The organism is Pseudoalteromonas sp. XMcav1-K (assembly GCF_044005875.1).
Taxonomy (GTDB): Bacteria; Pseudomonadota; Gammaproteobacteria; order Enterobacterales; family Alteromonadaceae; genus Pseudoalteromonas; species Pseudoalteromonas spongiae.
In genome coordinates this window covers 115,344-173,014 of the sequence record NZ_JBIPJE010000043.1, presented here as the reverse complement: position 1 = coordinate 173,014, position 57,671 = coordinate 115,344, and the positions used below count along the sequence as shown (strand labels likewise).

Here is a 57,671-nt window from a genome sequence, read left to right as displayed (position 1 = left end):
ACAATTTATAACCAATTGTTTTTTGTGAGTTTATTTTTTGAGCAAAAATTTCCTTTTTTTGATTAATTTAACTACAATTATTAATACTTTTTCACTTCTCCCTATGAAATGATCAAGTTTGTAAGTTAGCGCACGGCTCATTAAATGAGCCATTCCCCTAAGCCCAGGACAATGTGGATTGGTCCTGGGCGATTTTTATTGGGCGTTTGTAAAAGCGCAACAAACTTGGCTTAAGCCCCGTATTTTGCAACTTTTCAGCGGTATTGAAGGTTAAAATCGGGGCTTAATTTAACTTTTCTCTTTTAGATCAAATTCTGTAATGTTTCCATCACCGTGTAATAGCTGGTAGTGGGTCAGTCGTTCGTTGTCTAAACACACCAAACTAATTGCCGAATCACTCACTAAATGCTTTGTTGATTGTTTATGGCGGTGTTTATGCACCTTCATTTGCCAACGTTTGGTAAAGAAATTAAGCGGGCTACTTGGATGGTACAAAATGCTATCTAAGGTGTTTAATTTGCTGAGCAAAGATTTAGGAAATTCATTTTTAATGCCGCTGGCAGTCAATTGCCAAATACGGTTATCACGATTTGAAAAACGGCTTTGCACCGAAAAACAAAACGAATAATGCACATCACCTGACAAAATAAGCGTTTCAATTGGCGTATCTGCGCGTTTGAATATTTGCATTAATTTTCGCGCCGCCCCTTCGTGGGCCATCCAGTTTTCCACATCAACTAATAATGGTTGACCACAAAAGTTAAAAATCGCTTGAATCGCTTCAATTGATTTAACACCAAACACCGGCGCTGGTGAGATTAAAATAACCTCCTCAAGTCCTGTCATATTATCGTCAAGCTCGACCAATTGTTCCCAATCTAATAAACCTGACGGTTCGTTAAAATCGGTTTCATTACGCCAGCGGTGTGTTCGGGTGTCGAGCGCAATAATTTTAGGTTGAGTATCAAGGGTGTAATGCCATCTATCAAATGCCAATATTTGATTATCAAATTGCTTTAAATGACGATACTGGGTGGTTATTTGCTCATCTAGTGCATTTAACAGCGCCTTGGTATATTCGCCGCCATCGTTACCCACGCCTTGGAATACTAAATAACTTATCAGGCCGTTAGCAATAATGCGTTTACTTATCGGATTTGAATAAACTGCCTGCTCCCATCCTGCCGTTAAATTCCAATCATCGGTGACATCGTGATCGTCAAACATGGTGATATGAGAAATATTAGCAAATAGCCTTTCAACTTCGGGCAAACCATCAACAAAGTCGATTAAGTTTTGTTTTTCTTGTAAAAATGTATTGCTGTGTTTTTGATTATTCGATTCGAATGTTAAATCATCTAACCCAACTAACTGCCAACACGCTGCACTCGTTGTTAATAAATAAAGCGCAAAAAATTCTTCAAGATGCACCAAGTGGTTATGCGATTTTAAACTGGTAAAGTGTTCTAAATCTTGGCGCAACCAATAGCCAAACTCTAGTTTAGAGCGCTCATGCCATTTGGTTATCGGTAAAATGGTATCGCGTGTATAAAGCGTATGTTTAGCATCAGCCTGAAGTTCGTCAATCAGGTTAGGCTCTTTAAACAGCTTTAGCTGGTGGATTAACTGTTCAATCGCTAATAACATAGGGCCCGCAACATCATCGGCGTATATCTGATCGCCCGACATCACCAGTAAACTTGGTTCTGGCTCACTATTTTTGCGTTTACTTACCAAAAAATGGCTTGCGGTTATAAGCGCGTCTTTTGATTCATGATGAGGGTTACGACACGAGCCATGCAAAATGCTACTAAGCTGTTTAGCAATAACAAAGCTGCACGATGATTGGCCATCAAGATAAAACGCCGACAAGTCAACGGGCGCATTGTTGTATTCTAATTGATACGAAATTAGCGTATCAACCACAAACCCTTTAGTCGATGTGCTATTTAAAAAGTAAAAGTGGCAAAAACAGTGTTCGCCAAGTGCTAAAATTTGTTGGGTTTGTTCAAATTCGCCAAGCGCCTGTGCATTCACTTTAAACGGCGCTTGCTGGGAACTTACAATAAATAACGTGACCTGTCTCGGTTCTGCTCGCCGGATCATAGGTCCTGTTAACAGAATAGGCAGTGTCACGCAGTTATCCTGTTTACTTGGCTAGTTTAAAGAGGTCGTAAAAGTTATCTGTCGTTGCCTTTGCAAGCTCTTTAAACGATAACTTTTTAAGATCCGCAATAAAGTACGCAACATCTTCAACATATGCAGGTTGATTAGTTTTACCACGATGCGGTACTGGCGCTAAATAAGGCGAGTCCGTTTCAATTAACAAACGGTCAAGCGGAATTTTTTCTACCACTTCGCGCAGCGCTGCGGCGTTTCTAAAGGTTACAATGCCCGAAATAGAAATATAAAAACCTAGATCTAGCGCTTGCTTTGCCATTTCCCAATCTTCAGTAAAGCAATGCAATACGCCACCGCAGTTTTGTGCGTTGTGGGCGCGCATAATATCAAGGGTATCTTGCTTTGCATCGCGGGTATGAATGATTAACGGCTTGTTTAATTCATTGGCAACATCAATATGCCCTGCAAATGAATCTTGTTGTACTTGGTGCGTGTCTTTACTGTAGTAGTAATCAAGACCTGTTTCACCAATCGCCACTACTTTGTCGTGCGTTGCAAGCTCAACTAAACGTGCTTTATCAAGTACGTCTTTTTGGTCTAGCGGGTGTACACCACAACTAACTGACACATCGGGATACGCTTTAACCTTTTCCAACATACTTGGAAATTGATCTAAGGTTACCGACACACATAAAAAGTGCTCTACACTTTTAGCGCGGGCGTTTTCTAATACTTGGTCAAGAGAAAGACCAAGCTCATCAAAATTAAGTCTGTCTAAATGACAGTGAGAATCTACAATCACAAAAAATCCATAAACTACATGGTATAAGTGGGATCGCTAGAGTTTAACATACCGCCTAGCATTTTTTCGATTTTATCGCGCACTTGGCTCTTATCATCGATAAAGCTCACACCAACACCCGGAGGGTTTGAGTTTTGGCTACCTTGTGGTGTGATCCACACGACTTCACCGGTAATAACATCTTCTTCAAGTGCATCTGGCAAGCTAATGCGCAATGCTAATGGTTGAGACATTTCAAATTGCATATTGGTGCGTACAAATAAGCCACCTGTTTTTAAATAAGGCATGTAGCTCTTGTACAATTCACGTGTATCTTCAAAATCGACTAGTAATTCTTGCAAAATAATGTCCTATTTATAAATAACTTAATTGTTTTAACAGCTGGTTTAACTGCAACGATAAATTAAGTCCTTTAACTTCTTTAAACTTATGCGCAAAACTGAGCAATGCTTGATTTTTTTCTTGATAGCGTTTTACATCAAGCGTATTACTGAGTAGCTCAGTTTGCAATTTTTGTGCGCAAAATTGCGCAAATATATCTATATAATCAGTGTTTTGGTTAAAAAGTTCAAGCAATTGCTTATGACATGATTGTAACGTTTGCTGCTGAGATAACTGATACAAAGATTCAACGGCACTTAGTTGCCCGTCTTCTTGCCATTGCTTTAAACATAACGGCCTATGTAAAAACGCATTAACCCAAGGTTGTGTGGCATCAATGCCTAAATCACCAATAAACTGTTTTGCTTGATTGGCGTCTACCGTTAACGTAATTTTGAAACAACGGCTTAAAATTGTTGCTGGTAGTGGCGTATTGGGATCACTTAGCAGTACCAAATAGCGATTAGCGTTGGGCTCTTCTAAGGTTTTTAACAGTGCATTACTTGCTGATAAGGTTAAAGCATGGGCATCTTTCACAATAACCACTTTATTGCCTTGGAAGCTTGCTGTACTAACAAAAAAATCGCTGATCGCACGCACTTGTTCAACGCTAATGCTATCTTTTTCAGCACTGACCAACATAAAATCTGGGTTTGTTTGGCTTTTATTTAAGGTACATGCTTTACAAACCCCACATGCTTGCGTGCCGTTAGACATACACAATAAATCTAACGCCAGCTGATATGCTAAATCGAAACTACCAACGCCCTCTTTTCCAAGTAGCAATAGGCCATGATGCAACTGCCCCGTAGCGCCTAATTGCTGAAGCTGTTGGTAATTATGTTGAAGCCAGCTTGGGATCACGCATTCGCTCCGTCAATAAACTGCTTAAGTGCTTTTTCAATGTGCTTGTGAACAGTTTCCATTGGTAAGCTGGCATCAATAGTAACAATTGAACTATCGTTTTTTGCGGCGTTTAAATACACTTCGCGAGTACGTTCAAAAAAGCTTAATTGTTCAAGTTCAATACGGTCTAGCTCACCACGATTGGCAGCGCGCGCTAATCCAATCTTTGGATCGATATCAAGGTATAAGGTTAAATCAGGCTTAAGCTCGCCCAACACAATATCCGCCAACGCTTCAAGTTTGTGTTTATCGATTTCACGGCCACCACCTTGGTATGCTTGCGATGATAAATCGTGTCTATCGCCTAATACCCAGTCGCCGCGATTAAGCGCAGGATTGATAACATTTTCAACCAATTGCGAACGTGCTGCGTACATTAACAGTAATTCAGTTGCATCACTTACTTTCTCTTCGTGCGTTGCTTTCACTAAACTGCGCAGCGATTCAGCAAGCGGTGTACCACCGGGTTCCCGGGTATTAACAAATTTAACCTGCGCGTCATGTAATACGCGCTGACACACTGCAATTGCAGACGATTTACCAGCCCCTTCTAGGCCTTCAATAACAACAAATTTACCGTTCATTTTTTTAAAATATATTTCCTAACTGCTGCATTATGCTCAGCTAATGTTTTAGAGAAATGGTGTTTACCATCTCCTGATGCAACAAAATAATAAAAATCAGAGTATCGTGGATTTAAAGTCGCGTAAATAGCCTGCTCTGATGGCATGGCAATGGGTGTTGGCGGCAATCCATTAATACGATACGTATTATAATCGGTGTAACGTTTTAAATGCTCTTTTTTAATATCACCTTGATATTCATCCCCTAAACCGTAAATCACGGTCGGATCGGTTTGTAAGCGCATGCCCTTATGAAGACGATTTACAAATACCGAGGCAATTAAATCACGCTCTGCATTGTGGCCTGATTCTTTCTCAATGATCGATGCCAGAATAAGTGCATCGTATTTTGATTTAAGTGGTACTGAGGTATCACGGGTTTGCCATGCGATATCTAAGGTATTAGCCATTTTTTCATAGGCGCGATTTAAAATATCTAACTGGCTATCGCCAGCAGAATAATGATACGTATCTGGGTAAAACCACCCTTCAGGATTAGTTTGATTAATGCCCCACATGCTGAGTGTAGTTCGCAACGATTGCTCTGACACCAATTCTAAATACGGTGCGTCTTTAAAACTGGCTAATACCTGTTTAAAGGTTGAACCTTCGACAATAGTAAACGCAAATTGATGATCGCGCCCTTTATTCATCTTTGAAATTAACGATAGAAAAGACTGCGACTCAATTAAGTACATGCCTTGTTTTAATTCCACTAACTGAGGGTTTATTTTGGCGTATACCTTGAGCCAAAAGCAGTCGTTTATCCAACCATTTGCTTTAAATGTGCGGCACATTGCGTTAACGCCCGTACCTGCCTTTACTTGATAAAGTGTTGGTTCAGAAATGCTAATTTGTGTCGCTTGTAACTGCTTAAGCTGAATACCCACAAAGGCAACCGCTGCAATTAAGGTCGTAAATAAAAACGCAAACGCTCGAATCATAATGCTTGCTCGTTTAAAAATTGAAGTGCGTTTTCAAGGCTGTAGTAATGTGTATCAAGGCGTGTAATTGGTACGATTCCCATTAAGCTATTACAACAAAATAAGTTATCTGCGTTGTAGCAGTCGCTTAGAGACACAGTATCAAATTTAATATCGATATGCTTCGCTAAATGCGCTAAATAAACACCAAACACACCCGATTTGTCGAGTTTTGGGGTAATTAACTGGCCATTTTTTACGAGCAAAATATTTGCAACCGTGGTTTCAATGACTTCATGGTTACAGTTAAGCAAAAGCCCCTCGCTAACACCTTTTTGTTGTAATTCTTGCTTTGCTAACACCTGCTCCAAACGGTTAAGGGTTTTTAACCCTGCGAGTAAGGGGTTAATTGCCAATTGCGTTGATAAGGTATCGAGGGCGATGCCCTGTTGTTTGAGCGTTAAATAATTCTCTGGAAAATCAGAAGTGTAAATATAAACCTGCGGCGCTTGCACGGTAGGCAGTTGATAACCCCGACCACCCTGACCACGACTGATAATGACTTTGATAACCGCCAGAGAATGGCCGTTTGCAAGCGCATTTATTTGGTTTTCAATAGCTGATAAATCAACATTATCAAAATACAAACGCGCCACACAGCGCGCTAGCCGTGCTAAATGCTGTTCTAACAAACACGGTTTGCCATTTTCTACTTTAATGGTAGTGAAAAAGCCATCGCCATATTGCAATGCTCGGTCGTTAGAGGCGACAGTTTGAGTTTGGCTATTTTTTATTATTGTTATATCCATACACACAAAAAAGCCTAGGAAATCCTAGGCTTTTATTCGCAATTCGATTTCTGCTAACGATTATATCTTCTTAAATAATAAAGAGCCATTAGTTCCACCGAAGCCAAATGAATTACACAGTGCGTAATCCAATTTCGCATCGCGCGCGGTGTGCGCAACGTAATCTAAATCACAACCTTCACTTGGGTTATCAAGGTTGATTGTTGGTGTTACTTTTTGGTCACGAAGCGATAAGATCGTTACGATTGATTCAACAGAACCTGCAGCACCAAGTAGGTGACCCATCATTGATTTAGTTGAGCTAACTAGCACATCACTTGCTGCAGCGCCGTAAATAGACTTAACCGCGTTGGTTTCAGCAATATCACCTGCCGGCGTTGATGTACCGTGTGCGTTGATGTAACCCACTTGCTCAGCATTAATGCCTGCGTCATTTAGTGCGTTTTTCATCGCTAACGCCGCGCCTGCGCCGTCTTCTGGTGGAGACGTCATGTGATACGCATCGCCACTCATACCAAAGCCTACAAGCTCAGCATAAATTTTTGCGCCACGCGCTTTTGCGTGTTCGTATTCTTCTAGTACGATTACACCTGCACCGTCTGCAAGTACGAAACCGTCACGGTCTTTATCCCACGGACGCGATGCCGCTTGTGGGTCATCGTTGCGTGTTGAAAGCGCGCGTGCTGAGCTAAAACCGCCCATACCGATTGGTGTTGATGCTTTTTCTGCACCACCTGCAACCATTGCATCTGCATCACCGTAGGCGATCATACGTGCTGCATGACCAATATTGTGAAGACCTGTCGTACACGCCGTAACTATCGAAATATTTGGACCTTTTAGGCCGTGCATAATCGATAAATGACCTGAAATCATATTGATAATGGTTGAAGGCACGTAAAACGGTGATAATTTGCGAGGGCCACTGTTAAGTAATTTAACATGGTTTTCTTCGATAAGTGTTAGACCACCAATACCTGAACCCACAGCGACACCAATGCGCTCAGCATTTTCTTCAGTTACTTCTAAACCTGAATCTTTAAATGCTTGTACACCAGCAGCAATACCGTATTGAATGAATAAATCCATTTTTTTGGTATCTTTTTTCGCCATATAAAGTGTTGGGTCAAAATCTTTTACAAGACCCGCGAATTTAGTACCAAAATCAGACGTATCAAAATGGTCGATTAAACCAATGCCACTTTGACCCGCTAATAAACCTTGCCATGTTGAATCAACATCATTACCTAGTGGGGTTAACATACCTAGGCCAGTAACCACTACTCGACGTTTAGCCACAGTCATCTCCAAAATATATTAGGTGCAGATAATACAAAAGCCCTAATGAGGGCTTTTGAAAAACTAAAGGCAGCTGGAATGCTGCCTTTAATGTCTATGCTTTAATTACTCAGCGTGAGCAGTAACGTAATCGATAGCTGCTTGAACTGTAGTGATCTTCTCAGCTTCTTCGTCTGGGATCTCAGTGTCAAACTCTTCTTCTAGAGCCATTACTAGTTCTACAGTGTCTAGTGAATCAGCGCCTAAATCATCAACAAATGATGCTTCTGCTTTTACTTCTTCTTCTTGAACACCTAGTTGCTCTACGATGATTTTTTGAACACGTTCTTGGATGTTGCTCATTCTTGTTTCCTTAATTAAAAAACGCTTTTGCGTTATTTTTCAGATTGCGGCGTAGTTTACGCTGCAAAATTTTATGATTCAAGATTCATTTCGATTTTTATTATCTGGTCGAACCTCATAAATCTAAAACTAACCTTTTATCGCCTACTTTCACCGCAATTTCAACCCTAAATTTCACTATTTCGCCGAAATTACGATTGCGTGACGACTTAGATCATGTACATACCGCCGTTTACATGTAATGTTTCGCCGGTTACGTACGCAGCTGCGTCAGATGCTAAATAAGCCACTGCTGCTGCAATTTCGTTCGGTTGACCTAAACGGTTCGCAGGTACGTTAGCAAGCGTTGCTGCTTTTTGGTCATCTGTTAGCTCGTCAGTCATATCTGTTTGGATAAAACCAGGCGCTACTACGTTAACCGTAATGCCACGAGAAGCCACTTCACGCGCCATAGATTTAGAAAAACCGATTACGCCCGCTTTTGCTGCTGCATAGTTAGCTTGACCTGCATTACCCATAGTGCCAACCACTGAACCAATATTGATAATACGGCCATTTTTCTTTTTCATCATTGGACGTAATACCGCTTTTGATAAACGGAAGATTGACGATAAGTTAGTGTCGATAATGTCATCCCACTCGCTGTCTTTCATACGCATAAGTAGGTTGTCACGAGTAATACCCGCATTATTTACTAATACATCAATATCGCCTAAGTCAGCTTTTACAGCCGCTAATGTCGCTTCAATTGACTCAGCGTCTGTTACGTTAAGTGCATAACCTTTGCCGTTTTCACCTAAGTAATCACTGATTTTACCTGCACCACCTTCGCTTGTTGCAGTACCCGCAACTTTAGCACCTAGCGATACCAGTGTTTCAGCAATTGATTTACCAATACCACGGCTTGCACCGGTTACTAGTACTACTTTGCCTTCTAAAGAGAATAAGTTACTCATAAAATTTTCCGTAAATTATGCGTCTAAAACGCTAGAAAGAGTGTTTAAATCGTTAACTGCAGCGCAACTTACCGATTTATCAATACGTTTTGCAAGACCCGTTAATACTTTACCTGGACCAAACTCATAAGTCGTTGTTAAGCCATCTTGCGCTAATTTTTGTACTGTTTCAGTCCAACGAACTGGGCTGTAAAGTTGACGCACTAATGCATCTTTAATTGCTTCGCTTGCAGTTTCAGTAGCCACGTCAACATTATTAATCACCGAGATTTCAGGTGTATTAAATGTAATCGCTTCTAAATCAGCTGCTAACTTGTCAGCTGCTGGCTTCATTAATGCACAGTGTGACGGCACGCTTACAGCTAGCGGCAATGCACGCTTTGCACCTGCTTCTTTACACAGTTCCCCTGCACGCTCTACTGCTGCTTTTTGACCAGCAATAACAACTTGACCAGGTGAGTTAAAGTTTACTGGCGATACTACTTCGCCTTGCGCTGCATCTTCACATGCTTTTGCAATTGCATCATCGGCTAGACCAATAATTGCGTACATTGCGCCAGTACCCGCTGGTACTGCTTCTTGCATATAAAGGCCACGTTTTTCAACAAGCTTTACTGCTTCTGAAAGTGAAATAACGCCAGCACAAACTAATGCTGAGTATTCACCTAAGCTGTGACCAGCCATCGCACTTGGCTTTTCGCCACCTGCTTCAATAAAGTGACGATAAATAGCCACACTTGACGTTAATAGCGCAGGTTGAGTACGGTGCGTTTCATTTAATGATTCTGCTGGACCATTTAGCACAAGTGCTGCTAAATCGTAACCAAGTGCGTCACTTGCTTCGGCAAAGGTTGCTTTAACAACATCTGATTCTGCAAGTAGTTCAGCCAGCATGCCCACAGTTTGTGAACCTTGGCCTGGGAATAAAATCGCTGTGTTATTTGACATAGTTTCTTCTTCTATAACAAAACAAAACCAGCATTTGCTGGTTAGAAAATTCTTTTGGTGGTGAAAGTGCCGCTATTTATTACACGGTGAACAAAGTGGATCATTTTCCTCATTGTCCAACGCGAGTTGTTGCCCTTTCAGCGCAGCAAATCGCGCTGCTATTTTCTCAGGAAGTTGCTTTTCAACCTCCCGCACGGCTTCGTTTATCGCCGCCAAAAATGCCGGCGATTTTGCATTACCGTGACTTTTAACCACAATACCGCGTAATCCTACCAAACTTGCACCGTTATACTGGTCGGGGTTCATCTTTTTATAGAGTTTTTTTAGCACTGGAAACATTAAAAGTGCTGCGGCGCGGTAAAAAATGCTTTTTTTGAGGGTTTTATTGAGTTTATGAATGATCATTTTGGCAATTCCCTCACAGGTTTTCAATGCAATATTGCCAACAAAGCCGTCACATACAATAACATCGGCCTTACCTTTAAAAATGTCGGTGCCTTCACAATAACCAATGTAGTTAAGTGCATTTGATTGTTCAAACAACTCCGACGCGCGTTTGATATCTTCATGACCTTTAATATCTTCTGCGCCGATATTAAGTAACCCTACAGTCGGGTTTTCAATGCCTTGCGATTGTTCGGCAACCACACTGCCCATTACGGCAAAATCAAACAATGTTTCTGGATCCGCTGTAACATTAGCCCCTAAATCCAATAAATAAACTGGTTTAGGTTTTTCAGTTGGAACCGAACTGATTAATGCAGGTCGACTAATGCCCGGCAGCATTTTCAAGATACAATACGCCATTGCAAACAGTGCACCAGTATTACCGGCAGACACACATGCTTGTGCTTCTCCTGATTTAACTAAATCAAGGGCTTTTCGCATTGAGGAATCTTTTTTACAGCGTAACGCTGTGGATGGTTTATCGTCGTTATTAACGACTTCGCTACAATGTTTAATCTGTAATCGAGGGTGTTGCAAAGCGTCGAGCTTTTCAAGCTCTGTGCGAATGAGGGTTTCGTTACCGCATAATATCAGGGTGATATTATCGTGCGAGTTTACAGCTTCAATTGCTGCAGGCAACGAAGAACGGGGGCCGTAATCGCCCCCCATTATATCTAACGCTATGGTTAGATTAGACATCAAAATAGCTCTATTAAGAAACTACTTTTTCGCCTTTGTAGTAACCGTCTGCAGTTACGTGGTGACGACGGTGCGTTTCACCTGATACTGGATCAACTGTTAGAGTTGGACCATTGATCGCATCGTGTGAACGACGCATACCACGCTTAGAGCGAGACTTCTTGCTTTTTTGTACAGCCATTGCCTTATCTCCTAAGAATCTTTCTTAAGTTGTTTCAAAATTTCAAATGGATTTGGTTTGTCATCTTCTGCTTCTATTTCACCAAAGCTCAAAGGCTTTTCTGAAAATCTGCAATGAGACTCTTCATGCATCGGTACTATTGGGATGGCTAACATTAATTCATCTTCAACAAGTTGATGTAAATTAATTTCACCTTCCTCATCCATCTCTACCACATCATAACATGACGGTAGATGCTCAGATGACTTACCTATACCTATTGGCGAATAAGCAAAGTCTAGTTCCAAATCCAACCCTAACTCTTCATTACAGCGCTGACAAATAGTTGTAATGTTGGCGTTGGCATGGCCTTCAACAACACTAATTCCCTGTTCGTCTTTTCTGAAATGAATCTTAACTTCGACCTCACCCTCGTTCCGTACAACTACATCGAGTAATCGAGGAAGTTGCTCGAACAACACAATACCGTCATAAGTGACCTGTTTTTGTGCGGTTCGTATAGGATCAAGCGTGATCGGAATCTTCACCTTTTGCATAGGGGCTGCATCATATAGATTGTTAGACTTAGAGTCAAAATAAAATTCAACTTTCCTTTGCATTTAGCGCAATTGAATCCTATTCTGCGCAAAAAGTAAGTATTCGATGAAAATTATCATGAAAACCCCGTTTATTTTAGCGTCAAGTTCGCCGTTTCGAAAATCAATTTTAGAAAAAATTTTACCGGTATTTGAGAGCTTTTCACCTAATATTGATGAATCGCCAAAAGCCAACGAAAGTGTGATTGAATTGGTTGAGCGATTAGCACTTGAAAAAGCCAAAACAGCGCTTCAATTTTATAAACAAGGTGTGGTGATTGGTTCTGATCAAGTTGCCATATTTGAAACGCCAAATAACAAAGTACAAATACTCGGAAAACCACATACACGCGATAACGCAATTAAGCAACTTTCGTTATTTTCAGGTAATAAAGTGCGTTTTATCACCTCACTTGCCGTGTTTGATATTGCAACTAATAACACCTTAGTAACTCACGACACCACCGATGTGTACTTTAAAACCTTGCGCCAAGCTCAAATTGAACAATACATAGATAAAGAACAACCTTTGAATTGCGCGGGCAGCTTTAAATCGGAGGGGTTAGGTATTGTGTTGTTTGATAAGATCTTAGGTGAGGATCCCAACTCCCTTGTGGGTCTGCCGTTAATTAAGCTAACCAACCTGCTTGCACAAATAGGTATTGACCCACTGGAATTAAAATAAATCGACTAGCTGCTCGAACTGATCGATGATCGCGACTGGCGCATAAGGCTCTAATTGAGAAACCGGATGTGCGCCAAAGCTAACACCAATAGAGGCTACCTTGGCATTTTGAGCCATTGCCAAGTCCATGCTGGTATCGCCTATCATTACAGCCTTATTAGCAGCTATATTGAGTTCGCTACAAATTTCCAAAATCATTTCTGGTGATGGTTTAGAGGCGCACTCACACGCGGTACGTGTCGCTTTAAAAAATGAACTTAGCTGAGTTTCGTGCATTAAACGGTCAAGCCCCTTGCGACTTTTGCCCGTCGCCACAGCCAATGTATAACCTTTGTTTTTTAATGCCGTTAAACATTCAAACACATGGGGAAACAACGTCGATGGCGTATCGTCTTCTGAGACATACACCTCTTTATATGATTGCGCTAACTCAAACGTTGCACTTGGTTCATTAAAAAGCTTCTCAATTGCCACCTCTAAACTAAGACCAATAATTTGACGAATAGCATCATCACTTGGCCTTGTTAACTGGTGACGATCTGCAACAAGCTTTACCGTATTCACAATTTTTGGCACGGTATCCATAATGGTACCGTCCCAATCAAAAATGATAAGTGCTTTCGCTGTCATCTATGCTTCTTCACGTAGTGTTTTGATGCAGTTCTTTAACTGATTATCCAATGGTGCTTCAACACGTATCGACTCTTCTGTTTTAGGGTGAATAAAGGTAAGGTCATGTGCGTGTAAAAATAGGCGATTTAAGCCTTTTTTCTTCATTTCACTATCAAACTCAGCAACACCATATTTGTCATCGCAGGCAATTGGGTGACCTTTACATTGCGTATGTACACGAATTTGATGGGTTCTACCCGTTACTGGTGATGCTTGCACTAACGTCGCAAATTGACCAAAACGCTCTAAAACACGAAAACGGGTTTGGCTCGGCTTACCTTCTGCCTCGTCTACGCGTACTACTCGCTCACCCGACTGCAAGGTATTTTTACGAAGTGGCTCAGTAACATTCTTGATTTTGCTTGCCCAGCTACCTGTAACCAGTGCCCAGTAATTTTTTTCCATGGTTTTTTCACGCAGTTGTTCATGTAACCCACGTAATACCGAACGCTTTTTAGAAACGAGTAAACAGCCTGACGTATCGCGGTCTAGTCGATGAACCAGTTCAAGATTACGTTCATCTGGACGAATGCTACGCAGTGCTTCGATTAAGCCATAACTTAAGCCACTGCCACCATGAACAGCCATACCTGATGGCTTATTTAGTACCATAAGGTATTTATCTTCAAATAAAATTGCGTCTTCAAGCTTTGCAATTTTATCTAAATTTTTAGGTACAAACTCTTGTTTCTCTGCCACTTTAACTGGCGGAATACGTACCACATCACCCGCTTGTAGCTTATAAACTGGCTTAATGCGTTTTTTATTTACACGCACTTCGCCTTTACGCAAAATTCGGTAAATTGCACTTTTTGGCACCCCTTTTAAAGCGGTAATTAAAAAGTTATCAATTCGTTGCCCATGGTTGCCTTCATCGATGTCAACAAATTGGACCTGATTTTTTTGCTGTTCTGACATTGCCTAATCACTGATTTGAGTAATAATTTAGTTGCGAAGCGTCCATATTTAATGGGATAATCGCGCTTGAAATTGACCTTTTGTGAGCAAAATTCACGCTCCACGTGTCAATTTGGTGTTTTATTAGCCAAAGCTAACGATGAAACACGCTTTAAGACGCAGATCATACAGGTCTATGACAGCTTTCTAAAGCTTTTAACGATCTTAAAGCGCATGTAGCGGCCCCCTGAACCAATGAGTGTACTAGATTGTAATTCAGAAAAGCCCCATCTAACTCAGCTAATAAACGTATTTTAAAAGATAAAATACGAGATTTACGACCAAACGTCGTTCAGAATAAAATTAAATGAATTTTTGTGCTGGGTAAGAAACAAATACCGAGCACCTGCCTAGAATGGCAATTTAACAGAAAATCGGAGTTATACTCCCCCCAGACAGCCCAGTCGTGAGACTGCACAAACTCGTGGGTGTCTGAACAACACTGGTTGTTAATCTCTTACTACTATTACAGAGTTTAACAATATGAAACGTATGCTGATCAATGCAACGCAACAAGAAGAAATGCGCGTTGCACTGGTTGATGGACAGCGCTTATATGATCTAGATATCGAAAGCCCTGGCCATGAACAAAAAAAAGCAAATATCTATAAGGGTAAAATTACCCGCGTAGAACCATCTCTAGAAGCTGCTTTTGTCGACTACGGCGCTGAGCGTCACGGTTTCCTCCCTCTTAAAGAAATTGCCCGCAGTTACTTCCCAGAAGGTTACACTTTCAACGGTCGCCCAAACATCAAAGATGTTGTAAAAGAAGGCCAAGAAGTAATTGTACAAGTTGATAAAGAAGAGCGCGGTCAAAAAGGTGCTGCACTGACTACCTTTATTAGCGTTGCTGGTAGCTACCTAGTATTAATGCCAAACAACCCACGTGCTGGCGGTATTTCTCGTCGTATCGAAGGTGATGAGCGTACAGAGCTAAAAGAAGCACTGTCTCGTTTAGAATTACCAAAAGGCATGGGCTTAATTGTACGTACTGCCGGCGTTGGTAAATCTTTCGAAGAACTTGAATACGATTTACGTGCCCTGCTTGTTCATTGGGATGCTATCAAAAAAGCGTCAGAAAGCGGCCCGGCACCATTTTTAATCCACCAAGAAAGCAATGTAATTTTCCGCGCTATTCGTGATTATTTGCGTCGTGATATTGGCGAGATTTTAATTGATAAGCAGCGCGTATTCGATGAAGCAAAAGCACATATCGAACGTTTTCGCCCAGACTTCATTAACCGTGTAAAACTTTACACAGGTGATGCGCCACTGTTTACCCATTATCAGATTGAAAGCCAAATTGAATCTGCATTCCAACGTGAAGTACGTTTACCGTCAGGTGGCTCAATCGTTATTGACCCAACTGAAGCGTTAACATCAATTGATATCAACTCGTCTAAAGCAACAAAAGGCGGCGATATTGAAGAAACGGCACTAAACACTAACTTAGAAGCAGCAGATGAAATTGCGCGCCAACTTCGCTTACGTGATTTAGGTGGCCTAGTTGTTATCGACTTTATTGATATGACACCGCCGCGCCACCAACGCGCTGTTGAAAACAAATTAAAAGAAGCAGTTAAACCAGACCGCGCACGTGTACAAATTGGCAAAATTTCACGTTTCGGTTTACTTGAAATGTCGCGTCAGCGTCTTCGTCCATCACTGGGTGAAGCAAGCCAAGGCACCTGCCCTCGTTGTAACGGCCAAGGTACTGTGCGCTCAAACGAGTCACTTGCATTATCGATTCTTCGTCTACTAGAAGAAGAAGCGATTAAAGACAATACGTCACAAGTAAATGCACAAGTACCTGTGCCAGTAGCAACTTACTTACTAAACGAAAAACGCAAGAGCGTGCGCCGTATTGAAAAACGCCACGGCTGTCATGTAGTGATTATTCCAAATCCACATTTGGAAACACCACACTACGAAGTATTGCGTTTAAAGAAAGATGAAACGATTGAAACGGTAAGCTTTGACCAAGTTCAAGCACCTGAAGTAAAAACGGATGCCATTGTTCACGCTGAAAAAGCGGTTAAAGAGCAACCAGTACTCCAAGGTGTTGTTGTACCAAGCGAACCTGCGCCAGTTAAAAAAGAAGTAAAAGAAGGCTTATTCACTAAGATCGCTAAGTGGTTTGGTAGCCTGTTTGCTTCTGAAGAACCAGAAAAGCCGGTACAAAAACGCGGTGGTCGTCGTAATAACCAACGTGGTAACGACAATCGACGTCGCAATCAGCGCAAACCGAACAACCGTAATAAGCAAGCTGCTGGTGAGCAAAAAGAGCAACGCGAACAGCGCGATGAAAAACGTAACTCAAAAGAGAACAACAATCGTCGCCGCCGTAACAACCGCTCAAACGCTAACAAGGTTGAGAAAGAACAAAAGCCTGTTGAGGTGGAAGCAAATCAACAACAGCCGGTTAAAGTAAAAGAGCGTCGTCAACGTCGCAATATGCGTAAAAAAGTGCGTATTGAGAAAACCAATGAAGCGTTAGAGACAAATACAGAAACGCAAGCGCCTGTAGTTGAAAATACAGCTCCGGTTGAAAAGCAAAAGCCACAGCGTTCTAAGCCTGTAAAAGCGAAAAAGCCAGCAAAAGTGACTGAAGAAGTAGAAAACGCTGATCTTGTAGCGGCTTCAGAATCAAACGCTGACGCGCCGGTTGCAGAGCAAAAAACACAAGAAGTTGCCGAGCAACAGGTTGTTGCTAACGACGTAGCCAATGAACCTGTAGAACAAGTTAGTGAGCCAAAAGCCGCGACTGAAAGCGCTGAATCACAAAACGACGACGAAAAAGAGACACGTACTCGCTCTCGCCGTTCGCCGCGCCATTTACGTGCAGCCGGTCAGCGTCGTAAAAAGCCAAGCGAAACTAAGTCTGATATTGAACTTGAGACAACGGAGTCACCAGGCTTTGTACCAGTTGCTGATCAAGCAATGGCAGAAGTGGAAGTTGACTCAGTCGCAACTCCTGAAGTGCAAGAGACTAAAACCGAAGCTGTTGAAGCACCGATTGTTAAAACAAAGGTCGCAGAAAATGCTGCAGCTGAGGTTGTCGTTGAACCAACTAAAGTTGAAGAAGCACCAAAAGTTGAAAAAACGCAGCCTGAAGTTAAAGCTGAAGTAGTTGAAGACGCTAACGGTGAAAACCTTGACGCTGCCGTTCCATCTGCTGAAGACGTTGTTGAAACGCAACAAGCAGAAACGACAACAGTTGAAACACCAAGTGTTGCAGCGGTTGCTGCTCAAACTGAAACAAACACAGCACCTGCGACAAACGGCGTAGCTTATCGCCATGCAAGTGCGCCAATGACAAAAGCGTCTGGTGGCGCAATGACTGAAGGTTTTGAAATGCCATCAGCAATGCCACACAGTGAACGCCAAGTACCAAGTGCAAGCAGTATGCAACCGGGTAGCATTAACCCAGTTGGTAAAGCAAGCGCACCAATGGCAAAAACAGTTTAATCTTAAGTTGTAACTAAAAGAGCCGCATTATGCGGCTCTTTTTTTGTCTGAAATTTAGAGCGAATTGAAATAGTAACTCTTCAGCTAGCATTAATTGTTGCAGCTAATATTTGTTCTTGTAGTTTCTATGAATAGGTTTGGACTTCTCCTGACAGGCCGCCATGAGCGAATAGCAGCCGTTGAATAATCTATCCATTTATTAATGATTATATCCCCCTTAATATTATTAACAGGCAATTTGCCTGTTTTTTACAACTGATAAAATGTCAATTTTCAAATAACTATCTGACTAGTAACAACTAATTATTAGTGTTATAAATTGCTTCAGTATGTAAACAGGCGATGTTGCGGTAGAAAAAGAGGCAACTTGCCTCTTAATAAACTGTTATATGCTCAGGAGGAGCAATGAGATTACTTCTAATTTTATCGTTCTTTTCATCTCTTGCATTTGCACAAGACAAATCAAAAGTTGAACAGTTAATTGAAGCTACAAACGAAAATTGCAAAGCTTCAGTAAAAGAAATAGATAATGCACGTATAACTGATTTTAGAGCACATGTTTTAAGACTTACTGTAGATGATATTTTTTACAAACTATCCCTTCGGGAAAGGTTAATTCGAGAGGGTGCAATTGAGTCTCAAAAATATTTAGACGATGATTTATTTTCACGTATTTATTACAACGTAGAAAAAATGGCTAATAATCCCGAATATTCTCAAAACTTAAAATTTATCAGAGAGCAACTAGATACTCAGCCTTTAGAATTAGAAAAAGGTTTAAGTGAAAAGTTAAATAGTAAATTTATTAGCGTAGGTTTATGAGCATATAACAAGCCAATTAAACCGTGGACGCAAAACAGTAGGCTTGCGCTCCTCCGTCGCTTATTTTAGCCTACTATTTTTCGCCGTTTATTTAGGCGTTACGAATGGCAGTTGTTGGCACAAATCGGCTATTCACTGCCAGATTTGATTCAGCTCTGTAAATCAAATCTGGCAGATCGAGTTAAAACTTATTCACGTTAGTTTTCTTCAAAGAAACGCTCTAATTGGTCTTTCAAGTTAGGTGGAGTTCCTTTAATGGTTAAGGTGTCGCTGTACTTATCATATAAAACACGTTCACCTAAATGCTTGCGCTCAAAACTCACACTTACACCACTGCCTTGACCAGAAAATTTCACCATAGACGTTACCGTCTTTTTATCAACTGGGAATGACTCTTCTAAATCGTAGGCTTGCTCTTTATAAAAGCTATCAAAGCTTACTTCATCATCTTTACTTATGGTGCTTGATAACTGTGATACGTCAGCATCGCTGCCAGTAGCAACACAGTCTGAGCAATAATCAAAAACTTGCTTGCGTAAGTCATCTTTTTCGGTTTTATCAAATTGTCTATCCGATAAATAGTCTTCAACCGCCGATAACATAGCTTGCGATTGTTGGCGCGCATCAATCCCCTCTTCACAGCCTAGAAAGTCTAAGAAGAAATCGGCAACTTTACGCCCTGCACGCCCTTTAATAAATGAAATATAACGGTTGTCTTCAAGCGCTGTTGCCATACCGTTAAGATCGATACGTGCCGCTAACTGCATTTTCGCGATATCTAAATGACGCGACGAAGTAAGGTCGAGCTCTTGGTTAATCGAGTAATGCTCTTTTACATTTATCAATGCAATCATCACATAGTCGTCGGCAACAAAACGGTAGTGACAAAAAATAAGGTAACCCGTTTCATTAAACGCGTATTTGTTTAATTCTTCTTTTAAAACCTCGGCAGCCTGTTCAGTTAAATGATAAAAATGCATTTCACCTTGACGATAACTTTGAATACTCGAACTTACCACGCCGTTTTTCTCTGGACTAAAACCGCAAAAGCCTTTTCCTGGCTTACCGTTGTAGGCATGGTGTAACTGATCGATAAACACATTAACCTTATCGTTGACTGGCATTTCATCATTACGAAGATGAATTTCAACTGTTTCGTCTTTTTTGTCGACATAGTGAACGACGAGTCTTTCTACTTGCACTGTCATCTTTGTTTTTCGCGCCTCAAATGTTAAAATATGAGTAATTTTATAAAATTAGAACTTAATTGATGCCTATCTTATCAAAATATTCAGACCAGCAAGTAGAAAATCTTGTTGATGACCTTTTAAAAACCCTTGTAGCCCACAAAGCGCCATTAGATTTAAGCCTAATGAGTCTTGGCAATACACTTTCACATATCATTAATGAAAAAGTGCCAGCAGCACAACGACAAGCCCTAATAGATAATTTTACACAAGCATTAAAAGACTCTGTAAAGTAACGCTATGAATTTGTCATCACAACAAGCGTTTTCGTCTAAAGCGGCAAAACTGTTGAGCTGGGGCCACTGGTTCACCTTTGCAAATATTTTATTTGCATTGATTGTGAGTAGCCTCTATTTAATTTCAGATCCAATGCCGATGACGTTTAGCGGCAAAGTATTCTTGTTGTTAAACTGGCTAGGTCACATTAGCTTTTTGACATTTTTATGCTTTGTGCTGACAATTTTTCCGCTCAGTCTTATTTTTCCATACCCGCGGCATATTCGGGGCATGGCTGCAGTAATTGCAACCTTTACCATGTCGCTTCTGGCATTAGACGCCTATGTTTATTTTCAACTTGGCTATCATTTGTCGCCGCAGGTATTTGAACAGATTGTGTCCTTGATCAGTGACACAATTTCTACTAATCCTAGCCTTTCGCTATTTATTGCGGGCGGCATTATTTTTGTCATTTTGTTTTTTGAACTCGTTGCCAGTAACTTTACGTGGCGACACCTCACAGAATTAAGACAAAAACCGTTTCGTCGTTATATCTCTCCGGTATTTATTGTTGCCTTTGTCGCCAGTCACCTGCTTCATATTTGGGCTGATGCGAATGTTAAGCTAGATATCACCAAGCAAGATAACGTTTTACCGCTTTCTTACCCAACCACAGCGAAAAGTTTATTAGCACGTTACCAACTTGTCGATTTAGACGAATACAAAGAAGCGCAAAATGTTAGCTTTGCCAATGAAAAAGTAACTTATGTTGCGCCAAACCAGCCGCTAACCTGTAATACAAATTCAGCTTCTGCAGAAATATTAGTGTTTGATAACCAGGCATTATTAAATCAGTATTTAAGCGACAAAGCGCTTGATACCACAGATAACTTTTATCAGCCAGCAAATAAGCGTGAATCACTTTTCAACCTGGTTTATGGCTTGCCAAGTTACTATCAAAAAGTGATTCGTGCACAGGGGATTTTACCAGCATGGAGCAATAGCGTTAATGCATCGTTTATTAATCTTCCGCGCTTAGCAGAAGATGAAAACGCCAGCTTAACGGTTCACTATGTGAAAACACAAGACGAGCTTGCAACCATTAAAAATAGCGTTGTAGATTTTGCATTTTCTCTGGCAAATAGCGAAGAAGATGCGTGGTCAAAATCAACTCTTTATACAGCTGAGCACATTACACCTGCAGGCATTATTACACCACAAGATGTGATTACAACCGTGCTTGCCAACACGTTTGATTGCCAAAACGTGCAAAATACGACGTTAGGTAACAACCTGTATAATGGTAGCGACACAGGTGTGAATATTAGTGGCAATACCTTACTTATCTATAAAAAAGATAAACTAACCTTACTTACGTCTGACGGTAAACATGAAACAGTATCAGCACAGCAAGGATTCGCGATTGATAGTCACCTTGAAGTGCCATTTTTAGTGCAAAGCCTGAAGAAATTAAAGCAATTTGAGCAATAGCTATTCTCTTTCTATAATCTAGTGACGAGACAGGATGTCACTAGATTATGAGGGAATCGCAATGAAGCTACTCACCACCCTACTCTTTATTCCATTCACATGTTCAGCGCTGGATTACTATAAATGCACAACACAAAACGGCATTACTTTTAGTCAATTTCCATGTGAATCGAAACATCAACAACAAACACTGACATTGAAAGCGGTTAACACCAGCTCTAAGCCATTCGCAAAAAAAGACACTATCGATCGCTACACCCAAAAACAACATGTACTGAAAATTAAATCCGACATAAAAGGGGTTGAGCATAAAATAAGTGCTCTGAAACAGGCGCGATTAAATGAGCTGGCACAATTAAAAACACAGCTCAATAAGCACATGTCAAAAGAAGACAAAACAGCCTTAAAAAGAGAGGTAAAAGCCAAACGCAAGCAAATCAAGGAAGAGTACAGGGATTTGATCGACTTGCAACAAGACGAATTAAAAAGGCTAAAGAAAAAGCTCAGCAACAGTCGAAAATAACGATCATTTTCTAACGTTTTTTAACTTGCGTACTATTTAACTAATATGTGAATAAACGAAGTCTAAATAGCTAAGTACTAACACCGCTCTGCTTCTGGTTAACTACAGTGGAATGGCAATAAAAAAAGCCACTTATGTGGCTTTTTAAAACGGGCTTTTCTCAATTTTTAGAGTTAAAAGTCCATTATATAAACGCTGGTTTAATGCGTGCTAACAGCGCTAACGACTCACTGTCGATTTCACCTTTACTAAGCCACTGCTTTAACAGGGTTTCATTATCTAACGCTGCACCATTCACTTTTTCTTGAAGCAATGTTACTTGTTCACTCAGTCGTACCGCATCATCAGATTCTGGAGAGCCCATTTCGTTTAACAATTCAATACGAATCGTAATTTGCTGGCGCGTTAACTCGCTAGGTACTTTTTGTTGCCAAGACGGAGGAACAATACCTTGTTCAAGTTGTTCAAACAGTGAAATTAACTTTTCTTTATCTTTACTGTTTTTGAGTACTTCTTGCTTTGCAGCATACTCTGTCAACGTACTGCTTACCTCATTTGATAACTGAGATTTCAGTAAATAAGCCTGCTTCAGTTCATCACGTAAATTCGCTAGCGCTGAAATTGCATTTGTTAGCGACTCTACATTATCTAACTCAACGTCTTGTGTAATGCGCGTGAACTCGCTTTGCAGTGAAACGAGTTTCTCGTCTTGCTGCTCTCGCTTGGCTTGGCGCTCACTGTCGCGCAATGAAAACGCACGATCATTAACTGCTCTAAACTCATTCCACAGCTGGTTTTCAAGCTTTTTACCGGCAAAACCGATATCTTTCCAACGTTGTTGCAATGACTTTAATTGCTCAATCACGTTTTCAATATTATCGTCTGTTAAACAGGCTTCAGCCTCTTTTACGAGTTTCGCTTTTGTATCTGCATTAACCGCATACGCCGCTTTAATAAACGCAAATATTTGGTTATCAATCGGTTTTAGCTCTGCAAGCAGCTGTTTATAATTTTTGTTATCGACTTCGCCTGCATTGCGCCAATTTTGCTTAAGCTGCTTATACTGCTTTTCTACCTCTTTTAGTGTTAGCGTACTTACGCTATCTGCTAACGCTTGATATTGCACAATCAGGTTTTTACGTGTCACAACATTTTGTTCGCGAGCGGCTTCAAGTGCAGCATAGTGCTCTCGACACGGCGTAAACGCGATTTCTAACTGTTGATTAAAAGTTTCATCTAGCGTTTTTTCTTCATCCGTTGCAATGTAGCCAAGTTCGTTCCAACGTTTACGTGCTACCTTAATCCATTGGCTTAACTCGGCAATATCTACATCATTTTGTGCAATTTTCTGCTTAACTTCTTCAATTAACTCATGGCGTTTCGGCAAACTAATTTCACGTTGCCACTCGTTTACCTTCGTTAATTCTTGATCAACAAGTTGATATTCTGCTTCAAGCTTTTGTTGTGATGACTTAGGTAGCTTTTCAATATTTTCTTGTACACCTTTAAAAATACCAAAACACACCTTGTAGCGACCAGCGTCAATTAAACGCTTGATATCTTTAAGCTGTTTCGTTACATCCTGTTGTAGCGATTTAACCTCTTTAAGCAGGTCTTGATGCGAGGCTTTCCAGTGCTTATCCATTTCGCGCATTTGCTTTTGATAGTTTTGCAATAACGGTTTTGGTAACTGTTTTAGCATATCTGACGTGGTGCTATACCACTGAGACTTAGCTTCTTGCGCTTCATCAAGCCCTTGTAAGTCACTTGCAACAATTAATGCTTTACCTAAATTAACTTGCTCAGCAATCGCAGGCAATGACTCAATAACATCTTTTATTTCAGCACATTGTGCTTTTAAACGCTGAGTGAACTTAGTAAAGTCACTGTCGCTTTGTGATAAGCTATCTAGCTCTGCTTGATGCGCATTCATTGCTGATAATGACGTTTCAAGTGCTGATACATTATCAGCTGTAGGTTCAAGCAATAGCGCATCTAGCGCATTTTCACCGCATTCTTTCAAGCTTACGCTTGTTTGCTTTACTGACTTAATTTTATCTTGTCTTAACTTAGCCGCTTGCTCTTCATCAAACTTGGCTTTTAAACCAACTAAATGCTTTTGTGCTTTTGCCGTAATATCTTGGTATTTAGCAACCACACTTTGCTTATCGTCTAAGTAATCTAATTCAAGCTGCTGCCACTGGGCTTCAAGTTGTTTGTATTCGGTATCGCACTTTACAAAATCAAACTTATCGCGCAATGCGTTTAGCTTAGCCAATACTAATGTACTCGCCTTATTCACCTCGATTGGTTTAAGCGCTTCGCGTTTACGCGTTTCTTCTTGTTGTTTTAGTTGTTCAGCAAGTGCTGGTTTTGCATGCTTTAACAATGCTTTATCTAATTGATATTGTTGCATAACTGGAACTAACTCCAGTTGTTGCGAATCGCTGGCGTGAGCAAAGAAATCTGTGATTAACGGCTTTTTACCGATGCGCTTTAGTAACGAAACTTGCACATTAAAATCGTTTACTAGTGGCAGTAACGCTTCTAATTGTTGGGTTTTATCACAACGTTTTACCAGTAACTCAAGTTCATCGTTAGTTGGCTTTTTTTGTTCAAGCTGATTAAAAATTTCTTTTTCAGCTGCACTAACAACTGGCTGGCTGTTTTCTTGTTTATATGTTTGCCACCATAAACTAATGTCATTAATGCGTTTTAATGCTGCAATCTTAACCTTGTCGTCGTCATCATTATTAGCTAACTGGTTTAAGATTGTATTATCTTTTACTTTATTGGCATCAAGTTGGCTAATTGCTAATAAACGATCTGATGCTTTTTTACTTTTCCATTTCGGCGTGAATAAACTACTAAATATCATCTTGCGCGAACCTTGCGATCTCATTTTTAGGACTGAATTCTTTCTTTAATTCTGCTTTTGACTTTTGCACCATCTGGCCATCTTCACCAATCGTGAATTGCTCATTGGTTTTAGCTACTTTTGCTTGGTACAACATCACTAGCTGAACAGTTTGCTCTCGTTGCTCATCAGACAGTGGCGTGCCATCTGGCCACTTTCCAGTTGCAGCGCCGTACTCAAGGCGTTCGAAAATTTCTGGCGTTAAGGTGTTAACTAAGTGTTCAATGTTCATGCTAAGACTTTTTCAATAAAATGATGCGAATACGGTTAATAAGGTACCAGATAAAACCCACGGCAATGGCGCCATAGGTTGTCATTTGTTCAATGCTATCTGCAGCGAGCTCTCGTGAGTAAAGGTACAAAAAACCACCTAAGAAAATAATCAATGCAACAAATGACTGATTGAGCAGCGCTTGCTTGCGCTTAACGTAACGACGACTGGCGAGCCTGGCTCTTTCATGATCATCAAGCCCCGCTACAGCAGTATCACAATGTGGACATACTTTATGTTTATCGGAAATCGGTTTGCTACACGCTGGACAACTTATCCTCGCCATTTACTGCTCCATTAAACTAATAAAAAAGGCGCCTTAAGGCGCCTTCTATTTTACTCTTTTTCTTGGCTGTTGTCTTTTTTAAACTTCACCCAATAGTCATCTACTGACTGTTTCATTTCTTTACGCAGCAACATAATGCCGAATAAGTTAGGTAAGGTCATTACAACAATGGCAACTGCAGCCAATTTCCACACTAAAGTGGTGTCTGCAAATGATGCCCAGAAAAACGCTGCGACATAAAATACGCGATAAGGCATTACTGAACGAGTTCCTAGTAAATAGGTCATTGCGCGGTCACCATAGTAAGACCATGCAATTGCCGTAGAGAACGCAAATAGTAATAAACCGATCGATACAATGTATTGACCGTTTTCACCAAAGTAACCACGCTGGAATGCAAGCGTTGTTAGCTCTGCTGAGTGCACAAGCGATTTACCCTTAACAACGATGCTTTTATCAACAATTTTACCTTTTTTGATAACAATTGTACCAGTATGCAAGTGGTCGCCATCAAGTAAGAAGCGAATTTTCTCACCCACTGAGCGATTGTGTAACACTGTAAAGTTTTGATTTACAGCCTTACCTTCAACAACATTTAGCGTACCATTAAACGGCTTAACGCTTGACTCACCGCCATTTAAATACGCGTAAAGTTCGTTGCGCTGTGCATCAACACGCTCATGATATGTACCATCGATGAATTCCATGCTGGTACGTTCAAAACGTGTATCAAATTTTTCTGTCCACGCGCCTGATGATAAAATTACAAGACCCGTTAACGTGCAAATAATAATTGTATCGATAAACGGTTCAAGAATTGACACCATACCTTCAGATACTGGCTCATCCGCCTTCGCTGAGGCGTGGGCAATTGGCGCAGAACCTTGACCTGCTTCGTTTGAGAATAAACCACGGTTTACACCACGGTTAAACGCATAGGCAAATGACGCACCAATAAAGCCGCCTGCTGCTGCAGAACCCGTAAAGGCATTAGTAAATACCGAGGCAAATGCAGGGCCGATATTTTCGATGTTATAAAAAATTACGCCAAACGCACCAATGATATAAACGGCTGCCATAAATGGCACAACGCGTGAAGTAATTGCCGCAATACGTTTAATACCACCTAAAATAACCAGTGCTAATAAAATTGCTAAAACGCCACCTGTTAGCATCGGTTCAAGACCAAAGCTTGCTTCCATACCTTGAGCGATATTATTGATTTGTGGCAGTGAACCTGTACCAAATGAGCTAATTACGGTTGCGATTGCAAACAGTACCGCAAGCCATTTCATATTTAAGCGACGGTCCATGTAGTACATTGGACCACCGGCCATAGTGCCGTCTTCTGTTTTAACACGATATTTATGAGATAACGTTACCTCAACAAATTTGGTTGTCATACCGAAAAACGCAGTCATCCACATCCAGAAAAGCGCCGCTGGACCACCAATTGATATTGCCAGTGCAACACCACCGATGTTACCCGTACCCACGGTACCTGAAAGTGCTGTTGCTAACGCTTGGAAGTGCGTTGTATCACCTTCGTGTTCTTTTTTATCGTATTTACCACTTACAATTTTCCAGGCGTGTTTAAAATACAACACCTGTGGAAATTTTAAGTAAATGGTGAAAAATAGACCAACCCCTAGTAGCACGTAAGGAAACCAAAAGGCGCTCCCTAACATACCATCTAGCATATCTAAAAAATTGCCAAATGCTTCCACAACTTGTTCCTCTTGTTATTATTTTTTTGGGCAGCAATACCAACTCTGTTAAGTATGTGATTATAAGTAGCGCTGGAGAAATGAAATGATAACAAGGCGGAATTTTTCTTATGTAGTTGTTCTACATTGATGAATTCAAACGCAGTTAGCATGATATTTAACCCGCTAAAATGATCAGCCATTTAAGTGAATTGGTATAAGCTCCCCTATTGTTATTATCGTAGTTTATCTACCACACTTACGATTGCTGCAAGTGTGTCTTGTCCAAATGAATACGAACGGCGATCTGACCAGCCGTAATCAACATCTGGTAAATTATTATTATCTTTAAATGGCATTTCAATCGTGTATGAAAGGCAGTTAAACTCTTGACCAACCCAGCTAGAACCTACAGTAAGATTTGCCTGACCTGGTTCATCTTTTGGATAACCATGTTCATCTTGGAATTCTGGTGTAGTCACAAACATCGCCGCTTTAAAGCTATCTTCTAGGTCTTTTAAGCGCGCATCGTAACGTGGAATGCCTTCACTGCCCGCAAAGAAGTTAAACGGAATCGCTTCATCGCCGTGTACATCAAGACACATATCAACACCGGTAGCGAACATTTTTTCGCGTACAAAATACACTTCTGGGCTCTTTTCGATTGATGGTGTTTGCCATTCACGGTTTAGGTTAACGCCCGCCGCATTAGTACGAAGGTGACCACGTACACTGCCGTCTGGGTTCATATTTGGCACAATATAGAAAACCGCTTTATTTAATAGTGCAGCGGCATGTGCGTCTTCGTCATCCAATAGTTTGTGAAGCACACCTTCAATAAACCACTCTGCCATGGTCTCACCAGGGTGCTGACGGGCGATCATCCAAATTGTTTTCTTATCGTCAGCAGGTTCGCCGATTTGTAATACGCTAATATCGCGGCCATCAAGTGTTTCACCTAATGTTTCTATAGTACAGCTTTCGTGTGATTGCGCCCAAGAAAGTAAGTCTTGGTGACGCTCATAACTGTATGGAGCAAAGTATGCGAAATATACTTGTTCGCACTCTGGTGTAAATTCGATAACTAATTGGTTATTTTCAAACTTAGTTGGTACTCGGAACCATGTTTGACGGTCATACGATGCAACTGCTTGGTAATCAACCCACCCTTCTGGGTACGCTGATTTATCTAAATCAACAATCGTCAAACGATGTAATAAATCAATTTGTGATTCTAATTTAAAGTGAAACCACTGGAAAAATTCAGACTGGTTGTCATTTTTAATTTTTAATTGAATATCTTCACGGTTCTCAAGGCTAAGTACCTCAATATTACCGCTATCGAATTGGCTTGTAATTCTCATAAACTGTGTTCCCTAACGCACAATAGCTTTAAGCCTATCAAAATAACGAGTGGGCTGAAACAATATGCGAGTAATTGAATAAAAAAGCCGGCACAATGGCCGGCTTTTAGATAAAAAATTAGATTAACGAGGTAAGCTTGGGTGTGTTACTTCAGCCATATCTTGCATACAGCGAACAACCTGACAGCTATAACCAAACTCGTTATCGTACCAAACGTAAAGTACTACGCGATCACCATCAACAATCGTTGCTTGTGAATCAACAACACCTGCATAACGGCTACCAACTAAGTCAGTTGATACGATTTCAGTAGATGCAGTGTAATCGATTTGGTCACGTAAATCTGAGTAAAGTGCGGTTTCACGTAAGAATTCGTTTAACTCTTCAACTGATGTTGCAGTTTCAAGGTTAAGGTTAAGAATTGCCATTGACACATTTGGTGTCGGTACGCGAATAGCGTTACCTGTAAGCTTACCTTCAAGCTCAGGTAATGCTTTAGATACTGCTTTTGCAGCACCCGTTGACGTGATAACCATGTTAAGTGCCGCAGCACGGCCACGGCGCTCAGCGCTGTGATAGTTATCAATTAAGTTCTGGTCGTTCGTGTACGAGTGAACTGTTTCAACGTGACCGTTCTTAATACCGAACTTGTCATTTAATGCTTTTAGCGTTGGCGTAATCGCATTTGTTGTACAGCTTGCTGCTGAGATAATTGTATCTTCAGACAGGATATCTTTGTTATTTACGCCGTAAACAACGTTTTTGATATTGCCTTTAGCTGGTGCTGTAAGAAGTACTTTTGACGCACCTTTTGCCGCTAAATGCTGACCAAGGCCATCTTCGTCTTTCCAGATACCTGTGTTATCCACTACAAGTGCATTTTCAATGCCGTACTGCGTGTAATCTACTTCGCTTGGCGAGTTAGCGTAGATAACTTGAATGTAGCTACCGTTTGCTTTAATTGCATTACGCTCATTATCAACAGTGATTGAACCGTTGAAAGGACCATGAATCGAATCGCGGCGTAATAAGCTTGCACGCTTTTCAAGGTCGCCTTTTTTACCGCCACGTACAACAATTGCACGTAAACGTAAATCTGTGTGAGGACCACTTTTCTCGATTAGAAGACGTGCTAATAAACGACCGATACGACCAAAACCGTATAGTACTACGTCGCGCGGTTCAATTTTGTCTTCTTTATTGTGGATTTCAGCTAGTTCTGCTGCTAGGTACTCTTCGATTGAACGACCTTCACCCGCATTTTTATAGATATAAGCATAAGCTAGTTTACCTAAATCGATACGTGCTGAAGTCAGTTCCATTTTGTCGATAGCTTCTAAAAACGGGAAGCTTTCGCGAAGACGTAGTTTGCTGTCTTCAAATTGTGCAACAGTTTTGTGTGCTTTAATAACATCAATTGTGCTTGCATTAATTAGTGGACGACCGTAGATGGCAATCTCGATGCCACGGTTACGGTAAAGCTTACCAATAATTGGTTGCATGCTTTCAGCGAAGTCTTGGCGTTCCTGCCAGCTATTCAGATAATCTTGCTCGTGAGATGAGGTCATTTTGTCTACCTAAACGTAAAATTTTGAACGGATAGCCTAAAGCGTTAATTGTGAGAAGTGCTTTAGACGCGTGCATTCTAATTGAAAAACATTGTTTTTTCCACCATTTCAATATCAGACTTTTGCCGTGTACCGATAACCCCCTTGAGCGAAAACAAATTTATGCGAATTATGACCAATGCACTATTACATTTAAGCAAAGGATTCGCTAAGCTTAGAACATCCTATTGTAGTTATGTCATTAAATTGTGTTAAAAAAACTATCTGCACTTTGTTTGCTTTCTCTTCTCGTTGGCTGCGACAATGCCAAAAGTATTCGTGAAATTTGTGACGAAAATAGCCAGTTTTGCGCCGATCTTAATACCGACAGCCATTGTAATACCGAGCGTGCCGACGTTATTTTAGGGCGTTATGCAGAATCAAAAACGCCTGATGATGCAACTAAATACAAACTACTCAGCGCATTTCACGATTATGCGAAATGTGTTGAGTTAGCAGCTAGCATTGAACACATTAAACTAAAAGAAAAAACCACGTCGCGCGTAAACGGTCACCTCACTGCACTAAAAGAGATAAACCGTTTATCGAAAGAGACACAAAATTCACAATATCCACACCTGCTATTCTATCACTGGTCACGAAATGGTGATGAAGGTGCTATTCAATCACTGATTGCAATGGATGAAAAACGTGAGTTAGAAACATCTGAATTCCAATACAAATTAGCAACTTACTACACTAAGTTTGATAGCGATTTGGCAATAGATAAGCTTTACCATGCGCTTGAGTTAAACCCTGCTGGCAACGAAGCCAAGCCAGAAATCTACACTGCACTGACAAATATGTTTTATCAAATGGAAGAGCATAAGCTTTCTTATATTTGGGCATTAGTAGCAAAAGAAGCCGGCGTGCAAAATATTGACTTAGCACCGCTTGAATATGAGCTTACCAATCAAGGTAAATCATTAAGTGAGCTCGCAAATCTTGCGGCAGATACCCTATCGCGTATTGAAGACGGTAATTTCACGTCGCCACGATAAGGTTTTTACATCAAGTAAAATTCGATTGCTTGTAGGGTCTGTTGACCTTTGCTGTTCTATTTTTGTTCTTTTTGAGCGTGCTTTTATCGTGGCGCTCGATGTGTGGCCTAGTAATCTAAGCAAATATCGAGCAAAGCTTCCGCGTCCTGCTCACGCCCCTTACCTACATCCATGTAGGCAACAATGAGAAAAGTGCGCTCAAAAGAACCATTTGGCAGCGCTTGATTGGCTTTTCTACTGTGTTATCGGCTGACTCACATAGAATAACTATGCCACGCAGCCTCTGCCTTGTATAAAACCCAATCAAACTGCTGCAAAAACGAACTTAAAAGGTCAACAGACCCTAGTAAAGAGCAAATAAAAAAGCCTGCATTAAGCAGGCTTTTTCGAATTGGCTTCATACATACGCTTGGTTAGTCTTTACTGGTACCAACTTCTACGCGTGTCTTCAGTTTTTGACCTGGGCGGAATGTAACAACTCTGCGTGCAGAAATTGGAATATCTTCACCCGTTTTAGGGTTGCGCCCCGGACGCTCTTTCTTATCTCTAAGATCAAAATTACCAAAGCCAGAAAGCTTAATTTGCTCGCCTGCTTCTAGTGCAGTACGAATCTCTTCAAAAAAGCTTTCGACAAGGTCTTTAGCGTCTTTTTTGTTAATACCCAGTTTTACAAATAGGTGTTCAGCTATGTCGGCTTTTGTAAGCGCCATAATCTAGTCCCTCAACGATGCGTTAAATTGTTCAGCCAATTCGGCCACCACTAAGTCTACAATTGAGTTGATGTCTTTCTCTTCAAGGGTTCGCTCTGAATTTTGCAGTGTTAATGCAATCGCTAAACTCTTGTGATCAGCCTCAACTCCTTTGCCCTTATACACGTCGAATAAGTTTAGGTCAACTAGTTGATTTCCGCCAACTTTTTTAATTGACTCTAAAATATCACCAGCATTTACCGAATCTTTAACAACAATCGCAATATCGCGTCGGTTAGATGGGAACTTAGAAACCTCAACCGCTTCAGGTAATACACGGTTTTCTAAACCTAACAACTCGATTTCAAAGGCAAAAACTTGATTGTTAATTCCTAGTTTAGACTGTATTTCTGGGTGAATACAGCCTAAGTAACCAATTTTTTTACCATTTCTTATAATCGAAGCTGATTGACCTGGGTGTAAACCTTCATTTTGCTCAGCAACAAACGAAATATTCGCCATATCACCAGTTAGGTTTAATAGTGCCTCAACGTCGCCTTTGATATCAAAAAAGTCGACTACTGTTGATGCGATACCCCAATGTTCGTTATGCGTGTTACCGTAAATCACACCACCAATAATTTGCGTTTGCTCAACACCATTTTCAGCGGCATCGTTTTTAACAAACTTTAAGCCTGATTCAAATAGGCGGATACGTGATTGCTGACGGTTTTGGTTATATACCACAGAGCCTAATAAGCCTGGTAATAAGCTTACGCGCATTGCCGACATTTCAATTGAAATTGGGTGCGGTAATACCAGCGCATCAGCACTTGGGTGTAGCAAGCTTTGTACTTTAGGGTCAACAAAACTGTAGGTGATTGCCTCTTGGTAACCACGGCTTACTAATTCATTGCGAAAACGCTTAAGCGGCAGCACGGCTTCTTGGTGATCTGTCATCGCCAATTTCGCTGTTGGTGCTACGTTTGGAATATTGTTATAACCAAATACACGTGCGACTTCTTCAATTAAGTCTTCTTCAATTGAAATATCAAAACGGTAACTTGGTACATCTGCTTGCCATGTGTCATTTTCAAAGCTAACTGTAAGACCCAAACGAGTAAGAATATTTGTTACCGTTGCATCATCAATGTGGTAGCCGATAACACGGTCTAAACGTGCGCGACGTAATGTCACTGATTTAGCTTTTGGTAGGTGCGCTTCAGATACAGCTTCAACTACAGGGCCTGCTTCACCGCCAACAATATCAAGTAATAGTTGGGTTGCACGCTCCATTGCGTCTTGCTGAAGTTTGTAATCAACACCGCGTTCATAACGGTGCGATGCATCCGTATGTAAACCGTAGCTACGCGCTTGTCCAGCAATTGCCAGCGGGCTGAAGAAAGCACTTTCTAATAAGATATCGTGTGTTGTTTCGGTAACACCTGATTTCTCACCACCAAAGATACCCGCCATCGCAAGTGCTTTTTGGTCATCAGCAATTAACAGCGTGTTTTCTTTTAGCTTTGCCGTATTGCCGTCAAGTAATACAAGCTCTTCACCTGGATTTGCGTTACGTACTTTAATACCACCTTCAATTGCGTTTAAGTCAAACGCGTGCATTGGGTGACCAAGTTCGAGTAATACGTAGTTTGTTACATCAACAACAGGATCAATTGAACGAATACCGCTGCGACGTAATTTCTCAACCATCCAAAGTGGTGATTTAGCGTTTAGGTTAATGCCCTTAATTACACGACCTAAATAACGAGGACATGACTCAGGATTAACTAGTTCAATGTCAATTTTGTCATCAATTGTCGGTGTAACCGGTGTAATTTCAACGTTAGTAACGTCAAGGCTGTTTAATACGCCTACTTCGCGTGCAAGACCTTTAATACCAAGACAGTCACTGCGGTTTGCCGTTAAATCAACGTCAATAGTCACATCATCTAAGCCGAAGTATTCGCGAATATCTGTGCCAATTACTGCGTCTTCAGGTAACTCTAAAATGCCGTCTGAGCTTTCAGCCATACCTAACTCTTCGAACGCACATAACATGCCGTGAGAAGGTTGACCGCGTAATTTTGCTTTCTTAATTTTAAAATCGCCCGGTAATACCGCGCCAACTTTAGCAACCGCTACTTTTAAACCTTGGCGACAGTTTGCAGCACCACAAACGATATCAAGTAGTTCGTCTTCGCCAACATCGACTTTAGTTACGCGTAATTTGTCTGCATCTGGGTGTTGGCCACATTCAACCACTTGACCAATAACAACGCCTGTAAAATCACCGGCAACGGCGTCTAAACCATCCACTTCAAGGCCTGCCATCGACAGCTGCTCAGAAAGTGCATCAGTATCAATTGCTGGGTTTACCCATTCTCTTAGCCACTTTTCACTAAATTTCATTGTTACTTCACTCTTACTTGAATTGGTTTAGGAATTTTAAGTCGTTTTCGAAAAATGCACGTAAGTCATTTACGCCGTAACGCAACATGGTTAAGCGCTCAACGCCCATACCAAATGCGAAACCTGTGTATTCTTCAGGATCGATGCCAACAGAGCGAAGTACATTAGGGTGAACCATGCCACAGCCTAATACTTCTAACCATTTACCGTTTTTACCTTTCACGTCCACTTCTGCTGATGGCTCAGTGAATGGGAAGTACGAAGGACGGAAACGGATTTCCATATCTTCTTCAAAAAAGTTACGTAAGAAATCGTGCAAAATCCCTTTAAGCTCTGTGAAGCTTACGTTTTTATCAACCATCAAGCCTTCTACCTGATGGAACATTGGCGTATGCGTTTGGTCGTAATCATTACGGTATACACGACCCGGTGAAATGATACGCAGTGGTGGTTGCTCTGCTTCCATAGTACGGATTTGTACACCACTTGTTTGCGTACGCAATACCAGCTTAGGATTAAAATAGAAGGTATCGTGATCAGCACGTGCTGGGTGATGCTCAGGAATATTCAACGCGTCAAAGTTATGGAAATCGTCTTCCACTTCCGGACCAGATTTAACAGCAAAACCTAGCTCACCAAAAAAGCTTTCAATTCGTTCGATAGTACGTGTTACAGGATGTAGGCCCGTAGTCGGTTGAGTACGACCCGGTAGCGTCACATCAATAGTTTCTTTTGCTAGCTTCTCTGCTAATGCTTTTTCTTGTAGCGCTTCGCGCTTCGCATTGATTTTTTCTTGAACTTGCTGCTTTGCCTGGTTAATTACCTGACCTGCAGTTTTACGTTCTTCTGGGTCCATTTTACCTAGGCTTTTTAATAGGCTAGTAATTTCGCCTTTTTTACCTAAGTAATTTACGCGCACATCTTCTAAATGAGCGATTTCACTGGCTTTCTCAACAGCTTCAAGGGCTTCAGCCAAGATTGCTTCTAAATTCATAAGGGCTTTTCACTCGTTTTTGCCAACCAGCTCAATATTACATTGAGTTAGCTTGATTTCTCGTAACGTTTAACTATCGATTAACGTAACATTTTTTAATAAAAATTAGCCCATTATGATACCCGAAAAACAATTGTTTTTACTAGAGCGATAATGGTTAAAAAGGCACGTTATTGTTAATTTTAGGTGGTTTTTTTAGGCTTATTTCGATTGCACTAATTTAGTGGTCGTATATTGCGATAAAAAACAATTTAGAACTAAGCGGAAGATTTAATAGATAGCGGGTTTATATTTTGATTTTCAACACAGTCTTTGCTGCGTTTCGCTCGCACGATACCTGTGTAATAAATTAAGTAAGCATGAGCACGATTTTTCAAAACATGCTCATGCTTTAAAGATCCAAAATAGACTTAATAAACGGAATGGTAAGCTTGCGCTGTTCAACAATTGAAGCATGATCAAGCTTATCTAAAATATCCAGTAACGCACGCATATCTCGACTAACGCGCGACAATAAAAAACGTGTCGCTTCTTCAGTGAGTGTTAGGCCACGCATTTTCGCACGTTTTACTAACGCTTCGGCTTTATCATCATCACTCATCGAGCGGATTTGAAAAGTGGTGCCCCAGTTGAGTCGCGATTCGAGATCTGGCAATGCAATATTAAGCATATTAGGCAGTAAATCCCCTGCTACTACTAACATTTTTCCTTCACTATTGAAGCGATTGAAAAAATTAAATAGCGCTTTTTCCCACAGTGGGTCGCCTGCTACTTGCTGAATATCATCAATGCAAATAACATCGAGCTTTTCTAGGTCGTCAAGCACGTGAGGGTCAAGCCAAGCAAGATCTTTACAAGATAACAAAAAACACGATAAACCGAGCTCCTGTGCGCGAATACACGTTGCATACAGTAAATGTGATTTACCTGAGTCAGAAAAACCACACAAGTACACATAATTAAATGGCATTGTTTGCAGTTGTGTTAATCCCACTTCAAGTTGTTTAACAACATGGGAATTTTCACCGCCAAAGAAGCTCATAAATGTTTCGTCGTCCGGCAATGTTACCGGCAACGCCATTTGTTGATATTCACTCATTACTGGCTTAGCCATTGATACTCAAGTTGTTGTGTACTTTGATGACTAAATGGATCAAAAATAATCTCAAATTGTGAATCTAATTGTAGCGCTTTTTTCAAGCTATCTACGTGCGCATTAAGATATAGCACTAAATCCACACGTTCCCCTTGACGGAAACTTATATCTAATTCATCAACTTGGGTAAGCGTACGTAAGCGAGTTTTTAACGCTTCAAGCTGTTTAATACCTTTTACACCAAAAAAGCGTACTGACACACTGCTGGTAACCTCAGTTTCACTAAGTGATGCATACTGCTTGGCGATTTGCGTTGAAATACTACTAACAAGCTCTCCGATAATCGTGAGTTTGTCACCCTTAAGCTGGTGTAATTGGAATGTGCCTTGGTTGGTAAACTGCCAATCCAAATGCCATACATTCTCGCGTTGATACAGCCTTGCCGACACAATTACTTCAGGTTCGTAACGACGCGACGCATTTAAAATTTGCTGCGGAAAGTTAGCCCACACATCTGTAACAGTTAAATTCATGCGATCTTCGAGATCAAGTAACGGCATAACAATCGGTAAGCCTGCATTATTACTATTGGTATCGAGTAAGTGAAAAATTTGTGGGTAGTCTTCTTTGGTGACTAATGAGCGTTGCACGTCTTCTTCAATTGCAAGCCAAATTAACGTCAGCGGTCTGCGGTTACCCCAAATCGGGATTTCCATCTCATTAAGTACGCCGTCGATTAATTGTGGCTGATAACGAATTTTTAAATACGTTTGGTATAAAGACTCTTCATACTCGTATTTGAGTACAAAGCGAGACAGGTTTTTAAACGCATCACCAATTGCTGGGTGTGATTTATCAATACTGCGACCGGATACTTTTTCAAGCACACCAATAAAACCAACACGGTTTGCTCGGCGTTGTTGCGCTTGAGATTTATCATCAACTACCGCTTTATATTGATAAAGGTCGGTCACTTCAACGGCTAGAATAGCCTTACTGAAAACCAGTAATAAAGTAAAAATCAGTGCGTTTTTCAAAGTGTTAAACTTGTATTCCATCGTGGGTCTGATCCTAAAACATCAGATGATGCAAAGCAAAGTAAATTTAGCTAAAAATATGCTTAGAATTATAAGGAATTAAATTTGATATAAAGTGGTGCCCGGGGCCGGACTTGAACCGGCACGTCATTACTGACGAGGGATTTTAAATCCCTTGTGTCTACCAATTCCACCACCCGGGCATCGGGCTGCTTTCGCATGTGGAGAGTATTATCTTTCGATAATGGAGGCGGAACCCGGAGTCGAACCGAGGTAGACGGATTTGCAATCCGCTGCATGGCCACTCTGCCATTCCGCCAATGTCTTCATAATGAAGCTGGATAAATAATTGGTTCGAACTCTTAAAGATAGTAGTTCTGGCTTGGTGATACCAAGTTATTAATTATTTTCCTAAAAATTGGAGCGAGTAACGAGGTTCGAACTCGTGACCTCGACCTTGGCAAGGTCGCGCTCTACCAGCTGAGCTATACTCGCATTCCATTTCAACCGTTTTTTAGCTTAGTAACCAAACGTTACTTCGAGCAGTTGCACTATACTCGCTGCCAATGGCTTTTTATGAGGCTTAACTCAAATAAGTGGTGCCCGGGGCCGGACTTGAACCGGCACGCTATTACTAGCGAGGGATTTTAAATCCCTTGTGTCTACCAATTCCACCACCCGGGCATCGGGTTTCTACGTTGCAGCAAAAACCAATTTGGAGCGAGTAACGAGGTTCGAACTCGTGACCTCGACCTTGGCAAGGTCGCGCTCTACCAGCTGAGCTATACTCGCATCAAATTGATTCTAAAATCAATGGTGCCCGGGGCCGGACTTGAACCGGCACGTCATCACTGACGAGGGATTTTAAATCCCTTGTGTCTACCAATTCCACCACCCGGGCATCGGGCTGCTTTCGCATGTGGAGTGTTGAAAATGGAGGCGGAACCCGGAGTCGAACCGAGGTAGACGGATTTGCAATCCGCTGCATGGCCACTCTGCCATTCCGCCGACTTCTTTAAGAAGTTGGAGCGAGTAACGAGGTTCGAACTCGTGACCTCGACCTTGGCAAGGTCGCGCTCTACCAGCTGAGCTATACTCGCACTTCCAATTGGGTAGTTAGTTAACCACTCCCCTCTCAACACCGACGCATTCTACATAGATTATTAAACGCGTCAACATAAAAATGTCGGAAATAAGTTGTTTGATTATTTTTTATCTAAAATGATTTAAAAACACTCGTTTATGCACTTATTTCAATGCACAAACACCAATTTAATTGTTCGATTGAGACAACGCGCCCCAGCCAGCAACCAAATATTGCACCATCGAAATAAAGGTTAAGATAGTCGCAATATAAAATAATACAAATGATAAGGTGATCATTTGGCTATCGTATTGCCAAATCAAACCAATAATTGCCAACATTTGTGCCGCGGTTTTAATTTTACCTAATTGCGATACCGCCACATTGGCGCGCTCACCCACTTCAGCCATCCATTCACGCAATGCCGATACGATAATTTCTCGACCAATAATAATAATGGTCGGAATCGTAATATAGAGCGATTGGTAATGTTGGGTTAATGCAATAAGTGCAACTGACACCATTACTTTATCAGCAACAGGGTCAAGGAACGCACCAAATGGTGTTGATTGTTCAAGTTTTCTTGCTAGATAGCCATCTAACATATCGGTGACTGAGGCAAGCCAAAAAATAAACGCGGCCCAGAAAAAAGACCACTTAGCTGGAATAAAAAAGAAAACAATAAAAATTGGAATTAAGATCAGGCGAAAAGCTGTAAGTGTATTTGGAATGTTCCACATATTGGTATTTTATTTATTTGTCATCATTTAGGTGATGATAGATTCGTTCTGCGATGCTCCGACTAATGCCCGGCACTCGCTCCAATTCAGAAATAGTAGCGCTTTTTACCCCTTGAATGCCACCTAAATATTTTAATACGGCTTGACGTTTTTTCGCGCCAACCCCTGAAATCTCTTCAAGCACAGATGTATTGCGCTGCTTTTGACGTTTATTACGGTGCCCTGCAATAGCAAAGCGGTGACTTTCGTCACGAATATGTTGAATTAAATGTAACGCTGGCGCATCCGATGATAAATTCACCGTGCGCCTGCCGCCATCAATTAATAGCGTCTCTAAACCCGGTTTTCGTGATGTGCCTTTGGCAACACCTATTAATAGCGGTAATTTGTTGTGTGGCCAATCAGCAAAATAGTTTTCGGCTTGTGATAACTGTCCTTTACCACCGTCAATAAAAATAATGTCGGGGATTTTACTTTCGTCAGTCAGTTTGTTGTAACGCTTTCTAAGTGCAAATGCCATGGCGGCATAATCATCACCTGGTGTAATGCCTTCAACATTAAAGCGGCGATATTCTTTATTGGCTGGACCTTGATCGTCAAATACCACACACGACGCAACTGTGTTTTCGCCCATGGTATGACTAATATCAAAACACTCCATACGATTAATAGTTTCTAAACTTAGCGCTTCTTTTAATTGAGCATAACGTTTCGCAATGGAGTCTTTTGCACTTTGTTTTACTTCTAAGGCATTTGCTGCATTTTTATTAGCAAGTGCCAAATAGTCAGCCTTTTCACCACGCAGCGCTAATACAAATGCAATTTTCTTACTGCAAATTGCCGATAACCCTTCTGCTAACGTATCACTGCCAGCAAATGCGAACGGCACAACTAATTGTTTTGGAATTCGTCCGGTATTAGATAATTGCACATAATATTGTGCACAAAACGATTCTAGGACTTCTTCATTGCTACTGTCTTTTGGCGTTTTTGGAAAATACGTTTTGGATCCCAAAATCTTATGGTCGCGGATCATCAATACATGTACCGCCACCAAACCGTTTTTAGCCGAGAAACCAATTACATCGAGCTCTGCAACATTGCCCGATACCGCTTGTTGTTCTTGCATTTTGCGCAGCAATAAAATTTGGTCACGTAATTGCGCTGCCTTTTCAAATTCGAGCGAGATACTCGCCGCTTCCATTTTTTCAACCAATGTTGCGATTACTTCTGACGAGCGCCCCGCCAGAAACTTTTTCACCATATCTACTTCTTGTTGGTAATCCGTATCGGAAATTTTACCTACACATGGCGCTGAACAACGCTTTAACTGATACTGTAAACATGGGCGACTGCGTGCGCGGTAGTATGCATCTTCACATTGCCGTACAGGGAAAATCTTTTGCATTAGGCGCAAACTTTCAGACACGGCTCCGGCACTTGGATAAGGGCCAAAATACTCGCCTTTAATTTTTCTAGCGCCACGGTGAAATGCTAAACGCGGATGAGTATGGTTAGTTACTAAGATATAAGGATAGGATTTGTCGTCGCGCAACAAAATGTTGTAACGCGGCATGTATTTTTTTATTAAATTATTTTCTAGCAGAAGTGCTTCAGTTTCGGTATTCGTCAGTGTAACTTCAACACCGCAAATATTCGCCACTAACGCGCGGGTTTTGTTTTCGGGAATGTTATCGCGAAAATAGCTTGAAAGACGCTTTTTTAAATTTTTTGCTTTACCAACGTATATAACTTGCCCTTTGGCGTCTAACATTCGATAAACGCCGGGTTCATTTGATACGGTTTTTAGAAAGGCTTTTGCGTTAAACGCCGGCATCGTGTTATTCGGCGTCAATCTCAATCATTTTATGGCGGATAGCAAGGTGTGTTAATTCTACATCGCCACCCACATTGAGCTTTTCAAACATACGGTAACGGTATGAATTGACCGTTTTTGAGCTTAAGTTAAGCTGATCTGCAATAGTTTGTACTTTCTCACCTTTAGTGATCATCAGCATAATCTGTAATTCGCGGTCTGATAGGCTTGCAAACGGGTTTTCATCATTGCGTCCGCTAAACTGCGCTAGTGCGATCTGCTGCGCAATTTCTGGCGCAATATAACGTTGCCCTGTTTTCACTGCACGAATAGCATTAACCACTTCTTCAGGACCTGCACTTTTGGTTAGGTAACCGTGTGCACCAATTTGCATTACTTTGCTCGGGAATGGGTCTTCACATTGCATGGTCAATACAATGACCTTTACATCAGGGCAGAATCGACAGATCTTTTTAGTTGCTTCTAAACCGCCAATACCTGGCATATTCATATCCATGAGTACGATATCTGGGTTATTTTGACGGCAAAACTGAACCGCCTCTTCGCCAGTTTTCGCTTCACCAACCACTTTAAAGCCACGTACGTCATCAAGTATACGCTTTATACCTGTGCGAACGAGTTCATGGTCATCAACTAACAATACGTTAATCAAGGAGTTACCTCACGGTTATCAATGTAAGACAGATTTAAGTGGCCTAACCATAGCACATTAGTTATCAAAGTCGAACAACTTAAATTGGATTTCCATGGCTATTTTGACCGATTGTTCACTAACTCACCGATTTATAAAAACTTCATCATTTACAATCTATTACATTACGAATTTTTAACGTTCTAACAGCAATTTAATGACGATAACAACACATCGATTGTTGTTAACTTTGAAATATTACACTCACTGTAATATTTCTTTCATATTTCTTTGTTTTAATCCGCGTCGTCACAAAAGTGACATGTAAATGTCACATAACACGACCAACAAGGTCGTCGAAAACAAGAGAAATGAAATGAGTCAAAATACGTCAAATCCAATAAACGGCCAACAAAGTGTTACGGCCAAGTTTTTAAACTGGGCTGCTATCGCATTTTTAGTTTATTTGGTTTTAGTTGCAGTTAGTACCGTAAGTGGCGGTTTTAAACTAGCTTCAGGTGGCAGTGAAGGTGCGAAAGAAATTTTTGCATTCGCAACCAACCCATTTGTTGCATTATTGCTCGGTGCACTCGCAACTGCGTTAGTACAATCATCATCAACCGTTACCTCGGTTATTGTTGGCCTAGTAGCTGGCGGATTACCTATTAATATCGCAATTCCAATGATCATGGGTGCGAACATTGGTACAACTATTACCAACACCTTAGTATCAATTGGTCATATTCGTTCAAAAGAAGAATTTAAACGCGCATTTGAAGCGTCAACAGTACACGACTTCTTTAACTTAATTGCTGTTGCGATTTTCCTACCGCTTGAATTAGCGTTCGGCATTTTACAAAAACTATCTCAAAGCCTTGCGCATCTATTTGTAGGAGACGCTGACCTATCACTTAAAAGCTATAACTTTATTAAACCACTTGTTAAGCCTGCGGTAGGCGTAATTAAAGATGGTCTTGCATTTTTCGATGGCAAAACCCTTGGTATTGCTATGGTAATTGTGGGTATCGCACTGATTCTATTTGCAGTAACAACTCTTGGTAAACTATTGCAAAAAGCGCTTGTTGGCACAGCCAAAGAAATGCTACACCGCGCGATTGGTAAAGGCCCTGTTGCAGGTATTACATCGGGTGCTGTGGTTACGGTTATGGTGCAATCATCGTCAACAACAACAAGCTTAATGATCCCGCTTGCGGGTAGTGGTGTGTTCTCGACTAAACAAATTTACCCGTTTACGCTAGGTGCGAACATTGGTACCACCATTACTGCGCTGCTTGCTGCAACATCAATTACAGGCGCAGCTGCCGAAGTGGCACTAACAATCGCCCTTGTTCATGTAATGTTTAACGTATTTGCTGTTGCGCTTATTTACGGTACACCATTCCTACGTGAATTACCGCTTCGTGCTGCAAGTAAGCTGGCTGAAGTAGGTTCAAATAATAAGTCTTTAGCGTTAGGTTATGTGCTAGGTGCCTTTTTTGTTGTGCCTGGAGTAATGATGTTAGTATCGCGCTAAAAACTCACTACCTTGTAAAAATAACGATAAAGTGGTTACTTTATCGTTATTTTTTGTTGCTTAACCTTATCTAAATTGCTCGAAAAACCGCAACACTCTAAAATACTGCAAAACAATAAAAACTCGTGCAATTAAAATGAAATACCCGCTAGCACTGTGTGCTGCCCTACTCTCTACCTCTGTAATAGCAAAAACCGACACCACACTTGAGATCCCATTTTTATCAGATTCAGTCGTTATTGATGGCAATATTAATGAAAGTGTGTGGCAGCAGGCAAAACGCATCGAAATCAACAATATCACTTGGCCCTATGAAAATATGCCAGCCAAGGAGCAAGCCTACGCACTTGTATATGAAGATGGTGAATCACTCAATGTCGCTTATGTGGTAAGTGATTCAAACCCAAATGCAATTCGAGCGTTTTATCGCGACCGTGATAAAAACTGGAGCGATGACTTAGTGGGTTTGAAGATTGACTCATACAATAACGAAAAGCTGGCGTATCAGTTTTTTATTAATCCGCTTGGCGTACAAATGGACTCCATTGAAAACGTACTAACAGGCCAAGAAAGCGATGCGTGGGATGGTATTTGGCACAGCTCGGGACAATTAACAGAAACGGGTTATGTTGTTGAGATTTCAATTCCGTTTCGCATATTAAATTTCGAACAAGGCAATAACAGCAAAAAAATGGCGATGGAATTTGTTCGCTTTTTACCACGAAATGAACGCTTGCGTATTTCATCAATAAAAATCGACCACGCTAACAGCTGTTGGGTTTGTCAAATGCAAACCGTGTCAGGTTTTGAACAAGCCGAACAAGGCAATAACTTAACGCTAGTGCCAACCATTGTAGCTGGCCGCAGTGAAAGCCGCGATGTCAGTGTTGCACCCATCGAAGATTGGCAAGCAGATAACACCTTAGAACCGGGATTAGACCTAAAATGGGGGATCACGCCAGAAGTTACGCTTACTGCGACCATTAATCCTGACTTTTCACAAGTCGAAGCCGATGTTGCACAGCTCGGTATCAACAACAGTTTCACTTTGTTTTTTCCAGAAAAACGAGCCTTTTTCTTAGAGAATACCGACTATTTTTCAACACCTTGGAACCTTATTTATACTCGCAATGTGGCAGAGCCTGACGCCGGTGTAAAACTTACAGGAAGCGTTGGCTCGCATACCTTTGGTAGCTTTATCGCTAACGATAACCAAAGTAATGTGATTATTCCCGGTAACCTAGGCTCGACTATTGTCTCGTTAGAAAGTAAAAGTAACAATGTTGCGGCACGTTATCGCTATGACTTTACCAACGACTTCTCTATAGCCGCAACGACAACCGCACGAAGCGCTGATGACTACTACAACTATGTATCGTCACTTGATAGCAAATACCGTTTAACTGAAAACGATACCTTTATCGCACAACTTGCGATGTCGCGAACAAAGTATTCCGATGAATTTAGAGACAGCATTTGCGACGCCGATAACCTTTCAACGTGCAAACAGCAAGCGCGCATTCAATGTGAAAATGAGCAAGATTGCCAAATAAGCGAACAATATTTACGTGTTAGTGCTGAAGAAGCAATTGATGATATTGCCTATAAGCTTAGTTATGAGCACAACGAAAAGTATTGGAGTCTATTTGCACGCTACGACAACCTTGGTGAAGATTTCCGCGGCGATTTAGGTTTTATGAACCAAGTTGATTTTAATAAGTTTGTGAGCGGTGGTCGTTATCGTTGGTACGGTGAGCAAGGTGTTAATTGGTATAATCGCATTGAATTTTATAGTGATTGGGATATTAGTCATAACGCCAACGGCGAACTGCTAGAAAAAGAAGTTCAAGCAGACTTATCATTTAACGGCCCATTGCAAAGTTACGGTAAAATTGAATTGCTCCAGCGCGACCGCGTCGGTCTTCGCCATAATAAAGCGCGGTTAGATATAGATGTTAACACCACGCTGTTTAACGAAAACCTCGTTGGCGTGTATTTAGAATTTAAACCAATCTCAGGCATGTTTGCCTCACTTTACGCTAATACAGGTAATCATATCGACCTAGCAAACAATCGTTTAGGCGATAAAACCCGTATTCGCCCCGTACTAAATATGAACTTAAACCGCCATATAGAATTGCGCTTGCGTCATACATATGAAGCGATGGACGTGGATGGTGCCGATCTATTCACTGCAAACTTAACCGACGCGCGATTAAGTTATCAGTTTAACAACCGAAGCTTTGTACGATTAGCCGTAATTTATCGTGATATTGAGCGCAATCCAAATAATTACATTGATGATGTAACGGCGCACTACAAAGGGTTTTCAACTCAACTGCTCTACTCTTATAAAGTGAATCCGCAAACGGTGTTTTTTGCTGGCTATTCCGATAACGGTTATCAAGATGATGACTTATCAAAAATAGAGAAGACTGACCGTTCAGTATTTATGAAAATGTCATACGCTTGGATGCTATAAGTTAGAGACGTTTATGGGAAGCTAAGGCTTCCCTTTTTATTTCAGATATTTCGTTTTTTTGCGTCTAATTTCACGTTCTGTACCAATAACACTGCTAATTTAGCCATAAACGCCTATTTCAGGCAGTTTGGCTATATATTATAGCCAAACTTTCCTTTCGTTTTTGCAACTAGTCAGTATGCTTAGCGTAAATGAATCCGAACATTTAGGGATACACATAATGAGTAACATTTTTGAAGATAATTCACTGAGTATTGGTAATACACCACTGGTTAAACTTAACCGTGTAACATCAGGTAACGTATACGCGAAAATTGAAGCGCGCAACCCAAGTTTCAGCGTTAAGTGCCGTATTGGTGCATCAATGATTTGGGAAGCTGAAAAGTCAGGTGAATTAACCAAAGACAAAGAGTTAATCGAACCAACTTCAGGTAACACAGGTATTGCACTTGCGTTTGTTGCTGCATCACGTGGTTATAAGCTAACGCTAACTATGCCAAACACAATGAGCCTTGAGCGTCGTAAGCTATTAAAAGCGTTAGGTGCAAACCTAGTATTAACTGAAGGCGCTAAAGGCATGAAAGGTGCAATTGAAAAAGCACAAGAAATTCAGCAAAGCGAACCTGAAAAGTACATTTTACTACAGCAATTCGAAAACCCAGCAAACCCTAAAATTCACTTCGAAACAACGGGCCCTGAGATTTTCGACGCAACTAATGGCGATATAGATTTCTTCGTAGCCGGTGTTGGTACAGGTGGTACTATCACAGGTACTAGCCGTTTCTTAAAATTAGAAAAAGGCCTAGACGTTAAATCAATCGCAGTTGAGCCAGTTGATTCACCAGTGATCAGTCAAAAAATTGCAGGCGAAGAATTAAAGCCGGGTCCTCACAAGATCCAAGGTATTGGTGCAGGTTTCATCCCAGGTAACTTAGACGTTGAAATGATCGACGGTGTTGAGCAAGTTTCAAATGAGGACGCTATTTCAATGGCGCACCGCCTAATGAAAGAAGAAGGTATTCTTGCGGGTATTTCTTCTGGTGCCGCGGTTGTTGCAGCAAAACGTATCGCTGAACTGCCAGAAAACAAAGATAAGAAAATTGTTGTTATTCTACCAAGCTCTGCAGAGCGTTACCTAACTAGCCCACTGTTTGCTGAAGAGTTTACAGATCAAGAGTTAGTGCAATAATTTACTGCTTTAAAAGTGCGAAGCACCGCTTCGCACTTTACATCCTATCAAAATCATTCCACACTTAGCCTAAATAAAAATAACGACAATTAGGCATATGTTACGTAACATTCTTCTTTCATCTTTGTTTATATTGCTTGCTGCGTGCGGTGAGATTGCACCTGAAATAAAAGCAGATAACGACTCACCTGAATATAAAGCATCTGAATTTTTCTACGCCGTATTGCTTGAAGACGACATCAATAAAGCAGTCAATGCATCGGTGCCAAAATATGGCCGCATTATAAAATCATACGGCTCAACAAAGCAATTTGCACGCAATGTACTAAATATGCGTTTTGACGAAGTGGAAATTGAAATCGACCACGGCAGCCGAAGTGTTCGTAAGCGTTTTGGCGACTCAGCCGTGTTAAACGTTATTTTACACGGTAAACATAACGGTAACCGTATCGCCGATATGCGCCAGATTAAACTTGTTAAAGTAAAAGGCACTTGGTATATCGAAAAAGTACTCGACGACCCTTACGCGCGCTAATACTTTGCTTATTAAACCGCTCAGCGCAATCTGTGCATTGCAAAGAGCGGTTTAATTTAACCTCAGTTAATCAAACGATTCAAACTCATCTACTTTTATTACCGCTTGACGAAGCGTTTCATATTCTGTGAGTTGTGCTAATTCTTCTTGATTAAACTCATTACTCAATGTGTTTATCGCATTTAGTCTGTCAAACTTAATATCAAAACGGGCATGTTTAATGGCTTTTTCAAAACGCGATATCAATGTTTTGTGCTCAGACAAAATCACTAATAAGCGCTCCATGTTATCAATATCGCTACCCGCTTTGATATGACACAAGTTGCATAATCGCTCTCGCATTACTGCGTTGTTACTTAAACTATTAACCACTTGGTTTAATGTTTCATCACTTGGTTTGTGATACGGGTTTCCCCACGGGAAAACCGCAAAACGAATCACACCGCCAAATGAAATATTGGCAAAAAATGCATCAAAGGCTTGGCCTATTTCATACAAACAATGGTCAATGGCGTAATTAACAAAAGGTAAGTCGGAGACTTGCCTACCGTCGTCTTCATAGCGTTTTAACACGCTGCTGGCTAAATAAAGCTGACTTAAAATATCACCTAAACGTGCTGATGTTGCTTCTTTACGCTTCAATGCCCCGCCCAAACGTAACATTGCGTAATCGGCGCAAAATGCAAATGACGCACTGAGCTTTGTCAGCGTTTGATAATAATGTGCAACAGGTCCTGCGCTTGCCTTAGGCACAAACCAATTTGCGGTTAACCCATGGAAAAAGCTAAAGCCAAAATTACCTAATGTATGTACGATATGTTTGCAAAGATACTCATCAAATTGATGTAAGCCACTTTGTTCGTCATCCATTGCCACCGCTTCCATTTCTTTCAAAATAAATGGATGACAGCGCGTCGCACCTTGACCAAAAATCATTAAACAACGGGTTAAAATATTTGCCCCTTCAACCGTAATAGATACAGGCGTGCCTTTGTAGGCACTTGCTAAACTATTACTTGGACCATTTTGTACCGCTTTACCCGCTTGAATATCAAAACCATGGTTTACGATATCTCGGCCAATTTCAGTAAGGTGGTATTTAGTAATGGCAGTGACCACCGCAGGGCTTAAATTAAGGTCGAGTGCCGTTGTTGTCATACGTCGTGTCGATTCGGTAAGGTAACTCATCGCGGCAATGTGCGCTAAACTTTCGCCTACGCCTTCAAACTGCGCGATTGGCAAACCAAATTGCTTACGAATTAATGCATAGGCACTGGTTGTGCGCGTGGTTAAGTGAGCTGTTGCAGTCGCAAGTGCAGGCAACGAAATACCTCGCCCGGCGCTCAAACATTCAACCAACATGCGCCAGCCTTTACCAATATAATCTTCACCGCCAATTAGCGCATCAAGTGGCACAAAAACATCTTCCCCTTCGGTTGGGCCATTCATAAATGCCATGCCCATCGGGTCGTGACGTTTACCTGTTGAGACCCCTTTTGTTTTTGCCGGGATAAGTGCACAGCAAATACCTAAATCTTCTTGTTCGCCCAATAATCCATCTGGGTCATATAATTTAAATGCTAAACCAATAACCGATGCAATAGGCGCTAGTGTGATATAACGCTTACGCCAATTGAGCTTGATGCCCAGTGTCATTTTGTTTTTATAGCGTTTTTTACACACCACACCATAGTCTTGAATTGCCCCAGCATCAGAACCCGCATCTAGGGCAGTCAAGGCAAAACACGGGACTTCATCGCCATTTGCCAGTTTAGGCAGCCAAAAATCTTGTTGCTCTTTCGTACCATAATGAGCAAGTAATTCTGCCGGACCTAAACTGTTTGGCACCATCACCGTAACCGCGGCTGATAAACTCGAACAGGCAATTTTACTGACAATGGTTGAATTAGCATACGCGGAAAAACCGTGACCACCGTGACTTTTCGGTACGATTAAGGCAAAGAAGCCCTCTTCTTTTAAGTACTTCCACACCGCTTTAGGTAAATCGCGTTCGGTCACAATTTGGTGATCGTCCAACATATCCAATAATGTGGATACTTGATTATCAATAAAACTCTGCTCTTCTGTGCTCAGTTTTGGGTTGGGGTACTCGCGAAATGTTTGCCAATTTGGTCTGCCGGAAAACAGTTCGCCATCCCACCAAATATCCCCCGCTTCCATTGCTTGGCGCTCTGTATCTGACAGCGGCGGCAAAGCCTTTTTGAAATAGTTAAAAACAGGTTTTGTTACAAATCTTAGGCGATTGGCACGAATGCCAAAAATCGCGGCAATAACAAAAACAATTATTATAAAAATCAACATTGTAAAAACTATCCCTTGAATTTATTTAACGCTTACCCAAGTATGACTTAATCCCTGAAAAAGTCTAACTGGCATTTACCCAAAAACCACGACTTGCTAATATGCATTGTTGGCTTTAGGCCATTACTTTAAGGGAAACAATAATGACATCATTTAAACTCTCACTACCCGCATTACTCGTCGCATCAGCGGTCGCGATTACTGGCTGTAATGCAACTAGCAAACAACAAGAAACACAATCGGCACAACAAGTAACAGCACAAGACGCAAAAGCGTTTTTAGCAAATACTGAAACAGAATTAATGGCGCTTTATAACGAAGTTAGCCGTGCTGAGTGGATTTACGCAAACTTTATTACGCACGATACGTCAGGCCTATCTGCTGCAGCAAACGAAAAGATGACTGCTGCTGTAGTTCGTTTAGCAAATGAAGCGTCTAAGTTTGATAAATTAGACCTAGACGAAGATAGCCGCCGTAAACTAGATAAACTGAAGCTGGCACTCACCCTGCCTGCTCCACAAGATCCAGCTAAAACTGCTGAGCTTTCGAAAATCGTTGCTGAACTTGGCGGCCTTTACGGTAAAGGTAAATACTGTAAAGAAGACGGTAAGTGCTTAAGCCTTGGCGATATGACTGCAACCATGGCAACAAGCCGTGATTATGACGAACTACTTGATATTTGGACTGGTTGGCGCGAAGTTGCTAAACCAATGCGTCCTCTTTACGAGCAACAGGTTGAGTTAACAAACCAAGGCGCAAACGAGCTTGGCTACGCAGATACTGGCGCTATGTGGCGCAGTAAATACGATATGCCTGCCGATGACTTTGCCAAAGAGTTAGACCGTATTTGGGGTCAAGTTAAACCACTATATAATTCACTACACTGTCACGTTCGCGCTAAACTAGGCGAAAAGTACGGTGAAGACAAAGTACCACAAGATAAGCCAATTCCAGCACACTTGCTTGGTAACATGTGGGCACAAACGTGGGGTAATATCTACGATGTAGTTGCACCTGCGAATGCTGATCCGGGTTATGATGTAACTGAATTGCTTGCTAAGCACAACTACGACGAACTAAAAATGGTGCGTGGTGCTGAGAAATTCTTTACGTCAATGGGCTTTGCACCATTACCTGAGACATTCTACGAGCGTTCACTGTTTACTAAACCACAAGATCGCGACGTGCAATGTCACGCTTCAGCTTGGAACTTAGATAGCAAAGACGATTTACGTATTAAGATGTGTATCCAACGTACTGGTGAAGAATTCTCAGTAATTCACCACGAACTGGGCCACAACTTCTACCAGCGCGCTTACAACACGCAACCAATTTACTACCAAGAAAGTGCTAACGATGGCTTCCACGAAGCAATTGGTGACACTATCGCCCTTTCTGTAACACCTGGTTACTTAAAAGAAATCGGTTTACTTGATGAAGTACCTGATGAATCAAAAGATATCGGTCTTCTAATGAAAATGGCAATGGATAAAATTGCATTTATTCCATTTGGCCTACTTGTTGACCAATGGCGCTGGAAAGTATTCTCTGGTGAAGTAACACCTGAGAACTACAACCAAGCATGGTGGGAACTGCGTGAAAAGTATCAAGGTGTTGCGGCTCCTGTGGCTCGTACTGAAGAACACTTTGATCCAGGCGCGAAATACCACGTACCAGGTAACACACCTTATACACGTTATTTCTTAGCGCATGTTCTACAATTTGAATTCCACCGCGCATTGTGTGAAATCGCTGGCAGCAAAGAGTCAATTCACCGTTGTAGCGTTTATAACTCAAAAGAAGCCGGTGAGCGTTTAGATGCGATGCTGAAAATGGGTTCTAGCCGTCCATGGCAAGAAGCGCTTGCAAGCGTAACGGGTAAACCAGAAATGGATGCAACAGCAATTCTTGATTACTTTGCACCATTACAAAAGTACTTAGATGAGCAAAACAAAGGCCGCCAGTGCGGTTGGTAAGCTAATACCAATCCTGTTAAGTATGTGATCAGGGATAGCGCTGGATAAATGAAATGGTAACAAGGCGGAATTTTTCTTATGTAGTTGTTCTACATTGATAAATTTTAACGCAGTTAGCATGATAGTTAGCCCGCTAGAATGATCAGCTATTAAAGTGGGTTGGTATAACTTAGCTTAAACAAAAAAACCGCTGAATTTCAGCGGTTTTTTATTGTTTAAATACGTTTAAAACTGGCCGTACACGGCAAAAACAAGTGCTTCATCAATATCTTGATAGCCAATTGAAAAGGCAAAATTAGCGTCGGTATAATATTTCGCTTTTACTTCAAACTTGCCATCATTTACACCCAGGCCTGCAGAGATTGCTTGGTTTAAATAATAAGTACCAAATACACGGGTAACTATGTCATTCCCGGTTTCAGTCACGGATGCATCAACGGCTAAATGCTGCGCACTGTTTAGCGCCATAAAATAGCGAGACGCCAACTCCCAACTATCTAGGTCTACCTCAGTATCAAAACTAAACGCAAGATAATCAATGCGGTTGATTTGATGATTATATTCAGCACGCGCAAATACTTCGCCGTCTTGACCATCGGCATCGCTATAGCGCGCACTGACTTTAAAATCATCGTTAATCAGATAGCCTGCGCCAGCGCTAAAGGCATCAAAGTCGCCCTGTTTGGCAACGTCTGCGGTGATAAATACATTATTTGGTAAAAAATACTCGCCACCAATATTGTAGAAGTTATCATCGTAAAAGTTATTAATTGAGCCGTACAGGTTAGTATCGGTATTTAGATAGCCAAACTCATCTAACACACCAATCATTGCTTGCGGTTTAAAAAAGTAATGGCTACTAAACGCAAAACCATCGTAGTTATCGGCATTAACATAATTAAATTCGTTAAACGACTGATAACTCGCGGCATTTACACCTGTCGCCGCCATTAATAAACCTGATAAAAGAAATTTCTTCATATAAAACTTGCCACTATCCTAATGTGTATTGACTTAAAATTTTGTAAACCTGATCGATGTCGTCTCCCGCCTTAAACTCTTTTGTTAGCGGATTTGGCTCAGAGCCTAACCAGATTTTTAATTCAGCATCGAGATCAAATGTGCCTGCTGACTCTTTGCTAAATTTAGTTATTTTGCTGTAAGGAATTGAAAGTACTTCGGCTTTATTACCGCGTACACCTTGGCGATCAACCAAAATTAGGCGTTTATTGGTAAACACTAAAACGTCGCGAATAACTTTATACGCCTTTTCAACTTGCTCACCGTCAATCAGCGCTGAATCAATAAAACGCTCAACTTCCTCGCTGTCTACTTCACTTGCATTACCCAATAAGCCTGATAAAAGTCCCATTGTTGTCTCCTTAGCTGTTATATCGGAAAAAGATACTGTTCAGCATCTTGCCAATTTTTGCATTGTTTTACACCGGGTACATATTCAATTAAATAATTTAAGTTACCCGTGTGGCGTAACAATGTCAGTGTCATTAAACTGTTTAGTAACGTTCGTTTATCGTCAACTTGATAAAGGTAGCTTTCTAAAAATTGCTGAAAAACCTTAGTTTTACCTTTTGCTACAAGTAAGCCAACTGTTGTGACTTCAAATAGTGGCTCGTTGCACACTAACGCATCACCAAAGTCAATCACACCACAAAGTGAAATGCCGTCATCACCACGTTTAACTAATAAATTACCCGGGTGCAAATCACTGTGTACTAAATACAAATTAGTGGTGTCTGGTGCGGTATAAGGTGTATGTGCGATATAGGGAATAAAATCCGCTAAAAAATCTGCACGCAAGCCCTGGCGTTTTCTTCTGGCGTAACTATTGTGGTATTGCTCATCAATGAATTTTTGCCAATCTTTGTACAGTACGCTTGTTTTTTGCATGGGAATACTGTGCATTTGTAGGCAAAAGCGTCCTAATTGCGCGGCTATTGACTGTTGTTCATCGTCTGTCAGTTCATTGTAAATATCTGACAGTAGTTGCCCTTCAAGCCCTTTTGTAATTAAGTAACCCCAGTTATTGAGCTCACCGTGCGCAATCAATTTAGGTGTTGCAATCGGTAGTGCTGCCGCGTCGCATAAATTGAGCGCTTCTTTTTCATGGTGATACTGAAATAGCCAATTTGGCGCAATAAATTTAATGTAAAAGGCTTGATTACTGGCACTGTGCAATAGAAATGTGGGATTCTCGCCTGAGCTAACGCGCTCTACTACACTCAGCGCTAAATCATTATTTTCACATATCTGCTCAATCAGCGGTTGCCAATGTGTTTCATTGGTAAAATCGCAAATAGCGCAAGCATATTCATAGCTTGGCGCTTGAGGCAGCGCCATAGCATCAAAATCTTTAATCAAATAACTGGTTTTCAAGCGTTTTTCCGTTGTAAATTTGTTGGTATGCAATCTGCTTTTGATGCAAGTGTTGCAGCAATTGAATATCAAAGTCAGTAACACTGGCATCATATTCAATTAAGTACTCGCGTGATTGCGTTGTTTTTATTTGTATTAGCCCATTTAGCCCTGAAATTGTTTTATCAAAATCATCACTATGTTGTTTTAATCGCAAGGTCAAATACGCATGGTTTTGCGTATCGATATCACCTGAATATTGTTTCAAACTACCAGCTTCAAACACAAATACACGCTGACACAGGCGCTCAAGCTCTGCCAAATCATGTGAGCTCAAAATAAACGTAATCTCAGAACTCAAACCCGCAATTAGTTCCCTTATCTCTTTGGCATGAATTGGGTCGAGCCCTGCCGTGGCTTCATCGAGTAATACAAATGAGGGATTGCCTATCAGCGCTTGAGCAATACAGGCGCGTTTTCGCATACCGTGTGATAATTCTTGTGGCTTTTTTGTTTTGTGTTCAATTAACCCTACTTGCGATAACACACGTGTCACTTCACTAAGCGCAGGCGCTTTTGCAAAACCTTGTAATTTAGCAAAAAAAGCAAGTTGTTTTTCAATACTAAAGCGCGGATCAAGCTGTGCATCTTGCGGTAATACCGCCAGTTTACCAAACTGCGCAGCATGAGGAATTGTGTCGCCATCAAACAGTACTTCACCACTACTCGGTGAAATAAAGCCTGAGATTAAACTAAATAGCGTGGTTTTACCCGCACCATTAGGGCCAATAATTGCAACCGGCTCGCCACTTTCAATGGTCATTGAAACGTTCGTTAATACCTGATTGCTTGCAAAGTGTTTGCTTACATTTTTAAGTTCAATCATGGTTACACCCCTTGCTTCTTAAATAATGTAAACGTCAGCGCACCGTAGATGAGCGTTTGTGCAAGTGGCAGCAAATATTGTTCAGACACGCTGGCGCTTAACGCTAAGGTGTCAAACAAGCTTGCGTTAGGCAGTAAGTAACCTAAAAATGAATAGCCCTGCCAAATATACTCTGCCAATAAGCCAATAATAATGCTGCCTAATGTAAGCAACAGTAAACAATGAACAATGGCTTGTTTAGATGATGTTGAATAAACATTTAACAGCAGCATAAAGGCAATCATCGGTAATACAACAAACATTAAATCAACCAATATTTGGCTGCTTAAATGCAGTGACCCTGAAAGTTGACCCGCATCATTCCAAACAATCAACATAATACTTGCCAATAAGGCAATACCTATAAACGCGGCAACTACCAATACTTGACCAAGAAAGCGGCCAAGCAGTAAATCTTCACGTTTTGCGCGCAACAGTAAAAATCGAATCGTGCCGCGCGCTTTATCACTGCATAACTGATCGGCTGCGGAAAACATGGCAAAAAATGGAAAGGTCAGCACTGCGACTAACCAAAAGACGATTAATTCAGGAACCGCCCACGTAGATAAGTTTTCAAGCCCCACTTCGCCAAGTAATTGTGCCATAAAGCGTTCAAACTGGGGATCTTTAAAAAACGCAGCGCCTTTCGCTACCACGTTGGTCAAAATAAGTGACCAAATCGCAAGGTAGCTAATAATGGCAACTAGCCCTCTTTTTGAAAATAGAAACCGTGAAAATTCAAATTGCGCAAATGCAATAACACGATGAAAGCTAGTTGAACCCATACAAATCCTTTATTTATTTTAATTGTGCTTGAAAACGTTCAAGTCCTTCGGCAAGGTCCAGTTTAAGATCATCTACGTCTTCAAGTCCAACATGAATGCGCACCAAAGGTCCTGAAAAATCGTAGTTTGTTACCGTACGAATGCGATTAAAACTGGTTGTGACGGTAATTAAGCTTTCAAAACCACCCCACGAATAACCCATTTTAAAATGTTGCATACCATCTAAAAGTGCAGTAATCGCAGCTTGATTACCCTCTTTTAATACAAAACTAAAAAGGCCTGTACTGCCGCTAAAATCACGTTTAAACACTTCTGAGCCTGGGAATGTGTCGAGCATCGGGTGACGTACATGATCAACTAACGGATGTTGAGCCAACCAATTGGCAATTTCTAATGCTGCTTGTTCGTGTTGCTTTAGGCGTACCGGCAGTGTACGTAAACCTCGCATGGCAAGGTAAGCATCATCTGCTGATGTGCATTGCCCCATTAGGTAGGCATTTTCACGTAACTGCTCCCAACATGCCTCGTTTGCAATTGCTACGCCCATCATCACATCTGAGTGACCAACAATGTATTTAGTCGCTGCTTGAATTGACACATCAACACCGTGGGTTAGTGGCTTAAAGAAATAACCATTACCATAGGTATTATCAATAAATACCAGCAAATCATGTTGTTTCGCAATTTTAGTCAGTAAAGGTACGTCTTGCACTTCCATGGTAATCGAACCCGGCGCTTCTAAAAAAAGCAATACCGTGTTGTCTTGAATCAAGTCAGCAATGCCTTCACCAATGAGTGGATCATAATAAGTTGTGCTAACTCCCATATTTGCAAGAATTTTTTCGCAAAAGTCACGTGTCGGTTCATACGCGGTATCGACCATCAAAATATGATCGCCTGTTTTTACAAACGACAAAATAGCGTTACTAACCGCTGCCGCGCCACTTGGAAACAAGGCACAGCCTGCACCTTGTTCAAGTTCAGTAATTGCGTCTTGTAAAGCAAAGTGGGTATGCGTACCGCGGCGACCATAAAACAGCGCTTGCTCACCACGCTTGGCGGTGTTTTCTTTCATCTGCGCTACTGAGTCAAAAACAATGGTAGATGCGCGTTGTACAACCGGATTAACCACCCCTTGGGTGTATTTTGACTTGCGACCTGCATGAATAATTTGGGTATTTGCTTTCATAAATCGATTCTACTCTTGGTTCTGTTACAAACATTAAATAGACTTTTAGACGTCTAATCAAATCTAATTTGTTATGAGTTAATCCAATGCTCTAACAGGAAGCGACTAATCGAGCTATAACGCGGCTTTTTAAAACTTGATGAATCATCGCCCCACTCGCCAAATTGCGCTAATTCCTCTCGGCTAAACCACTTAGCGTCTTCCAGTTCATCTTCACCAATATCAATTGTTGTGCTGCTTGCCGTTGCAATAAAGCCAATCATCACTGAATTTGGGAACGGCCAAGGTTGCGATGCGATGTATTCGACCTCAGACACATCAATGCCCGACTCTTCTTTTACTTCACGAATAACCGCTTCTTCGAGCGTTTCACCCGCATCCACAAATCCGGCAAGTGCTGAATAGTTACCTGCAGGCCACGATGCTTGGCGTCCAAGCAAGCAGCGCTCAACACCATCGTCAAACACTTTACGAACAATCATAATCACCGCCGGATCATGACGAGGAAACGTAATGTGACCACACTTTTTATTATCACAGCGACGGGAATATCCCCCTTCATACGAGGTATTTTGGCTGCCGCAGCGCCCACAAA

Annotated in this window: 51 protein-coding genes and 8 tRNA genes (1 of these 59 only partly in view); 12 read left to right on the top strand and 47 right to left on the bottom strand. The window is 41.2% G+C overall.

Features of this window, described 5'->3' with window-relative positions; genetic code table 11:
• Window positions 1-288: 288 nt before the first annotated feature.
• The 14 genes from ACHSBP_RS11085 to yceD all read right to left on the bottom strand — a co-directional run bounded on the left by ACHSBP_RS11085 (window position 289) and on the right by yceD (window position 11,973).
• Window positions 289-2,106: an alkaline phosphatase D family protein gene (locus ACHSBP_RS11085; protein WP_051320890.1), complete on the bottom strand. Its 1,818-nt coding sequence runs from the start codon at window positions 2,104-2,106 to the stop codon at window positions 289-291.
• Window positions 2,107-2,149: 43 nt separating this feature from the next.
• Entirely contained in the window at window positions 2,150-2,923 is a 774-nt protein-coding gene (locus ACHSBP_RS11080) for a TatD family hydrolase (protein WP_010559964.1), read from the bottom strand.
• A 14-nt stretch (window positions 2,924-2,937) separates the two neighbouring features.
• Window positions 2,938-3,264 (bottom strand): PilZ domain-containing protein, encoded by a 327-nt coding sequence (locus tag ACHSBP_RS11075; protein WP_010559963.1) that lies wholly within the window; start codon window positions 3,262-3,264, stop codon window positions 2,938-2,940.
• Window positions 3,265-3,277: 13 nt separating this feature from the next.
• Entirely contained in the window at window positions 3,278-4,168 is an 891-nt protein-coding gene (locus ACHSBP_RS11070) for a DNA polymerase III subunit delta' (RefSeq protein ID WP_010559962.1), read from the bottom strand.
• Entirely contained in the window at window positions 4,165-4,794 is a 630-nt protein-coding gene (tmk, locus tag ACHSBP_RS11065; RefSeq protein ID WP_395388858.1) for a dTMP kinase, read from the bottom strand. The genes ACHSBP_RS11070 and tmk overlap by 4 nt, the downstream gene beginning before the upstream one ends.
• On the bottom strand, window positions 4,791-5,777 hold the full coding sequence (gene mltG / locus ACHSBP_RS11060) for an endolytic transglycosylase MltG (RefSeq protein ID WP_010559960.1): 987 nt from the start codon (window positions 5,775-5,777) through the stop codon (window positions 4,791-4,793). Before mltG ends, tmk begins: the two co-directional genes overlap by 4 nt.
• Window positions 5,774-6,565, bottom strand: coding sequence for an aminodeoxychorismate lyase (gene pabC, locus ACHSBP_RS11055; protein WP_395388857.1), 792 nt, complete (start codon window positions 6,563-6,565; stop codon window positions 5,774-5,776). Before pabC ends, mltG begins: the two co-directional genes overlap by 4 nt.
• Window positions 6,566-6,625: 60 nt before the next feature.
• Complete coding sequence (gene fabF, locus ACHSBP_RS11050; RefSeq protein ID WP_010559958.1) at window positions 6,626-7,864, bottom strand: beta-ketoacyl-ACP synthase II; 1,239 nt, start codon at window positions 7,862-7,864, stop codon at window positions 6,626-6,628.
• A gap of 105 nt (window positions 7,865-7,969) precedes the next feature.
• Window positions 7,970-8,206, bottom strand: coding sequence for an acyl carrier protein (gene acpP / locus ACHSBP_RS11045; RefSeq protein WP_010559957.1), 237 nt, complete (start codon window positions 8,204-8,206; stop codon window positions 7,970-7,972).
• A 209-nt stretch (window positions 8,207-8,415) separates the two neighbouring features.
• Entirely contained in the window at window positions 8,416-9,162 is a 747-nt protein-coding gene (gene fabG, locus ACHSBP_RS11040; protein WP_054981042.1) for a 3-oxoacyl-ACP reductase FabG, read from the bottom strand.
• Window positions 9,163-9,177: 15 nt separating this feature from the next.
• Complete coding sequence (gene fabD, locus ACHSBP_RS11035) at window positions 9,178-10,110, bottom strand: ACP S-malonyltransferase (RefSeq protein WP_010559955.1); 933 nt, start codon at window positions 10,108-10,110, stop codon at window positions 9,178-9,180.
• Between the two features lie 72 nt (window positions 10,111-10,182).
• Complete coding sequence (plsX, locus tag ACHSBP_RS11030; RefSeq protein ID WP_051320891.1) at window positions 10,183-11,259, bottom strand: phosphate acyltransferase PlsX; 1,077 nt, start codon at window positions 11,257-11,259, stop codon at window positions 10,183-10,185.
• 10 nt (window positions 11,260-11,269) lie between these two features.
• The gene (gene rpmF, locus ACHSBP_RS11025; RefSeq protein WP_010559953.1) at window positions 11,270-11,437 is read right to left on the bottom strand and encodes a 50S ribosomal protein L32; all 168 of its coding nucleotides are present in this window, start codon (window positions 11,435-11,437) and stop codon (window positions 11,270-11,272) included.
• 11 nt (window positions 11,438-11,448) lie between these two features.
• Window positions 11,449-11,973, bottom strand: a complete 525-nt coding sequence (gene yceD, locus ACHSBP_RS11020) for a 23S rRNA accumulation protein YceD (RefSeq protein ID WP_040641640.1) — start codon at window positions 11,971-11,973, stop codon at window positions 11,449-11,451.
• A 118-nt stretch (window positions 11,974-12,091) separates the two neighbouring features.
• On the opposite strand from yceD, the gene ACHSBP_RS11015 reads away from it, so the two are divergent.
• Window positions 12,092-12,697: a Maf family protein gene (locus ACHSBP_RS11015; protein ID WP_395388855.1), complete on the top strand. Its 606-nt coding sequence runs from the start codon at window positions 12,092-12,094 to the stop codon at window positions 12,695-12,697.
• Here ACHSBP_RS11015 and ACHSBP_RS11010 read toward each other — a convergent pair.
• Together ACHSBP_RS11010 and rluC are read right to left on the bottom strand one after the other, a co-directional pair.
• Window positions 12,689-13,327, bottom strand: coding sequence for an HAD-IIIA family hydrolase (locus ACHSBP_RS11010; RefSeq protein WP_395388854.1), 639 nt, complete (start codon window positions 13,325-13,327; stop codon window positions 12,689-12,691). The two genes, ACHSBP_RS11015 and ACHSBP_RS11010, sit on opposite strands and share 9 nt — an antisense overlap.
• Entirely contained in the window at window positions 13,328-14,287 is a 960-nt protein-coding gene (rluC, locus tag ACHSBP_RS11005) for a 23S rRNA pseudouridine(955/2504/2580) synthase RluC (RefSeq protein ID WP_395388852.1), read from the bottom strand.
• Window positions 14,288-14,809: 522 nt separating this feature from the next.
• Between rluC and rne the strand changes: the two genes are divergently transcribed.
• Both rne and ACHSBP_RS10995 read left to right on the top strand, forming a co-directional pair.
• Window positions 14,810-17,794 carry a ribonuclease E gene (rne, locus tag ACHSBP_RS11000; protein ID WP_395388850.1) on the top strand — a complete coding sequence of 995 codons (2,985 nt, stop codon included), beginning with the start codon at window positions 14,810-14,812 and terminating at the stop codon, window positions 17,792-17,794.
• Window positions 17,795-18,199: 405 nt separating this feature from the next.
• Window positions 18,200-18,616 carry a hypothetical protein gene (locus ACHSBP_RS10995; protein ID WP_010559947.1) on the top strand — a complete coding sequence of 139 codons (417 nt, stop codon included), beginning with the start codon at window positions 18,200-18,202 and terminating at the stop codon, window positions 18,614-18,616.
• Window positions 18,617-18,813: 197 nt separating this feature from the next.
• Here ACHSBP_RS10995 and yejK read toward each other — a convergent pair whose 3' ends face one another.
• Window positions 18,814-19,824, bottom strand: coding sequence for a nucleoid-associated protein YejK (gene yejK / locus ACHSBP_RS10990; RefSeq protein WP_395388849.1), 1,011 nt, complete (start codon window positions 19,822-19,824; stop codon window positions 18,814-18,816).
• 62 nt (window positions 19,825-19,886) lie between these two features.
• On the opposite strand from yejK, the gene ACHSBP_RS10985 reads away from it, so the two are divergent.
• From ACHSBP_RS10985 to ACHSBP_RS10975, 3 genes are all read left to right on the top strand, one after another.
• Window positions 19,887-20,099: a DUF1414 domain-containing protein gene (locus ACHSBP_RS10985; RefSeq protein WP_010559945.1), complete on the top strand. Its 213-nt coding sequence runs from the start codon at window positions 19,887-19,889 to the stop codon at window positions 20,097-20,099.
• A 4-nt stretch (window positions 20,100-20,103) separates the two neighbouring features.
• Window positions 20,104-21,570 carry a DUF3413 domain-containing protein gene (locus ACHSBP_RS10980; RefSeq protein WP_010559944.1) on the top strand — a complete coding sequence of 489 codons (1,467 nt, stop codon included), beginning with the start codon at window positions 20,104-20,106 and terminating at the stop codon, window positions 21,568-21,570.
• A gap of 61 nt (window positions 21,571-21,631) precedes the next feature.
• Window positions 21,632-22,093 (top strand): hypothetical protein, encoded by a 462-nt coding sequence (locus ACHSBP_RS10975; RefSeq protein ID WP_010559943.1) that lies wholly within the window; start codon window positions 21,632-21,634, stop codon window positions 22,091-22,093.
• A 184-nt stretch (window positions 22,094-22,277) separates the two neighbouring features.
• Here the strand turns inward: ACHSBP_RS10975 and ACHSBP_RS10970 are convergent, their stop codons facing one another.
• The 6 genes from ACHSBP_RS10970 to ACHSBP_RS10945 form a co-directional block, all read right to left on the bottom strand.
• On the bottom strand, window positions 22,278-24,971 hold the full coding sequence (locus tag ACHSBP_RS10970; RefSeq protein ID WP_010559942.1) for a DUF349 domain-containing protein: 2,694 nt from the start codon (window positions 24,969-24,971) through the stop codon (window positions 22,278-22,280).
• On the bottom strand, window positions 24,961-25,242 hold the full coding sequence (locus ACHSBP_RS10965; protein WP_010559941.1) for a YeaC family protein: 282 nt from the start codon (window positions 25,240-25,242) through the stop codon (window positions 24,961-24,963). The genes ACHSBP_RS10970 and ACHSBP_RS10965 overlap by 11 nt, the downstream gene beginning before the upstream one ends.
• Before the next feature lies 1 nt (window position 25,243).
• A complete protein-coding gene (locus ACHSBP_RS10960) occupies window positions 25,244-25,567 on the bottom strand; it encodes a hypothetical protein (RefSeq protein ID WP_395388848.1) in 324 nt (107 codons plus the stop codon).
• A gap of 50 nt (window positions 25,568-25,617) precedes the next feature.
• Entirely contained in the window at window positions 25,618-27,294 is a 1,677-nt protein-coding gene (locus tag ACHSBP_RS10955; RefSeq protein ID WP_010559939.1) for a sodium:alanine symporter family protein, read from the bottom strand.
• A 215-nt stretch (window positions 27,295-27,509) separates the two neighbouring features.
• A complete protein-coding gene (locus ACHSBP_RS10950) occupies window positions 27,510-28,637 on the bottom strand; it encodes a M14-type cytosolic carboxypeptidase (RefSeq protein ID WP_100913494.1) in 1,128 nt (375 codons plus the stop codon).
• Window positions 28,638-28,760: 123 nt separating this feature from the next.
• Entirely contained in the window at window positions 28,761-30,206 is a 1,446-nt protein-coding gene (locus ACHSBP_RS10945) for a glyceraldehyde-3-phosphate dehydrogenase (protein WP_010559937.1), read from the bottom strand.
• A 248-nt stretch (window positions 30,207-30,454) separates the two neighbouring features.
• Between ACHSBP_RS10945 and ACHSBP_RS10940 the strand changes: the two genes are divergently transcribed.
• Window positions 30,455-31,246 carry a DUF2989 domain-containing protein gene (locus ACHSBP_RS10940; RefSeq protein ID WP_395388847.1) on the top strand — a complete coding sequence of 264 codons (792 nt, stop codon included), beginning with the start codon at window positions 30,455-30,457 and terminating at the stop codon, window positions 31,244-31,246.
• A 413-nt stretch (window positions 31,247-31,659) separates the two neighbouring features.
• On the opposite strand, the gene ihfA is transcribed toward ACHSBP_RS10940, so the two are convergent.
• The 16 genes from ihfA to uvrY all read right to left on the bottom strand — a co-directional run bounded on the left by ihfA (window position 31,660) and on the right by uvrY (window position 41,787).
• Complete coding sequence (ihfA, locus tag ACHSBP_RS10935; RefSeq protein WP_010559935.1) at window positions 31,660-31,956, bottom strand: integration host factor subunit alpha; 297 nt, start codon at window positions 31,954-31,956, stop codon at window positions 31,660-31,662.
• 3 nt (window positions 31,957-31,959) lie between these two features.
• Window positions 31,960-34,347 carry a phenylalanine--tRNA ligase subunit beta gene (gene pheT / locus ACHSBP_RS10930; RefSeq protein WP_395388846.1) on the bottom strand — a complete coding sequence of 796 codons (2,388 nt, stop codon included), beginning with the start codon at window positions 34,345-34,347 and terminating at the stop codon, window positions 31,960-31,962.
• 13 nt (window positions 34,348-34,360) lie between these two features.
• Entirely contained in the window at window positions 34,361-35,341 is a 981-nt protein-coding gene (pheS, locus tag ACHSBP_RS10925; RefSeq protein WP_010559933.1) for a phenylalanine--tRNA ligase subunit alpha, read from the bottom strand.
• Between the two features lie 391 nt (window positions 35,342-35,732).
• A complete protein-coding gene (hda, locus tag ACHSBP_RS10920; RefSeq protein ID WP_010559932.1) occupies window positions 35,733-36,440 on the bottom strand; it encodes a DnaA inactivator Hda in 708 nt (235 codons plus the stop codon).
• Window positions 36,440-37,495: a DUF2066 domain-containing protein gene (locus ACHSBP_RS10915; RefSeq protein WP_100913497.1), complete on the bottom strand. Its 1,056-nt coding sequence runs from the start codon at window positions 37,493-37,495 to the stop codon at window positions 36,440-36,442. Before ACHSBP_RS10915 ends, hda begins: the two co-directional genes overlap by 1 nt.
• Before the next feature lie 95 nt (window positions 37,496-37,590).
• A tRNA-Leu gene (locus ACHSBP_RS10910) sits at window positions 37,591-37,677 on the bottom strand.
• A gap of 42 nt (window positions 37,678-37,719) precedes the next feature.
• A tRNA-Cys gene (locus ACHSBP_RS10905) sits at window positions 37,720-37,793 on the bottom strand.
• A gap of 100 nt (window positions 37,794-37,893) precedes the next feature.
• Window positions 37,894-37,969: transfer RNA gene (locus ACHSBP_RS10900), tRNA-Gly, on the bottom strand.
• A gap of 102 nt (window positions 37,970-38,071) precedes the next feature.
• Window positions 38,072-38,158 (bottom strand) — tRNA-Leu (locus tag ACHSBP_RS10895).
• 32 nt (window positions 38,159-38,190) lie between these two features.
• Window positions 38,191-38,266, bottom strand: a tRNA-Gly gene (locus tag ACHSBP_RS10890).
• Window positions 38,267-38,288: 22 nt separating this feature from the next.
• Window positions 38,289-38,375, bottom strand: a tRNA-Leu gene (locus tag ACHSBP_RS10885).
• A gap of 33 nt (window positions 38,376-38,408) precedes the next feature.
• Window positions 38,409-38,482: transfer RNA gene (locus ACHSBP_RS10880), tRNA-Cys, on the bottom strand.
• Window positions 38,483-38,498: 16 nt separating this feature from the next.
• Window positions 38,499-38,574 (bottom strand) — tRNA-Gly (locus ACHSBP_RS10875).
• 172 nt (window positions 38,575-38,746) lie between these two features.
• Window positions 38,747-39,298 carry a CDP-diacylglycerol--glycerol-3-phosphate 3-phosphatidyltransferase gene (pgsA, locus tag ACHSBP_RS10870; protein ID WP_010559930.1) on the bottom strand — a complete coding sequence of 184 codons (552 nt, stop codon included), beginning with the start codon at window positions 39,296-39,298 and terminating at the stop codon, window positions 38,747-38,749.
• Between the two features lie 13 nt (window positions 39,299-39,311).
• A complete protein-coding gene (gene uvrC / locus ACHSBP_RS10865; RefSeq protein ID WP_395388845.1) occupies window positions 39,312-41,135 on the bottom strand; it encodes an excinuclease ABC subunit UvrC in 1,824 nt (607 codons plus the stop codon).
• A gap of 4 nt (window positions 41,136-41,139) precedes the next feature.
• The gene (gene uvrY, locus ACHSBP_RS10860; RefSeq protein ID WP_010559928.1) at window positions 41,140-41,787 is read right to left on the bottom strand and encodes a UvrY/SirA/GacA family response regulator transcription factor; all 648 of its coding nucleotides are present in this window, start codon (window positions 41,785-41,787) and stop codon (window positions 41,140-41,142) included.
• A 355-nt stretch (window positions 41,788-42,142) separates the two neighbouring features.
• Between uvrY and ACHSBP_RS10855 the strand changes: the two genes are divergently transcribed.
• From ACHSBP_RS10855 to ACHSBP_RS10840, 4 genes are all read left to right on the top strand, one after another.
• Entirely contained in the window at window positions 42,143-43,300 is a 1,158-nt protein-coding gene (locus ACHSBP_RS10855; protein WP_010559927.1) for a Na/Pi symporter, read from the top strand.
• Between the two features lie 136 nt (window positions 43,301-43,436).
• Window positions 43,437-45,782: a DUF5916 domain-containing protein gene (locus ACHSBP_RS10850; RefSeq protein WP_395388843.1), complete on the top strand. Its 2,346-nt coding sequence runs from the start codon at window positions 43,437-43,439 to the stop codon at window positions 45,780-45,782.
• A gap of 220 nt (window positions 45,783-46,002) precedes the next feature.
• Window positions 46,003-46,971 carry a cysteine synthase A gene (cysK, locus tag ACHSBP_RS10845; RefSeq protein ID WP_395388842.1) on the top strand — a complete coding sequence of 323 codons (969 nt, stop codon included), beginning with the start codon at window positions 46,003-46,005 and terminating at the stop codon, window positions 46,969-46,971.
• Between the two features lie 97 nt (window positions 46,972-47,068).
• The gene (locus tag ACHSBP_RS10840; RefSeq protein WP_395388840.1) at window positions 47,069-47,506 is read left to right on the top strand and encodes a hypothetical protein; all 438 of its coding nucleotides are present in this window, start codon (window positions 47,069-47,071) and stop codon (window positions 47,504-47,506) included.
• A gap of 66 nt (window positions 47,507-47,572) precedes the next feature.
• Here the strand turns inward: ACHSBP_RS10840 and ACHSBP_RS10835 are convergent, their stop codons facing one another.
• Window positions 47,573-49,828: an acyl-CoA dehydrogenase gene (locus tag ACHSBP_RS10835; RefSeq protein WP_395388839.1), complete on the bottom strand. Its 2,256-nt coding sequence runs from the start codon at window positions 49,826-49,828 to the stop codon at window positions 47,573-47,575.
• 143 nt (window positions 49,829-49,971) lie between these two features.
• Between ACHSBP_RS10835 and ACHSBP_RS10830 the strand changes: the two genes are divergently transcribed.
• Window positions 49,972-51,804, top strand: coding sequence for a M2 family metallopeptidase (locus ACHSBP_RS10830; RefSeq protein ID WP_395388838.1), 1,833 nt, complete (start codon window positions 49,972-49,974; stop codon window positions 51,802-51,804).
• Window positions 51,805-52,029: 225 nt separating this feature from the next.
• Here ACHSBP_RS10830 and ACHSBP_RS10825 read toward each other — a convergent pair whose 3' ends face one another.
• The 7 genes from ACHSBP_RS10825 to nudC form a co-directional block, all read right to left on the bottom strand.
• Window positions 52,030-52,785: a putative porin gene (locus ACHSBP_RS10825; RefSeq protein WP_105171269.1), complete on the bottom strand. Its 756-nt coding sequence runs from the start codon at window positions 52,783-52,785 to the stop codon at window positions 52,030-52,032.
• Window positions 52,786-52,798: 13 nt separating this feature from the next.
• Window positions 52,799-53,176 (bottom strand): PH domain-containing protein, encoded by a 378-nt coding sequence (locus ACHSBP_RS10820; RefSeq protein WP_010559920.1) that lies wholly within the window; start codon window positions 53,174-53,176, stop codon window positions 52,799-52,801.
• Between the two features lie 17 nt (window positions 53,177-53,193).
• Window positions 53,194-54,198 carry a phosphotransferase gene (locus ACHSBP_RS10815; protein WP_395388837.1) on the bottom strand — a complete coding sequence of 335 codons (1,005 nt, stop codon included), beginning with the start codon at window positions 54,196-54,198 and terminating at the stop codon, window positions 53,194-53,196.
• The gene (locus ACHSBP_RS10810) at window positions 54,176-55,063 is read right to left on the bottom strand and encodes an ABC transporter ATP-binding protein (RefSeq protein WP_395388836.1); all 888 of its coding nucleotides are present in this window, start codon (window positions 55,061-55,063) and stop codon (window positions 54,176-54,178) included. The genes ACHSBP_RS10815 and ACHSBP_RS10810 overlap by 23 nt, the downstream gene beginning before the upstream one ends.
• 2 nt (window positions 55,064-55,065) lie before the next feature.
• Window positions 55,066-55,887: an ABC transporter permease subunit gene (locus tag ACHSBP_RS10805; protein ID WP_395388835.1), complete on the bottom strand. Its 822-nt coding sequence runs from the start codon at window positions 55,885-55,887 to the stop codon at window positions 55,066-55,068.
• Between the two features lie 13 nt (window positions 55,888-55,900).
• Window positions 55,901-57,076 carry a cystathionine beta-lyase gene (locus ACHSBP_RS10800; protein WP_395388834.1) on the bottom strand — a complete coding sequence of 392 codons (1,176 nt, stop codon included), beginning with the start codon at window positions 57,074-57,076 and terminating at the stop codon, window positions 55,901-55,903.
• A gap of 71 nt (window positions 57,077-57,147) precedes the next feature.
• A protein-coding gene (nudC, locus tag ACHSBP_RS10795; RefSeq protein ID WP_395388833.1) for an NAD(+) diphosphatase crosses the window boundary here: on the bottom strand, window positions 57,148-57,671 show its 3' portion. Its footprint extends 397 nt past the window's final position; only the last 524 of its 921 coding nucleotides appear in the window; its start codon lies off the right edge, out of view; the stop codon is at window positions 57,148-57,150.

What these genes read in the sequence shown, in the direction of transcription:
- ACHSBP_RS10980 (WP_010559944.1), top strand. Translation starts at nt 20,104, where the DNA reads ATGAATTTGTCATCACAACAAGCGTTTTCGTCTAAAGCGGCAAAACTG.
- ACHSBP_RS11010 (WP_395388854.1), bottom strand. Translation starts at nt 13,327, where the DNA reads ATGACAGCGAAAGCACTTATCATTTTTGATTGGGACGGTACCATTATG.
- rpmF (WP_010559953.1), bottom strand. Translation starts at nt 11,437, where the DNA reads ATGGCTGTACAAAAAAGCAAGAAGTCTCGCTCTAAGCGTGGTATGCGT.
- pheT (WP_395388846.1), bottom strand. Translation starts at nt 34,347, where the DNA reads ATGAAATTTAGTGAAAAGTGGCTAAGAGAATGGGTAAACCCAGCAATT.
- pgsA (WP_010559930.1), bottom strand. Translation starts at nt 39,298, where the DNA reads ATGTGGAACATTCCAAATACACTTACAGCTTTTCGCCTGATCTTAATT.
- fabG (WP_054981042.1), bottom strand. Translation starts at nt 9,162, where the DNA reads ATGAGTAACTTATTCTCTTTAGAAGGCAAAGTAGTACTAGTAACCGGT.
- ACHSBP_RS10995 (WP_010559947.1), top strand. Translation starts at nt 18,200, where the DNA reads ATGAGATTACTTCTAATTTTATCGTTCTTTTCATCTCTTGCATTTGCA.
- ACHSBP_RS10950 (WP_100913494.1), bottom strand. Translation starts at nt 28,637, where the DNA reads ATGAGAATTACAAGCCAATTCGATAGCGGTAATATTGAGGTACTTAGC.
- ihfA (WP_010559935.1), bottom strand. Translation starts at nt 31,956, where the DNA reads ATGGCGCTTACAAAAGCCGACATAGCTGAACACCTATTTGTAAAACTG.
- ACHSBP_RS10820 (WP_010559920.1), bottom strand. Translation starts at nt 53,176, where the DNA reads ATGGGACTTTTATCAGGCTTATTGGGTAATGCAAGTGAAGTAGACAGC.
- pheS (WP_010559933.1), bottom strand. Translation starts at nt 35,341, where the DNA reads ATGAATTTAGAAGCAATCTTGGCTGAAGCCCTTGAAGCTGTTGAGAAA.
- ACHSBP_RS10970 (WP_010559942.1), bottom strand. Translation starts at nt 24,971, where the DNA reads ATGATATTTAGTAGTTTATTCACGCCGAAATGGAAAAGTAAAAAAGCA.
- cysK (WP_395388842.1), top strand. Translation starts at nt 46,003, where the DNA reads ATGAGTAACATTTTTGAAGATAATTCACTGAGTATTGGTAATACACCA.
- rne (WP_395388850.1), top strand. Translation starts at nt 14,810, where the DNA reads ATGAAACGTATGCTGATCAATGCAACGCAACAAGAAGAAATGCGCGTT.
- ACHSBP_RS10805 (WP_395388835.1), bottom strand. Translation starts at nt 55,887, where the DNA reads ATGGGTTCAACTAGCTTTCATCGTGTTATTGCATTTGCGCAATTTGAA.
- tmk (WP_395388858.1), bottom strand. Translation starts at nt 4,794, where the DNA reads ATGAACGGTAAATTTGTTGTTATTGAAGGCCTAGAAGGGGCTGGTAAA.
- ACHSBP_RS10825 (WP_105171269.1), bottom strand. Translation starts at nt 52,785, where the DNA reads ATGAAGAAATTTCTTTTATCAGGTTTATTAATGGCGGCGACAGGTGTA.
- pabC (WP_395388857.1), bottom strand. Translation starts at nt 6,565, where the DNA reads ATGGATATAACAATAATAAAAAATAGCCAAACTCAAACTGTCGCCTCT.
- ACHSBP_RS10850 (WP_395388843.1), top strand. Translation starts at nt 43,437, where the DNA reads ATGAAATACCCGCTAGCACTGTGTGCTGCCCTACTCTCTACCTCTGTA.
- hda (WP_010559932.1), bottom strand. Translation starts at nt 36,440, where the DNA reads ATGAGTGAATATCAACAAATGGCGTTGCCGGTAACATTGCCGGACGAC.
- yceD (WP_040641640.1), bottom strand. Translation starts at nt 11,973, where the DNA reads ATGCAAAAGGTGAAGATTCCGATCACGCTTGATCCTATACGAACCGCA.
- ACHSBP_RS10985 (WP_010559945.1), top strand. Translation starts at nt 19,887, where the DNA reads ATGCCTATCTTATCAAAATATTCAGACCAGCAAGTAGAAAATCTTGTT.
- ACHSBP_RS10965 (WP_010559941.1), bottom strand. Translation starts at nt 25,242, where the DNA reads ATGAACATTGAACACTTAGTTAACACCTTAACGCCAGAAATTTTCGAA.
- ACHSBP_RS10915 (WP_100913497.1), bottom strand. Translation starts at nt 37,495, where the DNA reads ATGGAATACAAGTTTAACACTTTGAAAAACGCACTGATTTTTACTTTA.
- ACHSBP_RS10960 (WP_395388848.1), bottom strand. Translation starts at nt 25,567, where the DNA reads ATGGCGAGGATAAGTTGTCCAGCGTGTAGCAAACCGATTTCCGATAAA.
- yejK (WP_395388849.1), bottom strand. Translation starts at nt 19,824, where the DNA reads ATGACAGTGCAAGTAGAAAGACTCGTCGTTCACTATGTCGACAAAAAA.
- rluC (WP_395388852.1), bottom strand. Translation starts at nt 14,287, where the DNA reads ATGTCAGAACAGCAAAAAAATCAGGTCCAATTTGTTGACATCGATGAA.
- ACHSBP_RS10800 (WP_395388834.1), bottom strand. Translation starts at nt 57,076, where the DNA reads ATGAAAGCAAATACCCAAATTATTCATGCAGGTCGCAAGTCAAAATAC.
- ACHSBP_RS10810 (WP_395388836.1), bottom strand. Translation starts at nt 55,063, where the DNA reads ATGATTGAACTTAAAAATGTAAGCAAACACTTTGCAAGCAATCAGGTA.
- ACHSBP_RS10840 (WP_395388840.1), top strand. Translation starts at nt 47,069, where the DNA reads ATGTTACGTAACATTCTTCTTTCATCTTTGTTTATATTGCTTGCTGCG.
- mltG (WP_010559960.1), bottom strand. Translation starts at nt 5,777, where the DNA reads ATGATTCGAGCGTTTGCGTTTTTATTTACGACCTTAATTGCAGCGGTT.
- acpP (WP_010559957.1), bottom strand. Translation starts at nt 8,206, where the DNA reads ATGAGCAACATCCAAGAACGTGTTCAAAAAATCATCGTAGAGCAACTA.
- fabD (WP_010559955.1), bottom strand. Translation starts at nt 10,110, where the DNA reads ATGTCAAATAACACAGCGATTTTATTCCCAGGCCAAGGTTCACAAACT.
- ACHSBP_RS10945 (WP_010559937.1), bottom strand. Translation starts at nt 30,206, where the DNA reads ATGACCTCATCTCACGAGCAAGATTATCTGAATAGCTGGCAGGAACGC.
- ACHSBP_RS10855 (WP_010559927.1), top strand. Translation starts at nt 42,143, where the DNA reads ATGAGTCAAAATACGTCAAATCCAATAAACGGCCAACAAAGTGTTACG.
- ACHSBP_RS10830 (WP_395388838.1), top strand. Translation starts at nt 49,972, where the DNA reads ATGACATCATTTAAACTCTCACTACCCGCATTACTCGTCGCATCAGCG.
- uvrC (WP_395388845.1), bottom strand. Translation starts at nt 41,135, where the DNA reads ATGCCGGCGTTTAACGCAAAAGCCTTTCTAAAAACCGTATCAAATGAA.
- ACHSBP_RS10975 (WP_010559943.1), top strand. Translation starts at nt 21,632, where the DNA reads ATGAAGCTACTCACCACCCTACTCTTTATTCCATTCACATGTTCAGCG.
- ACHSBP_RS10835 (WP_395388839.1), bottom strand. Translation starts at nt 49,828, where the DNA reads ATGTTGATTTTTATAATAATTGTTTTTGTTATTGCCGCGATTTTTGGC.
- ACHSBP_RS11085 (WP_051320890.1), bottom strand. Translation starts at nt 2,106, where the DNA reads ATGATCCGGCGAGCAGAACCGAGACAGGTCACGTTATTTATTGTAAGT.
- ACHSBP_RS11015 (WP_395388855.1), top strand. Translation starts at nt 12,092, where the DNA reads ATGAAAACCCCGTTTATTTTAGCGTCAAGTTCGCCGTTTCGAAAATCA.